This is a genomic window from Alsobacter metallidurans, from assembly GCF_014636935.1.
Taxonomy (GTDB): Bacteria; Pseudomonadota; Alphaproteobacteria; order Rhizobiales; family Beijerinckiaceae; genus Alsobacter; species Alsobacter metallidurans.
Genome location: NZ_BMES01000002.1, coordinates 1247692 through 1302503 on the forward strand (window position 1 = coordinate 1247692; position 54812 = coordinate 1302503).

56 protein-coding genes and 4 tRNA genes (1 of these 60 running past the window's edge) are annotated in these 54812 nt (G+C 67.2%); 27 read left to right on the forward strand and 33 right to left on the reverse strand.

Annotation, left to right across the window (positions count from 1 at the left end; all coding sequences use genetic code 11):
- The 4 genes from IEV99_RS16245 to IEV99_RS16260 all read right to left on the reverse strand — a co-directional run.
- The coding region (locus tag IEV99_RS16245) for a GTP-binding protein (protein WP_244643896.1) at positions 1 to 255 on the reverse strand (255 nt) is incomplete at its 3' end.
- Positions 256 to 358: 103 nt separating this feature from the next.
- Entirely contained in the window at positions 359 to 958 is a 600-nt protein-coding gene (locus tag IEV99_RS16250) for a hypothetical protein (RefSeq protein WP_188518792.1), read from the reverse strand.
- Positions 959 to 1057: 99 nt separating this feature from the next.
- Positions 1058 to 1456 (reverse strand): immunity protein CdiI family protein, encoded by a 399-nt coding sequence (locus IEV99_RS16255; protein ID WP_188518793.1) that lies wholly within the window; start codon positions 1454 to 1456, stop codon positions 1058 to 1060.
- A gap of 24 nt (positions 1457 to 1480) precedes the next feature.
- Positions 1481 to 1554: transfer RNA gene (locus IEV99_RS16260), tRNA-Gly, on the reverse strand.
- A 209-nt stretch (positions 1555 to 1763) separates the two neighbouring features.
- Between IEV99_RS16260 and IEV99_RS16265 the strand changes: the two genes are divergently transcribed.
- Positions 1764 to 1848: transfer RNA gene (locus tag IEV99_RS16265), tRNA-Tyr, on the forward strand.
- Between the two features lie 128 nt (positions 1849 to 1976).
- Entirely contained in the window at positions 1977 to 3014 is a 1038-nt protein-coding gene (gene rlmB, locus IEV99_RS16270) for a 23S rRNA (guanosine(2251)-2'-O)-methyltransferase RlmB (protein ID WP_188518794.1), read from the forward strand.
- A 3-nt stretch (positions 3015 to 3017) separates the two neighbouring features.
- Here the strand turns inward: rlmB and IEV99_RS16275 are convergent, their stop codons facing one another.
- On the reverse strand, positions 3018 to 3563 hold the full coding sequence (locus IEV99_RS16275; RefSeq protein ID WP_188518795.1) for a hypothetical protein: 546 nt from the start codon (positions 3561 to 3563) through the stop codon (positions 3018 to 3020).
- A 292-nt stretch (positions 3564 to 3855) separates the two neighbouring features.
- Between IEV99_RS16275 and IEV99_RS16280 the strand changes: the two genes are divergently transcribed.
- From IEV99_RS16280 to IEV99_RS16300, 5 genes are all read left to right on the forward strand, one after another.
- Positions 3856 to 4161, forward strand: coding sequence for a DUF485 domain-containing protein (locus IEV99_RS16280; RefSeq protein WP_188518796.1), 306 nt, complete (start codon positions 3856 to 3858; stop codon positions 4159 to 4161).
- Positions 4162 to 4172: 11 nt separating this feature from the next.
- Complete coding sequence (locus IEV99_RS16285) at positions 4173 to 5846, forward strand: cation acetate symporter (protein WP_188519699.1); 1674 nt, start codon at positions 4173 to 4175, stop codon at positions 5844 to 5846.
- An 82-nt stretch (positions 5847 to 5928) separates the two neighbouring features.
- Positions 5929 to 7734: a putative nucleotidyltransferase substrate binding domain-containing protein gene (locus IEV99_RS16290; protein ID WP_188518797.1), complete on the forward strand. Its 1806-nt coding sequence runs from the start codon at positions 5929 to 5931 to the stop codon at positions 7732 to 7734.
- Entirely contained in the window at positions 7731 to 8417 is a 687-nt protein-coding gene (locus IEV99_RS16295) for a 3'-5' exonuclease (RefSeq protein ID WP_188518798.1), read from the forward strand. The genes IEV99_RS16290 and IEV99_RS16295 overlap by 4 nt, the downstream gene beginning before the upstream one ends.
- Positions 8418 to 8706: 289 nt before the next feature.
- Complete coding sequence (locus IEV99_RS16300) at positions 8707 to 10401, forward strand: MFS transporter (RefSeq protein WP_188518799.1); 1695 nt, start codon at positions 8707 to 8709, stop codon at positions 10399 to 10401.
- 110 nt (positions 10402 to 10511) lie between these two features.
- Here the strand turns inward: IEV99_RS16300 and IEV99_RS16305 are convergent, their stop codons facing one another.
- The 7 genes from IEV99_RS16305 to IEV99_RS16335 form a co-directional block, all read right to left on the reverse strand.
- Entirely contained in the window at positions 10512 to 10871 is a 360-nt protein-coding gene (locus tag IEV99_RS16305) for a hypothetical protein (RefSeq protein ID WP_244643897.1), read from the reverse strand.
- 194 nt (positions 10872 to 11065) lie between these two features.
- The gene (locus IEV99_RS16310; RefSeq protein WP_244643972.1) at positions 11066 to 11854 is read right to left on the reverse strand and encodes a lytic murein transglycosylase; all 789 of its coding nucleotides are present in this window, start codon (positions 11852 to 11854) and stop codon (positions 11066 to 11068) included.
- Positions 11855 to 11975: 121 nt separating this feature from the next.
- Positions 11976 to 12050 (reverse strand) — tRNA-Thr (locus IEV99_RS16315).
- Between the two features lie 96 nt (positions 12051 to 12146).
- Positions 12147 to 14306: a malate synthase G gene (locus tag IEV99_RS16320; protein ID WP_188518802.1), complete on the reverse strand. Its 2160-nt coding sequence runs from the start codon at positions 14304 to 14306 to the stop codon at positions 12147 to 12149.
- Positions 14307 to 14438: 132 nt separating this feature from the next.
- Positions 14439 to 15635: a type 1 periplasmic-binding domain-containing protein gene (locus tag IEV99_RS16325; RefSeq protein ID WP_188518803.1), complete on the reverse strand. Its 1197-nt coding sequence runs from the start codon at positions 15633 to 15635 to the stop codon at positions 14439 to 14441.
- Positions 15628 to 16614: a PQQ-dependent catabolism-associated beta-propeller protein gene (locus IEV99_RS16330; protein WP_188518804.1), complete on the reverse strand. Its 987-nt coding sequence runs from the start codon at positions 16612 to 16614 to the stop codon at positions 15628 to 15630. Before IEV99_RS16330 ends, IEV99_RS16325 begins: the two co-directional genes overlap by 8 nt.
- A gap of 88 nt (positions 16615 to 16702) precedes the next feature.
- Complete coding sequence (locus IEV99_RS16335) at positions 16703 to 17575, reverse strand: alpha/beta fold hydrolase (protein ID WP_188518805.1); 873 nt, start codon at positions 17573 to 17575, stop codon at positions 16703 to 16705.
- Between the two features lie 108 nt (positions 17576 to 17683).
- On the opposite strand from IEV99_RS16335, the gene IEV99_RS16340 reads away from it, so the two are divergent.
- Complete coding sequence (locus IEV99_RS16340; protein ID WP_188518806.1) at positions 17684 to 18604, forward strand: ankyrin repeat domain-containing protein; 921 nt, start codon at positions 17684 to 17686, stop codon at positions 18602 to 18604.
- 15 nt (positions 18605 to 18619) lie between these two features.
- Here IEV99_RS16340 and IEV99_RS16345 read toward each other — a convergent pair whose 3' ends face one another.
- From IEV99_RS16345 to IEV99_RS16355, 3 genes are all read right to left on the reverse strand, one after another.
- A complete protein-coding gene (locus IEV99_RS16345; RefSeq protein WP_188518807.1) occupies positions 18620 to 19207 on the reverse strand; it encodes a c-type cytochrome in 588 nt (195 codons plus the stop codon).
- An 88-nt stretch (positions 19208 to 19295) separates the two neighbouring features.
- Positions 19296 to 21008 (reverse strand): pyrroloquinoline quinone-dependent dehydrogenase, encoded by a 1713-nt coding sequence (locus IEV99_RS16350; protein ID WP_188518808.1) that lies wholly within the window; start codon positions 21006 to 21008, stop codon positions 19296 to 19298.
- A 272-nt stretch (positions 21009 to 21280) separates the two neighbouring features.
- Positions 21281 to 21628, reverse strand: coding sequence for a hypothetical protein (locus IEV99_RS16355; protein ID WP_188518809.1), 348 nt, complete (start codon positions 21626 to 21628; stop codon positions 21281 to 21283).
- A 176-nt stretch (positions 21629 to 21804) separates the two neighbouring features.
- Here IEV99_RS16355 and IEV99_RS16360 point away from each other — a divergent pair, with 176 nt between their 5' ends.
- Positions 21805 to 22392 (forward strand): NUDIX domain-containing protein, encoded by a 588-nt coding sequence (locus IEV99_RS16360; protein WP_188518810.1) that lies wholly within the window; start codon positions 21805 to 21807, stop codon positions 22390 to 22392.
- 3 nt (positions 22393 to 22395) lie between these two features.
- On the opposite strand, the gene IEV99_RS16365 is transcribed toward IEV99_RS16360, so the two are convergent.
- Positions 22396 to 23289, reverse strand: coding sequence for a polysaccharide deacetylase family protein (locus tag IEV99_RS16365; protein WP_188518811.1), 894 nt, complete (start codon positions 23287 to 23289; stop codon positions 22396 to 22398).
- A gap of 109 nt (positions 23290 to 23398) precedes the next feature.
- On the opposite strand from IEV99_RS16365, the gene IEV99_RS16370 reads away from it, so the two are divergent.
- Positions 23399 to 24175: an NAD kinase gene (locus tag IEV99_RS16370; protein ID WP_188519700.1), complete on the forward strand. Its 777-nt coding sequence runs from the start codon at positions 23399 to 23401 to the stop codon at positions 24173 to 24175.
- Positions 24176 to 24187: 12 nt separating this feature from the next.
- Here the strand turns inward: IEV99_RS16370 and IEV99_RS16375 are convergent, their stop codons facing one another.
- Positions 24188 to 25885, reverse strand: a complete 1698-nt coding sequence (locus IEV99_RS16375; RefSeq protein ID WP_188518812.1) for a DUF2336 domain-containing protein — start codon at positions 25883 to 25885, stop codon at positions 24188 to 24190.
- Complete coding sequence (locus tag IEV99_RS16380) at positions 25882 to 26943, reverse strand: lytic transglycosylase domain-containing protein (protein WP_244643898.1); 1062 nt, start codon at positions 26941 to 26943, stop codon at positions 25882 to 25884. The genes IEV99_RS16375 and IEV99_RS16380 overlap by 4 nt, the downstream gene beginning before the upstream one ends.
- Before the next feature lie 117 nt (positions 26944 to 27060).
- Between IEV99_RS16380 and IEV99_RS16385 the strand changes: the two genes are divergently transcribed.
- Both IEV99_RS16385 and IEV99_RS16390 read left to right on the forward strand, forming a co-directional pair.
- Positions 27061 to 27558 carry a MaoC family dehydratase gene (locus IEV99_RS16385; RefSeq protein ID WP_188518813.1) on the forward strand — a complete coding sequence of 166 codons (498 nt, stop codon included), beginning with the start codon at positions 27061 to 27063 and terminating at the stop codon, positions 27556 to 27558.
- 3 nt (positions 27559 to 27561) lie between these two features.
- Positions 27562 to 28428: an HpcH/HpaI aldolase/citrate lyase family protein gene (locus IEV99_RS16390; RefSeq protein ID WP_188518814.1), complete on the forward strand. Its 867-nt coding sequence runs from the start codon at positions 27562 to 27564 to the stop codon at positions 28426 to 28428.
- Between the two features lie 25 nt (positions 28429 to 28453).
- Here the strand turns inward: IEV99_RS16390 and IEV99_RS16395 are convergent, their stop codons facing one another.
- On the reverse strand, positions 28454 to 29053 hold the full coding sequence (locus IEV99_RS16395; protein WP_188518815.1) for a flavin reductase family protein: 600 nt from the start codon (positions 29051 to 29053) through the stop codon (positions 28454 to 28456).
- A 48-nt stretch (positions 29054 to 29101) separates the two neighbouring features.
- A complete protein-coding gene (locus tag IEV99_RS16400) occupies positions 29102 to 29668 on the reverse strand; it encodes a nitroreductase family protein (RefSeq protein WP_188518816.1) in 567 nt (188 codons plus the stop codon).
- Between the two features lie 233 nt (positions 29669 to 29901).
- Here IEV99_RS16400 and IEV99_RS16405 point away from each other — a divergent pair, with 233 nt between their 5' ends.
- The 4 genes from IEV99_RS16405 (at position 29902) to IEV99_RS16420 (ending at position 35751) form a co-directional block, all read left to right on the forward strand.
- A complete protein-coding gene (locus IEV99_RS16405) occupies positions 29902 to 32325 on the forward strand; it encodes a YfhO family protein (protein ID WP_188518817.1) in 2424 nt (807 codons plus the stop codon).
- 92 nt (positions 32326 to 32417) lie between these two features.
- Positions 32418 to 33365: an RgsD C-terminal domain-containing protein gene (locus IEV99_RS16410; RefSeq protein WP_188518818.1), complete on the forward strand. Its 948-nt coding sequence runs from the start codon at positions 32418 to 32420 to the stop codon at positions 33363 to 33365.
- A gap of 94 nt (positions 33366 to 33459) precedes the next feature.
- Complete coding sequence (locus IEV99_RS16415; RefSeq protein WP_188518819.1) at positions 33460 to 35346, forward strand: methyl-accepting chemotaxis protein; 1887 nt, start codon at positions 33460 to 33462, stop codon at positions 35344 to 35346.
- Between the two features lie 63 nt (positions 35347 to 35409).
- Positions 35410 to 35751, forward strand: a complete 342-nt coding sequence (locus IEV99_RS16420; RefSeq protein ID WP_244643899.1) for a c-type cytochrome — start codon at positions 35410 to 35412, stop codon at positions 35749 to 35751.
- A 56-nt stretch (positions 35752 to 35807) separates the two neighbouring features.
- Here IEV99_RS16420 and thrS read toward each other — a convergent pair whose 3' ends face one another.
- Together thrS and yidD are read right to left on the reverse strand one after the other, a co-directional pair.
- A complete protein-coding gene (gene thrS, locus IEV99_RS16425; protein ID WP_188518820.1) occupies positions 35808 to 37805 on the reverse strand; it encodes a threonine--tRNA ligase in 1998 nt (665 codons plus the stop codon).
- A gap of 58 nt (positions 37806 to 37863) precedes the next feature.
- Entirely contained in the window at positions 37864 to 38256 is a 393-nt protein-coding gene (gene yidD / locus IEV99_RS16430; protein ID WP_188518821.1) for a membrane protein insertion efficiency factor YidD, read from the reverse strand.
- A gap of 103 nt (positions 38257 to 38359) precedes the next feature.
- On the opposite strand from yidD, the gene IEV99_RS16435 reads away from it, so the two are divergent.
- On the forward strand, positions 38360 to 39226 hold the full coding sequence (locus tag IEV99_RS16435; RefSeq protein ID WP_244643900.1) for a MipA/OmpV family protein: 867 nt from the start codon (positions 38360 to 38362) through the stop codon (positions 39224 to 39226).
- 21 nt (positions 39227 to 39247) lie between these two features.
- Here IEV99_RS16435 and IEV99_RS16440 read toward each other — a convergent pair whose 3' ends face one another.
- Positions 39248 to 39703 carry an iron-sulfur cluster assembly scaffold protein gene (locus IEV99_RS16440; RefSeq protein ID WP_188518822.1) on the reverse strand — a complete coding sequence of 152 codons (456 nt, stop codon included), beginning with the start codon at positions 39701 to 39703 and terminating at the stop codon, positions 39248 to 39250.
- 157 nt (positions 39704 to 39860) lie between these two features.
- Between IEV99_RS16440 and folE the strand changes: the two genes are divergently transcribed.
- The 3 genes from folE (at position 39861) to IEV99_RS16455 (ending at position 42156) form a co-directional block, all read left to right on the forward strand.
- Positions 39861 to 40496: a GTP cyclohydrolase I FolE gene (gene folE, locus IEV99_RS16445; RefSeq protein WP_188518823.1), complete on the forward strand. Its 636-nt coding sequence runs from the start codon at positions 39861 to 39863 to the stop codon at positions 40494 to 40496.
- 78 nt (positions 40497 to 40574) lie between these two features.
- The gene (gene hisI, locus IEV99_RS16450) at positions 40575 to 41009 is read left to right on the forward strand and encodes a phosphoribosyl-AMP cyclohydrolase (protein ID WP_188518824.1); all 435 of its coding nucleotides are present in this window, start codon (positions 40575 to 40577) and stop codon (positions 41007 to 41009) included.
- 100 nt (positions 41010 to 41109) lie between these two features.
- A complete protein-coding gene (locus IEV99_RS16455) occupies positions 41110 to 42156 on the forward strand; it encodes a patatin-like phospholipase family protein (RefSeq protein ID WP_188518825.1) in 1047 nt (348 codons plus the stop codon).
- Positions 42157 to 42169: 13 nt separating this feature from the next.
- Here the strand turns inward: IEV99_RS16455 and IEV99_RS16460 are convergent, their stop codons facing one another.
- On the reverse strand, positions 42170 to 42601 hold the full coding sequence (locus IEV99_RS16460) for a CBS domain-containing protein (protein ID WP_188518826.1): 432 nt from the start codon (positions 42599 to 42601) through the stop codon (positions 42170 to 42172).
- Between the two features lie 150 nt (positions 42602 to 42751).
- Complete coding sequence (locus tag IEV99_RS16465) at positions 42752 to 43564, reverse strand: rhomboid family intramembrane serine protease (RefSeq protein WP_188518827.1); 813 nt, start codon at positions 43562 to 43564, stop codon at positions 42752 to 42754.
- Between the two features lie 526 nt (positions 43565 to 44090).
- Between IEV99_RS16465 and IEV99_RS16470 the strand changes: the two genes are divergently transcribed.
- From IEV99_RS16470 to IEV99_RS16480, 3 genes are all read left to right on the forward strand, one after another.
- Positions 44091 to 44717 (forward strand): PAS domain-containing protein, encoded by a 627-nt coding sequence (locus IEV99_RS16470; protein WP_188518828.1) that lies wholly within the window; start codon positions 44091 to 44093, stop codon positions 44715 to 44717.
- A 60-nt stretch (positions 44718 to 44777) separates the two neighbouring features.
- Positions 44778 to 45389: a PilZ domain-containing protein gene (locus tag IEV99_RS16475; RefSeq protein WP_244643974.1), complete on the forward strand. Its 612-nt coding sequence runs from the start codon at positions 44778 to 44780 to the stop codon at positions 45387 to 45389.
- A 391-nt stretch (positions 45390 to 45780) separates the two neighbouring features.
- Positions 45781 to 46413, forward strand: a complete 633-nt coding sequence (locus IEV99_RS16480) for a transglutaminase-like cysteine peptidase (RefSeq protein WP_188518829.1) — start codon at positions 45781 to 45783, stop codon at positions 46411 to 46413.
- Between the two features lie 76 nt (positions 46414 to 46489).
- Here the strand turns inward: IEV99_RS16480 and IEV99_RS16485 are convergent, their stop codons facing one another.
- Together IEV99_RS16485 and IEV99_RS16490 are read right to left on the reverse strand one after the other, a co-directional pair.
- Complete coding sequence (locus IEV99_RS16485) at positions 46490 to 47029, reverse strand: gamma carbonic anhydrase family protein (RefSeq protein ID WP_188518830.1); 540 nt, start codon at positions 47027 to 47029, stop codon at positions 46490 to 46492.
- Between the two features lie 70 nt (positions 47030 to 47099).
- Positions 47100 to 47435 (reverse strand): DUF6949 family protein, encoded by a 336-nt coding sequence (locus IEV99_RS16490; protein ID WP_188518831.1) that lies wholly within the window; start codon positions 47433 to 47435, stop codon positions 47100 to 47102.
- 112 nt (positions 47436 to 47547) lie between these two features.
- Between IEV99_RS16490 and IEV99_RS16495 the strand changes: the two genes are divergently transcribed.
- On the forward strand, positions 47548 to 48276 hold the full coding sequence (locus IEV99_RS16495) for a hypothetical protein (RefSeq protein WP_188518832.1): 729 nt from the start codon (positions 47548 to 47550) through the stop codon (positions 48274 to 48276).
- 8 nt (positions 48277 to 48284) lie between these two features.
- On the opposite strand, the gene IEV99_RS16500 is transcribed toward IEV99_RS16495, so the two are convergent.
- The 3 genes from IEV99_RS16500 to IEV99_RS16510 form a co-directional block, all read right to left on the reverse strand.
- Positions 48285 to 48497, reverse strand: a complete 213-nt coding sequence (locus tag IEV99_RS16500) for a DUF3126 family protein (RefSeq protein ID WP_188518833.1) — start codon at positions 48495 to 48497, stop codon at positions 48285 to 48287.
- A 103-nt stretch (positions 48498 to 48600) separates the two neighbouring features.
- Complete coding sequence (cysE, locus tag IEV99_RS16505; RefSeq protein ID WP_188518834.1) at positions 48601 to 49455, reverse strand: serine O-acetyltransferase; 855 nt, start codon at positions 49453 to 49455, stop codon at positions 48601 to 48603.
- A 204-nt stretch (positions 49456 to 49659) separates the two neighbouring features.
- On the reverse strand, positions 49660 to 50424 hold the full coding sequence (locus tag IEV99_RS16510) for an alpha/beta fold hydrolase (RefSeq protein WP_188518835.1): 765 nt from the start codon (positions 50422 to 50424) through the stop codon (positions 49660 to 49662).
- 172 nt (positions 50425 to 50596) lie between these two features.
- Here IEV99_RS16510 and IEV99_RS16515 point away from each other — a divergent pair, with 172 nt between their 5' ends.
- From IEV99_RS16515 to IEV99_RS16525, 3 genes are all read left to right on the forward strand, one after another.
- A complete protein-coding gene (locus IEV99_RS16515; protein WP_188518836.1) occupies positions 50597 to 50845 on the forward strand; it encodes a zinc-finger domain-containing protein in 249 nt (82 codons plus the stop codon).
- Positions 50846 to 50905: 60 nt separating this feature from the next.
- On the forward strand, positions 50906 to 52111 hold the full coding sequence (locus IEV99_RS16520; RefSeq protein WP_188518837.1) for an FAD-dependent monooxygenase: 1206 nt from the start codon (positions 50906 to 50908) through the stop codon (positions 52109 to 52111).
- 50 nt (positions 52112 to 52161) lie between these two features.
- Positions 52162 to 52237: transfer RNA gene (locus tag IEV99_RS16525), tRNA-Leu, on the forward strand.
- A 24-nt stretch (positions 52238 to 52261) separates the two neighbouring features.
- Here the strand turns inward: IEV99_RS16525 and IEV99_RS16530 are convergent.
- From IEV99_RS16530 to IEV99_RS16540, 3 genes are all read right to left on the reverse strand, one after another.
- Positions 52262 to 53848 carry an AMP-binding protein gene (locus IEV99_RS16530; protein WP_188518838.1) on the reverse strand — a complete coding sequence of 529 codons (1587 nt, stop codon included), beginning with the start codon at positions 53846 to 53848 and terminating at the stop codon, positions 52262 to 52264.
- Between the two features lie 77 nt (positions 53849 to 53925).
- On the reverse strand, positions 53926 to 54432 hold the full coding sequence (gene gpt, locus IEV99_RS16535; protein ID WP_188518839.1) for a xanthine phosphoribosyltransferase: 507 nt from the start codon (positions 54430 to 54432) through the stop codon (positions 53926 to 53928).
- A 114-nt stretch (positions 54433 to 54546) separates the two neighbouring features.
- A protein-coding gene (locus tag IEV99_RS16540; RefSeq protein WP_188518840.1) for a competence/damage-inducible protein A crosses the window boundary here: on the reverse strand, positions 54547 to 54812 show its final stretch. 499 nt of this gene lie beyond the right edge of the window; 266 of the gene's 765 nt are visible here — the last part of the coding sequence; its start codon lies off the right edge, out of view — the gene reads right to left on this strand; its stop codon occupies positions 54547 to 54549.

The following is a 54812-nucleotide window of genomic DNA, read 5'->3' on the forward strand; positions in this document are numbered from 1 at the left end:
GTGGCCGGGGCAATCCACATGCGCGTAGTGGCGCGCCGTGGTCTCGTACTCCACATGCGCGGTCGAGATCGTGATGCCGCGCGCCTTCTCTTCCGGCGCCTTGTCGATCTGGTCATACGCCGTGAACGTGGCGCCGCCCGTCTCGGCCAGAACCTTGGTGATCGCCGCCGTCAGCGACGTCTTGCCGTGGTCGACGTGACCAATCGTGCCGATGTTGCAGTGCGGCTTCGTCCGCGCGAATTTTTCCTTGGCCATGGCCGTGTCCCAGTCCTCGACAGCCGGACGTGCGCCGGCAAGGGTTTAGCAAACGGGCGCGAGATAGGCGGTTTCGTCAGGAAGCGCAAGGGTCGCCTTGCGCCTAGCTGCGCGTCAGCCAGCTCCGCCACGCGCGGACGTAATCCGAAACAAGCACCTGGGCGGCGTCGTAAGGCTGGATGCTGTCCGCCACTCCGGCCAACACGCCGCCCACCATCATGGCGGTCTGCACCTTCCCCGGATAGGACGCGATGAGCTTGCCGTCGGCACCAATAAGGTCGATCGACGCCTGGAACTTGGCTTGCTGATCCACCAGCACGCGTCGCATCATCGATGGAACGTCAAATAATGTGACCCTGACCACGATCGTGGCCGGAGTAGCGCCGGTCATGATCAAGGCCGCGTTGGCGCGCACCTCACGCGCGACGAGTTCGGTCGCTTGCGCCTGGAGAAAGGGTTGCGCTTCCGGAACGCGGGCCGCCGACGTCCCTTTCAGCTTTTCCGCCACCTGAGGGTCGACGCCGCCTGCCAGAAAGCGAGTTTCGGCAGCCGGCCATGATGTCACGGGCGCTGCGAACTCGACGCTGACGTTCGCTAGCCTGAGTGCGGCGATGCGATCGAACGGGACGTTGGCCGGCGGAACGGAAGCGCAAGCCGCCAGCCCAAAGACCAGGGAAAGAATGATTGCAAAACGGCCGATCATGGCAGGATCTCTCGACAGAATGTCGAACAGCCTGAGCGAGCCGCTCCAATCAGGCCATAAACCGGTAGTTGCAAACTGAAGCTTTGTCCCAGCAATGGCCTAGACGCCGCGAGCAACCTCACTGGCGTCGATTTCCGCGGCGGCCGCCTCGGCGCCTTCCTCGAGCGCCAGCGCAGGATCCACATACAGCACGGTCCATTCCGGCAATGCGCGCTTGATCGACCGCGCGATCAGGAGCCCCTCCTCGGCGAGGGCGGCCCATGCGGTTGCGGCTATCTCGGCGGGGATGTCGCCGTCGTCGATCTGATCGTCGACCGAATCGAAAGCTTCCTGCCAGTCGGCGAGGCGGTCGGCCAACGCCCGGTCGATTGGCAGATCCTCGACCAGCGCTTCCTGCCCCTCGGCCGTCCAGACGCCCTCCGATCCATACGCGCCCATGACGCGCACGCAAAAGCCGCCAGCGGTGGTCCGGAAATGCTCTGGCCCGACATCGTTCATGGCGATTCACGGATTTGGGGAAACTGGAGCGGGTAGAGGGAATCGAACCCTCGTATTCAGCTTGGAAGGCTGCTGCTCTACCATTGAGCTATACCCGCCCGCGGCGGAGATATGCCGCGACTCGCCCGGCTTGGCAAGCGAGGCCCCGCGCGGAGAGGCGGAATGGCCCCTGCGGCGGCAGCCGGACGTTTTCCGAGTTGACAGGGCGGCGCCCGGTCACCATAAGACCCCCCGCGGAGACGCCCCGGGCGGCGTCTTCGAAACCGCGTCCCTGTGCAGCGTTCCCCGCTTCCCAAGGATCGGACGTGGGGGAATGTCCCGAGCGGCAAAGGGGGCGGACTGTAAATCCGCTGGCTAAGCCTTCGTAGGTTCGAGTCCTACTTCCCCCACCACTTATTCCGCCGTCAGGCGCGTTCAAAGGCCAGCTCCTCCGAGCTGGCCTTTTGCGTTTTCGGCGTCGGAGCCCGTTTGCGCCGGCGGGCTGGCCATGCGACACGCAAGCCCACAGGAGTTGGACGCAATGGCGAAGCAGGGATCAGGCGGACGGCCAGGCAATCCGGGCGGACCGCGCGGAGCGGCGGGCGGCCCCCGCCAGGGCGGCGCAGGCGAGCGCGGGCCGCGGCAGGACCGGCCCGACAGCTCCGGTAGCCAGGGCGGCTGGGATCCCGGTCGCGCCGACCAGGAGCCGCGTCGGTTCGAGACGCGCCCCCTCCGATCCAAGTCACGCAGCTTTCCGGGCGCCTCGCCCGCCGAGCATGATCGTGGCCCTGCCCGAGATGCAGCGCCCCGGCGCGACCAGAGGCGCGACGAATCGCGTGGCCCGGAGCGCGAGCCCGTGCCGCATGGCCGCTTGCGCCTTTACGGGTTTCACAGCGTTGCCGAAGCGCTGAACAACCCCCGGCGCAAGATCCACACGCTCTACGTCACCGAGAACGCCGGCAACCGTCTCGCCGAGATGGTCCCGAACCCGCGCGTGGCGCCCACTCTGGTGCGCGCCGAGCAGATCGACCGCATGGTCGGCGCGGACGCCGTGCACCAGGGCGTCGCCGCCGATGTGGAGCCGTTTGCGGGCCTGGATCTCTACGACATCCCGGACGATGCGCTCGTCCTGGTGCTCGACCAGGTTACCGATCCCCACAATGTCGGCGCCATCCTGCGCAGCGCCGCCGCGTTCGGGGCGGCCGCCATCGTGATGACCGACCGGCACAGCCCGGAGGCCACCGGCGTTTTGGCCAAGACCGCCTCCGGCGCGCTGGAGCACGTTCCGATCGTCACCGTCGGCAATCTCGCGCAGGCGCTCACCGTGTTGGGCGATCGCGGCTTCTGGCGTGTGGGCCTCGATTCGGAAGGGCCGGACATTCTGGAAAAATCGGTGGCGTCGCGACCAATCGCCCTGGTGCTCGGCGCCGAGGGCAAGGGGCTGCGCCGCCTCACGCGCGAGCGCTGCGACGTGCTCGCCCGGCTCGACATGCCGGGCGCGATCAAGAGCCTCAACGTCTCGAACGCCGCGGCCGTGGCGCTCTACGCCATCGGCAAGGCGCTCGAACCGAAGGCATGAGCGTCAGCGCGCCTTAAGGTTGATGATCCTGGCAGCGCCGGCCGGTGACGTGAAGCCGTCGCCAAGCTCCGCGACCCTGGCCGTTCCATAGACGCGCGCCCCGCCCGGCTTGCCGGATCGGCCATGCGTTTCGTCGTTGATCACGTAAAGCTCCGGCGGAAACGCCGGACTTCCCACAAACGCGCCCACCTGCGGCAGGTCGGCGCGCGTGGGGAGGTCGGCGCGGGTCGGCAGCCGCCACACAGGAGCAGGTTCGTCCGCCGGCGTCGCGTAAACCGCGCCCGTGTCCCGGTACACCAGGGATGGCGCCCAGATGTCGCCCCGTCCAAAGCGCCGGTCGCCGTGTTTCCATCCATGGCGGACCACACCATGGCGGACCACGCCGTGCCGGCCCGCGAAGCCGTGATTCCGCCACATGGCGACATGGGCGCGCGGCGCTTGGCCGCGCCAGTGGGATCCACCCCCGTGCGAGCCCGGCGAGGCCGCCAAGCCAGGGAGCGCCGAAAGGCAGAGAAGAGACGCGGCAAGGATCATACCGGGCGCACGCATGCCGAACTCCTGAAACGCAACAACCGCATCCGGTTAACAAAGTATGATGAAAAGTCCCAGGTTCCCAGCCCAGTTCGGCACAGCATTTAGGCGGACCTTGGCTTCTTCCGCCGCCCCTCGCCGATAGTCGCAAGACCAAAGACCGGCTCATCTCGGCGGCCTGTCTGAGCTATTAACAAACTATATCGGGGGAATGCACATCACAGGTCGGCTTGCAGCGCGAACGCTCATTCGCGCCTGGGCTCCCCTGTGCCGGCACTCCCGCGAGGCCAGCACAAGACGGGGGTGGACCATGGCGACTGCCAGTTACGAGACAATCGAGAAAAACCCGAGCTACCAAGAGCTTGTTCGCAAGCGCTCGTCCTTCGGATGGTCGCTGTCGGCCGCAATGCTGGTGATCTATTTCGGCTTCATCCTGCTGGTCGGCTACGCCCCCAAGGTCCTGGGCATCCCGCTCGGAACCGGCGTGATGACGGTCGGCATTCCGGTCGGCCTGTTGGTGATCATCTCGGCCTTCGTGCTCACGGGCGTTTATGTCGCCCGCGCCAATGCCGAGTACGACGTGCTGGTCCGCAAGATCGTGGAGGACGCCAAGTGAAAACCGCCAGCATCTTCCGCGCCGGCGCGGCCGGCCTCCTCGTCGCGCTTTCGTCGACGCTCGCCCATGCGGCCGGCGCCATCGACGGCGGCTCCAAACAGGAACTCAATATTGCCGCCATCGGCATGTTCCTGGCCTTCGTGCTGTTGACGCTCGGCATCACCTATTGGGCCGCGAAGCAGACCCGTTCCGCCGCGCAGTTCTATACCGCCGGCGGCGGGATCACGGGCTTCCAGAACGGCCTCGCAATCGCGGGCGACTACATGTCGGCCGCCTCGTTCCTGGGCATCTCGGGCCTTGTCTACCTGTCTGGCTATGATGGCCTGATCTACTCGGTGGGCTGGCTCGTCGGCTGGCCGATCGTGACCTTCCTGATCGCCGAGCAGCTTCGCAACCTCGGCAAATTCACCTTCGCGGACGTGGCGTCGTTCCGCTTCGCGCAGACGCCAATTCGCGTGCTCGCGGCCTGCGGAACGCTCGTGACGGTGGCGTTTTACCTGATCGCCCAGATGGTTGGCGCGGGTAAGTTGATTCAACTTCTGTTCGGCCTCGACTACTGGATGGCAGTGCTCGTGGTGGGCGGTCTGATGATCGTCTACGTGACCTTCGGCGGCATGGTGGCGACAACCTGGGTGCAGATTATCAAGGCCTGCCTGCTGCTTGCAGGCGCGTCCTTCATGGCCATGATGGTGCTGGCCAAGTTCGGCTTCAATCCGGAGGCCCTGTTCAGCAAGGCCGTCGAGGTGCATCCCAAGAAGATCGCCATCATGGAGCCGGGGTCGCTCATCTCGAACCCGCTCTCGGCGATTTCGCTGGGACTGGCGCTGATGTTCGGAACCGCGGGCCTGCCGCACATCCTGATGCGCTTCTTCACGGTGTCGGACGCCAAGGCGGCCCGCAAATCCGTGTTCGTCGCCACCGGCTTCATCGGCTACTTCTACATCCTCACCTTCATCATCGGCTTCGGCGCGATCACGCTGGTGTCGACCAACCCAGAGTTCCTCGAAGCCGGGAAGACCGGGTTGGCGGCCATCAAGGGCGGCTCCAACATGGCCGCCATTCACCTTGCCAACGCGGTCGGCGGCAACGTCTTCCTGGGCTTCATCTCGGCCGTCGCATTCGCGACGATCCTGGCGGTGGTCTCGGGGTTGACGCTGGCCGGCGCCTCGGCGATCAGCCACGACCTCTACGCGACGGTGATCAAGGAGGGCGCCGCCAACGAGCAGGACGAGATCCGGATCTCCAAGATCTCGACCGTGTTCCTCGGCATCCTGGCCGTGATCCTCGGTATTGTGTTCGAGAACCAGAACGTCGCCTTCATGGTCGGGCTCGCCTTCGCGATCGCGGCGTCCTGCAACTTCCCGGTGCTCGTGATGTCGATCTTCTGGAAGGGCATGACCACCCGCGGCGCGGTGATCGGCGGGTTTCTCGGCCTGATCTCGGCGCTCGTGGGCGTCGTGCTCTCGCCAGGCGTTTGGGAAGCCGCCATCGGCAACCCGAAGGGGTCCGCGCCATTCCCGTACGACAACCCGGCGCTGTTCTCGATGGCGCTCGCTTTCGGCGGGATCTGGCTGTTCTCGACGCTCGACAACAGCAAGCGCGCCGCGCAGGACCGAGCCGGTTTCCCGGCCCAGTTCGTCCGGTCGCAGACCGGCATCGGCGCTGTCGGGGCTGCGTCGCACTGAAGTCACTCCTCGGGGCGGCCCAGCGCCGCCCCGAGTTTTCGCTTCGCGGGGCTCTCCACCGCGGCGCCCGGAGAGGCGAGTCATGACGCAGGCCTTCGACGCCTCGAACCCGCCCTTTGACCGGCTCGAGCTCCGCGAGATCGAGACCCTCAGGGCCTCTCTGGATGTGGGCTATTTCACGCCGGGCGAAGTCTTGATCGCCCAGAATGCCCCGTCGGAATCGCTGTTTATCATCATCAAGGGCGCCGTCGAGGAGCGCGACGGGGACGAGCTCGTCGCCCTGCTGGGCCCGCGCGACGCGTTCGACGGCCGCGCAATCGTCCAGGGAGAAAGCGGCCACGCGTTCGTGGCCCGTGACGAAACCCTGTGCTGGCTTGCCCCGAAAACAACAGTTCTCGATCTCATCAAGCGCAGCCCGCGCTTCGGCGCGTTTTTCTATCTCGACATCTCGCGCAAGCTCGACGCGCTGGAGCACGAAGCCGAGGACCAGCGCGTCGGAAGCCTCATGCGCGGGCGCCTCTCGGACGTGTTCATGCACCCCGCGACCTTTATCGAGGCCGACGAGAGCATCGAGGCGGCCGGCCGGCGCATGCGCGACGTCAACAGCAATACGCTACTGGTGCGCGACCGCGACCGCATCGGCATCATCACGGGCATGAACCTGTCCAAGGGTGTGGTGCTCGGCCGTCTCCCGCTGGAAACGCCCGTGCGGGCGCTCGCCCATTTTGACGTGGTGCGGCTGCGCCCGGACGATTTCGTCTACGAAGCGCTGCTGCTGATGACCAAGCACAACAAGCGCCGCATCGCCGTGCATGACGGCGAACGCTACCTGGGCGTCGTCGAGGACATCGACCTCCTCAGCTTCATCGCCGGCAATGCGCAGATCGTCGCCGGACGGATCGATCGAGCCGCCACCCTGGACGACCTCGCGGCCGCGGCGGCTGAGATTGCCGAGCAAGTGCGAATCCTGCGGCGGCAGGGCCTGAAGCCGTCCGTCATCGCCGAGATCGTGTCTGACCTGAACCGCCGCCTGTTCGCCAGCCTGTTCGCCATGGTGGCGCCGGCTTCGATCCGCGAGGCCGGGTGCCTGATCGTGATGGGCAGCGAGGGTCGCGGAGAACAAACGGTTCGCACGGACCAGGACAACGGCCTCATTCTGGCGCATCCCGTCAACGAGGCGGAGCTCGCGGCGTTTCGGACCGCGTTCTCGGGCACTCTCGCGCGCTTCGGATTCCCGCCCTGCCCCGGCGCCGTGATGGTGTCCAATCCGTTCTGGTCTAGGCCTCTTGCCGATTTCGAAGCCGACTTCCGCCGCTGGATCGCCCTGCCCGACGCCGACGCCCACCTCAACGTGGCCATCTTCCTGGACGCCGAGGCCGTCGCCGGCGACGCCGCCCTCCTCGCCAAAGCCAAGGCGGCCCTGATGGACGCAGTGCGCGGCGAGCAGGCCTATCTCGCGCGCTTCGCAAAGGCCGTCGACGCCTTCGAAACCCCGATCGGACTGTTCAACCAGCTTGTCACTGCCGAGGGCGCCGGCGACGCGCTCGATCTGAAGCGCGGGGGCTTGTTCCCGCTCGTGCACGGCGCGCGCGCGCTCGCGCTCGAGAAGGGCATCCCGGCCACGAACACCGAAGCGCGGCTGATGCATTTGGGGCGGATCGGCATGCTCAAGCCGGCATTTGCGCGCCAATGCGTCGATGCATTCCAGTTCCTGGCAGGACTGCGGCTGGATGCGCAACTCGCGCAGGCGGCGGGCGGCTCGGGGGCGCTGGTGCGTCCGGCGGCGCTGACCACCATGGAGCGTGACCTACTTCGCGACGCCTTTCAGGTGGTGAAGCAGTTCCGCGAGATCGTGCGGCGCCACTTCAACCTGGGCCTGTTCGGATGACCGGATGGTCCAACCCCTGGTTGGCCGCCAAGCGGCTCTTCCACCAGGCCACGATCGGCGACCAGAACTACCGCTTCCTGTTTCGGCCCGGTCCCCCCGACGAAGTCGTTGCCATCGACTGCGAGACCACAGGACTCGACGTCGCCCACGACGAGATCATCACGATAGCGGCCATACGCATCCGCGGCTCGCGCATCCTGGCGAGCGAACGCTTCGAAGCCCTCGTGCGGCCCGACGTCCGCATCGCGCCCGAAGCCATCAAAGTCCACCACCTGCTAGAGAGCGAGGCGAAGGCGGGCGCGTTGATCTACCACGTGCTGCCGGATCTGCTGCGCTTCATCGGCGGACGACCCCTCGTCGGCTACTACCTCGAGTTCGACATCGCGATGTTGAACAAGGCCGTCCTTGGCTTCATCGGCGTGGAATTGCCGAACAAGCGTATCGAGGTCTCCCGCCTTTATCATGAGCGGAAATATGGCGACGCGCCGCCCGGAACCGTGGTCGACCTGTCGTTCGCCGCAATGCTGGCGGATCTCGGCATTCCCCGGCTGTCGCAGCATGACGCCGTCAATGACGCTCTGATGACTGCGATGGCGTATGTGGCGCTGCGCGACCTCAAGCGTCGCGGCGCCCGCATCCCACGGCCCCGGATGAAAGCGCCGCTGCAGCCGGGCGGGGTTTGATCATTATCCACGCTAGACGAAGGTTGAATCCCGCCCGCGGAAGAATCCTGTATCGTTTGAAATCGGCGTATGCGGATTTTCGCACGCCCAAGATGGCGACCCTCACAAAAACCCGGGTCGCTGCGATGATGGACGAGGGACTTGGGGGAAACTGCGGCCGATCCGATCCGGATGGCCCGTGTGTTTTCGAAATGATGATGTTGCGCATGAAAGACGCCGATACCCGGTCGGCGAACGGGCAAACACGTCCCGTCGCATGCGCGGCCAGAGGAACGACAAGGAGTTGGGCATGACGATGGCAGCCGCCCCCGCTGGGGCTGAACGCGTAAGGCCGATGACATCCGACGAGAAGCGCGTGATCTTTGCGTCCTCGCTCGGCACTGTCTTCGAATGGTATGATTTCTATCTCTATGGTTCGCTCGCCACCATCATCGGCGCGCAGTTCTTCAGCCAGTTCGACGAAGCCACGCGCAACATCTTCGCGCTGCTGGCCTTCGCGGCGGGCTTCATCGTTCGCCCGTTCGGCGCGCTTGTGTTCGGCCGCGTCGGCGACCTCGTCGGCCGCAAATACACCTTCCTGGTCACGATCCTGATCATGGGCCTGTCGACCTTCATCGTCGGCCTGCTGCCGGGGTCGAAGTCCATCGGCATCGCGGCCCCGATCATCCTGATCGCGCTGCGCCTGCTGCAGGGCCTCGCGCTCGGCGGCGAATATGGCGGCGCAGCCACTTACGTGGCCGAGCACGCCCCGCAGGGCCGCCGCGGCTTCTACACCTCGTGGATCCAGACCACCGCGACGCTGGGCCTGTTCCTGTCTCTGATCGTCATCCTGTTCACCCGCACGATCGCGGGCGAGGCGGCCTTCGCCGAGTGGGCCTGGCGCATTCCCTTCCTGCTCTCGATCGCGCTGCTCGGCATCTCGGTCTGGATCCGTCTGCAGCTCAACGAGTCGCCGGCGTTCCAGAAGATGAAGGCCGAGGGCACGGGCTCCAAGGCGCCGCTGTCCGAGGCTTTCGGCCAGTGGAGCAACATGAAGTTCGTGATCATCGCGCTCGTCGGCCTCGTCGCCGGTCAGGGCGTCGTCTGGTACACGGGCCAGTTCTACGCGCTGTTCTTCCTCCAGAGCATCCTGAAGGTCGACGGCTACACGGCGAACCTGCTGATCGCCTGGTCGCTGCTCGTGGGCACCGGCGGCTTCGTGCTGTTCGGCTGGCTGTCGGACAAGATCGGCCGCAAGCCAATCATCCTCGCCGGCTGCCTGCTCGCCGCCCTTACCTACTTCCCGCTGTTCACGGCGCTCACCGGCGCGGCGAACCCGATGCTCGAGAAGGCGATCGAGACCGCCAAGGTGCAGGTCGTGGCTGATCCGGCCGATTGCGGCGACCTCTTCAATCCGGTCGGCACCCGCAAGTTCACGTCGTCCTGCGACGTGGCGCGCGACGCTCTCGCAAAGAGCGCCGTGAAGTACACCACCACCGCAGGCCCGGCCGGACAGCCCGCCAAGATCAACGTCAACGGCACCGACGTCGCCGTCTACGCGGATGGAAAGACTTCGCCTGACCTCGCCAAGAACCTGGCGGCCGCTATCGGCGCCGCCGGATACCCGAAGCCGGGCGACGCGAGCATCGTGAAGATGTCGAACCCCTTCGACATCTTCCGCCCTCAGCCCTTCAAGGTGATCTCGATCCTGTTCGTCCTCGTCGTCTACGTGACGATGGTGTACGGCCCGATCGCGGCGGCACTGGTCGAACTCTTCCCGACCCGCATCCGCTACACCTCGATGTCGCTGCCCTACCACATCGGCAACGGCTGGTTCGGCGGTCTTCTGCCCGCCACTGCCTTCGCGATGGTGGCCCAGACGGGCGACATCTACTACGGCCTCTGGTACCCGATCGTGATCGCGCTGGTCACCTTCGTGCTCGGCCTCCTGCTCGTGCCGGAGACCAAGGACCGGGACATCTACGCCGGCGACAGCAAGATCTGAGGAGCGTGCGGGCGGCCTCGGCCGCCCCACTGCCTCGGCTGATCCAAGCCAACGAAAAGGCCCCGTCTCTCGACGGGGCCTTTGTTGTATCGGGCGTTACGCGCCGAAGCTCAGTAGTCGCATACCGTCTCACGGCGGACATCCCAGCCCCAGCCGGGCACCCAGACGCGGCGGCGGGTGACGTAGCATTCGTTCACGGGCTCGGCGTAGACCGGGCGAGCGCCATAGACCGGAGCGCCGTACACGGGCGCGCCATAGACCGGAGCCCCATAGGCCGGACGGGAGCCCGCGATGGCCGCGCCGAGCGCCAGGCCGCCAACCGCGCCGATGGCCGCGGCCGCGCCCGGGTTGAACCCGCCCCGGTGGCCGTAATAGCGATACTGAGCTTCGGCCGGGGCCACGCTGGCCGCGATGCCGGCGCCCATCGTGATGGCCGCGATGGCGCCCAGGACGATACGGTTCTTGGTCATTCTACTCTCCATCACGCCGCGGAACGAGGTGATTACCCCAGTCCGCCGTGCGAACCCTGTATTCGATGCTCGCAATCTAGAGCTCACGCCCTGAATGCCGCATGAATGCTCTTGGGCTGCATTGTGGCGCAAGCGCGGCCGTTTGCGGCGGGCCCGAAATCTGCCGGATCCCTCAAACGGCCGCCGGGCGCGCCTCAATCGATCTGCGCGCCGATCTTGGCGATGGCCTGCTGGTACACGGTCGCGGCGTTCCAGCCCTGGATCGCGGCGAAGTTCGGCTCGCCGGGCTGATAGCCCGCGCCGCGCCGCCAGCCATGCGCCTTCAGGAAATTGGCCGTCGACATCAACGCATTGGCGCTGTTGTCCAGGCTGCCGCCCACGCCGTAGAGCAGGATGCTCTTGGGCATGAACTGCGTCTGGCCGAGCTCGCCATGCATGGAGCCGCGGGTTTCGCCCGTGATGAGCCCCCGGTCGACGAGCTTCAGCGCCGCATCGAGCTGGTCCGTGAAGAACTCCGTCCGGCGGCAGTCGTAAGCAAGGGTCGCGACGGCCGACAACGTGTTCTGGTTTCCGCGCTGCGTGCCAAACGCCGTTTCCATGCCCCAGATCGCGATCAGCGGTCCGGCAGGCACGCCGTAGCGTTCCTCGATCTGGTCGAACAGCGCCGCCTGCGAGCGCTTCAGGGTGCGCCCGCGCGCCACGATGGTGGAGCCGCCGCGCTTGGCCATGAACTGGTCCAGCGTCAGCCGAAAGCTCTTTTGGCCCCGGTCGGCCGAGATCGTCGCATAGGCGTAGGTCGTCCCAAGCAGAGCCGAGACCGCCGTCGGGCTCGCGCCTCGCGCCCGCGCTTCGGCTGCGTATTGCTGCTTCCAGCTTTCAAAGCCGGCGGCCGAATTGCCGCACTGCGCCGCAGCGGCCGGCCCAGCCGTCCCGAGAAGCGTGGCGACCGCAACCGCGGCCGCGAACCTGATAGGGGCGAATATGCTCACGTCGATCTCCATTGGCCGCTTGGGGGCAAGCGGTAACCGCACCCGGAATGGTTCGTTCAATCCGGTCGCAGGCGCAAGAGGACGTAAGGAGAATGGTTTCCAGACCAGGGGGCCATGGTGCCGGATGAGGGGATCGAACCCCCGACCTTCGGTTTACAAAACCGCTGCACTACCGCTGTGCTAATCCGGCCCGCTGCGGTCCTAGCAGCCCGCCCGACCGCGTTCAACCAGCCAATTGGCGAACGGGCCATGCGAAGCGGCGAGGCGCTCCGCATGGCCCGACGGGTCAGCCGCGTGCGGCGGCCTTCGCCTCGCGCCGACGGGCATGAAGAACCCACTCGGTGTAGCCGTTAGGCTGCTCGCGTCCCTTGAACACGAGGTCGCAAGCCGCCGCGAAGGCCGGGCCCTCGAACGCAGGCGCCATGGGACGATAGAGCGGGTCCCCGGCGTTCTGCCGGTCGACCACCTCGGCCATGCGCTTCAGCGTCGCCATCACCCGCGCCTCGTCCACCACGCCGTGCAGCAGCCAGTTGGCGATGTGCTGGCAGGAAATTCGCAGCGTCGCGCGGTCCTCCATCAGGCCCACGTCATGGACGTCCGGCACCTTGGAGCAGCCGACGCCCTGGTCGATCCAGCGCACCACATAGCCGAGGATGCCTTGGCAGTTGTTGTCGAGCTCCTCCTGGATCGCGGCGGCGTCGAACGAGCCCGTCGCGAGCGGGATCGTCAGCACGTCCGAGAGGGGCGCGCGATTGCGGCCTGCAAGCTCGCTCTGGCGCTGCGCCACGTCCACTTGGTGGTAGTGCAGCGCGTGCAGGGTCGCGGCCGTGGGCGACGGCACCCAGGCGGTGTTCGCGCCGGCCTTGGGGTGGGCGATCTTCTGCGCCAGCATGTCGGCCATCCGGTCCGGAATCGCCCACATGCCCTTGCCGATCTGGGCGCGTCCGGGCAGCCCGCACGCGATGCCGGCGTCCACATTGGCGTCCTCATAAGCCTGCAGCCAGGCAGTCTTGCGCATGTCGTTCTTGCGCACCATCGGGCCGGCCTCGATCGAGGTGTGGATCTCGTCGCCTGTGCGGTCCAGAAAGCCGGTGTTGATGAAGGCCACGCGGTTGGCCGCCGCCTTGATGCAGGCCCGGAGGTTCACGGTGGTGCGGCGCTCCTCGTCCATGATGCCCATCTTGAGCGTGTGCCGCTTGAGGCCGTAGATGTCCTCCACGGCGCCGAACAGCGAGTCCGCGAAGGCGACTTCGTCCGGCCCGTGCATCTTCGGCTTAACGATGTAGACCGAACCGCGCCGGCTGTTGCGGATGGCGTGCTGCCCGCGCAGGTCGTGCAGGGCGATGAGCACGCTGACGGCGGCGTCCAGGATGGTCTCCGGGATCTCGCCGCCGTCGGCGAGCACGGCGTCGGTGTACATGTGGTGGCCGACATTGCGCACCAGCATGAGGCTGCGGCCATGCAGGGTCACGGTCCCGCCCTTCGGGCCTGTGTAGACGCGATCCGGGTTGAGCCGGCGCTCCACCGTCCCTTTGCCCTTGGCGAAGGTTGCCGTGAGGTCGCCGTTCATCAGGCCGAGCCAATTGCGATAGACCTCGACCTTGTCCTCCGCATCCACGGCCGCGACGCTGTCCTCCAGGTCGACGATGGTGGTGACGGCCGCCTCCATGATCACGTCGGCGACGCCGGCCGGGTCGGTCTTGCCGATCGGGTGGCGGCGGTCGATCAAAATCTCCAGGTGCAGGCCGTTATGGGCCAGTAGTACCGCATCAAGGGCGTCGGCAGCGCCACGATAGCCGGTGAACTGTGCAGCGTTCTTCAGCCCGACGACGCGGCCATCCGACAGCGAAACCGCCAGGGCGCCGTCCTTCACGGCGTAACCAGTCGCATCCGCGTGGCTGGCCCCGGCCAGCGGCGCGGCTTCGTCGAGGATCTCGCGCGCCTTGGCGACCACCTTGGCGCCGCGCTTCGGGTTGAACCCGACGCCGCGCTCGGCACCGCCGTCTTCCGGCAGTGCGTCCGTGCCATAGAGCGCGTCATAAAGGCTGCCCCACCGGGCGTTCGCGGCGTTCAGCGCGTAACGGGCGTTGGACGCCGGAACCACGAGCTGAGGCCCCGCGATGTGGCCGATTTCCTCATCGACATTGCCGGTGCCGATGCTGAAGCCGGCAGGCTCCTCGACCAGGTAGCCGATCTCACGCAGAAAGGACTGGTAGCCGTCCGGGTCGATTGTCTGCCCCTTGCAGGCGCGGTGGAAGTCGTCGATTTGCGCCTGCAAACGGTCACGCGTTTCGAGCAGCGCCTTGTTGCGAGGCGCGAATTCGCGCACCAGCGCCTCAAGCCCGCTCCAGAACGTCTCGGGCGAAACGCCCGTGCCGGGCAGCGCCTCGCGGGCGATGAAATCGTGCAGGATGGGCGCGACCGAAAGACTGCCGACGCTGATCATGAAACTCTCCTGAAGGCGCGATACGCCGGAAATACGTGGCTCCGTGCAGGCCTTAGACCATGGTCCCCAGCGCGGAAAAAGCAAGCGGCCGCGAATGCACTTGTTCCCTCTGGGAACAAATCCAAATTACTTTCAACGCCCACAGGGCGAGCGGTTGGGCGGCGGCCCCAGCGTGTCGAGCGTGTTGGTCTCGTGCAGAAAGCCCTCGATGGGGGCGAGGTCGATCACGGCGTTGTGCGTGGCCAGGAACACGCCTTGCCGCAGCTGGTGGTCCCAGGCCCGGAACGATCCCGGATAGGCCTTGTAGAGCTCGAGGCTCATGTCAGGGCGCATGAGACGAGAGACCAGCGCGCCCGGCGCTGCATCGCCCGCGGACCGCGTCTCGGCGTCGATCGCGGCGCGCACGGCCGCCCAGGCGGCCCAGTCCTCGGACTGCATGGGACGGCCGGCGTCGCGCTCGAAGCGGCGGTTCAACTGCGGCGCTCCGTTGCGCTCCGCCGCCGGGTGCCAGGCCAGCGCGCGCAGGCCCTCCGTGCCGACGACCGGTCGCGGCAGGATGGTGCGATAGGGAGCCATGCGGCCGTATTCGCCTACGAGATCCGACACGAAAACGACGTCGTAGTCGTCGCCGCCTGTCAGGAGGCCGATGTTGCTCTCCTCGCGGCGGCGCGGATCATTGGTATTTGTGAAAGGCCGCACCGCGACGACGCGCGCGCCGAACTTCTTGGCCGAGGCCTGCATGGCGGCCGAATATGCGATGTCGCCAGGTTCCGGACCCTCCAGCACCAGGATCTTCTTCCAGTTGCGACGCACCAGCAGCTGCGCCAGCGCGTCGGTGCGCATGGACCGCGACGGGATGACGTGGAACAGCGTGCCCCTGCAGGCGTCGGCGCGCAGGCTGTCCTCTTCGTCTCGCACATTGAACAGCGCCATCGAGGGCGCAGCGGTGGCGGCGGCGAGCAGGTCCGCGCCCGGGAGGTCCAGAACGGCGGCGCGGACGCCTTCGGCGGCGGCGGTCGTCAGCACTACGCCGACCGGCTCGTCCGCCTTCAGCGTGCGGCGGACGACCTTGAACGTTACGCCCAGCGCCCTTCCGGCCGCGCGCCCGTCCTTGGCGGCGAGTTCCGCGCCCGGCAGGGAGCTCTGGCGCTCGATGCGCGCTACCCCGTCATGGCCGGGAAGCCGCGCGTACCATGGGTCACCCTCGCGATCGACGAACAAGATCACACGCTCCGGCGCAGCGCCCTGCCCGACCGCAGGCGCGGCGACGGCGACTGTGAGCGCAAGCGCGATCCAGCCCAGGCCGACCCGCAGGAGGCCGCTAGTCATCCACAATCACCGCGTACGGCACCATGCCGACCGGCACGGTCTTGCGGACCTTCCCGCTCGGGATGTCGATGATCGACAGGTCGTCCGACAGCCCGTTCGCCACGTAAAGCGTTTTCTCGTCGGTCGAAAATCGCAGGCCCCACGGCCGCCGGCCAACCAGGATGTAGTCCTTCACCGCGCGCGTCCCGACGTCCACGACCGCAATATGGTTGGCGCGGCCCAGCGCCACATAGGCAGTCTTGCCGTCGCGGGTGATCACGAGGTCCACCGGCGTTACCTGCTCGCGCCGCATTCCTTTCGGGAGAAAATTGATCTGTCCCTTTGAGGCCAGAGTCTCGACGTCGATGATGTCGACGATGCCGGAGATCTCGCACGAGACCCAGAGCTCCTTGCCGCCCGGCGCCAGCGCGAAGCGGCGCGGACGCGAGCCCGTGATGATGTCCTTCACGACCTTGCCGCTTGCCGTGTCGATGACATGCACAAGGTTGCCCGCTTCCGAGGCGACGAACACGCTCTTTCCGTCGGGCGTCGCCAGCACGCCTTCGGGCTCAGGCCCGGTCGCGTGGTGGGCCGTCACCTCCCCGGTCTCGAGGTTCAGCACCGTGGCTTCCGAGTCGTCCTCGTTGGAAATGTAAAGGTCGCGCCCGTTGGGGTGGAGATCGAAGGTCTCGGGGTCGGGGATGTCTCTGAAACGCTTCAGCAGCGTATGGCTCGCGAGGTCATAGACCGCGATCGTGTCGTCGTTGCCGCAGGCGACGACGAGGCTCTTGCCGTCCGGCAGACGCAGCATGCCGCGTGGGCGGGCGCAGGTCTTGAATTGCCCGACGACCTCGTCGGCCTTGTTCAGCATGACGATGTTGTCGGAACGCTCATGCGACACGTAGATGAGCCCGGTGCCGGCCGCTGCTCCCTGCGCAACCGCGCTGGCCACGACGAGCGCGACCAATCGTCGAACCCAGGCGCTTCGCCCGCCAACCATGACCTGCTCCCCCCGCGCCGCGCGAGCGGCTTTGTTGGGCTCATCGTGGTCCGGCCAGCCCCGCGGAGCAAGTCCGGTGCAGGGGCGATTATCGGCTCGCTTCGCGCATCACGGCTTCCACAGCGCGCACCACCGCCTCCGGCGCGTCGAGCGGGATCTGGTGACCGGCTTCCGGCACGCTCTCGGGCGCGGGCGCGCCGAGTTGGCGGGCAAGATCGGCCTGCAGCCGGCGCCACACCCGCTCCATGCGCCCATCCGGATAAGCCCCGTTCCATTCGCCGTCGCCATGGACAAGCACGCGCGAGGGCATGCGCACATAGCCGGCCCGCTCGGCGTCCGCCAGGCTTGCGCCGATGCCCCGCATTTCGCGGATCACCGAGAGCCGCGCCTTCTCGGCGGTCGCCAGATCGACGGCGAGGCGCTGCATGCCGTCGGGCAATCCGTAGCCCGCCGCCGCCGCAGGAGTCCGGTTCAGCACCTGGTTCGGATCGCGCGGCAAGTCGATCCCGGCTTCCGCGAAGCTTTCGAACTCCCGCGGATGCATGCTGTCCACCAGCACGAGGCCGACCACCCGATCGCGGTGGCGCGCCGCGAAATGGGCCGCCAACACGCCACCGAAGGAGTGGCCGACCAGCACAAGGGACCCATCCACGCCGGCGCTGGCCAGCAAGCTTTCGAGATCCTGGTCCAGGAACGCCAGCGTGCGGGGGCGGCTCGCTTTGTCGCTGAAGCCCGCCCCCGCCCTGTCATAGCTGCAGGTCCGTGTCACGGCGGCGAGCTGGGGTTGAACGAGCGTCCAGTCCAGGTGGTTGCCGCCCAGCCCGGCCTCGAGCACGACGGTGGGCGATCCCTGCCCTGCGCAAAACAGATGCAGCCGCGCATCCACGGTGTCGTAGAGCCGCCCTGGCGGCTGATGGACGGCCGGTCCGGGAGCCGCTGCGCCGAGCCACACGCCCAGCATGACGAGGCCAACTGCTCGCGGCCCCCACGCCCACGAAAGCATTGGCTTCGCGGCGCGGACGCGCCACCATGCGGCTAGCCAAGAAGAAGATCGCCGGGGGATGTCGAGATGCGCCATTGTTTGCCAGGCCTCGCCGCCGTCGTGTGCGCCTCGTTGCTGGCGCACGCGACGCCAAGCAAGGCTGATGCCATTCCGTGCCCCGATCTCGAGCGCCGCTACGATCTCGTCCGGTCGACGGCCCTGCCCCTTGAGGTCGTCTCACAAAGCTTTACCGCCGCAGCGAGCGGCTGCGACGCGCTGCTGGAGCGGCTGATGGACGCGGGCGCCTCGCCACTGGCGCGCAACCGCGAGGGCGACACCACACTGTCTATCGCGGCCCGCAACGGCCATTCGTCGACCGTGCAAATGCTGCTTAAGCGCGGAGCCGACCCCGAGCAGCGCAACCTCCAGGGCGGAACCGCCCTGTTTGTCGCCGCCCAGGCCAACAAAACGCGGATCGTGCAGATCCTCGCCGCCGCCGGAGCCAATATGGAGGCGCCTGGCCGTTCCGGCGTCTCGCCCCTGAGCGCCGCGGCTTTCAACGGGAACGAACGTCTGGTCGAAATGTTCCTGGCCCGCGGCGGCGACGCCAGCGCGGTGGACGGCACCGGCAAATCAGCGATCGTCTACGCCGCCGCCCGGGGATTCACGGCGATCGTCAAGCGCCTCCTCGACACCGGCGTCGATCCGCGCCAGCGCTACGCAAATGATCTCACTTTGCTGATCTGGGCGGCAGGCCACGCCAACGACTCGCCCGAGGTCGACGGGGTTCGCACCGTCGAACTGGTCCTGTCGCGCGGCGTCCCGGTGGACGACACTGACGACCGCGGCCGGACGGCGCTGATGACGGCGGCTGAACTCGGACACGCCGCCATCGTACGCACACTCCTGACGGCCGGCGCCGATCCATCGCGCCGCGACAAGGAAGGCAAGACGGCCGCCGATCTTGCGGCGGGCGAGGCTGTGCGCCTCGCGCTTTCGGGGGGCTGAGCAGCCTGCCAGTTGCTATTTGCCCGCGTAGTAGTTTGCCAAAGCCTGCAGGTCCTCGGGCTGGAGGGTGCCCAGGATGTCGCTCATCCACGGATTGTTGGTCCGCACCTTGGCGCGAAAATCCTCCATGGTCTTCAGTAGGTAGTCGTGCGACTGGCCGTTGATGCGCGGCGTCGTCCCAGCCCCCACGCCGTCCGCGCCATGGCATGCGCCGCACTGGCCCGACACGATGGCGGTTTCCGAACGCTTCACGTCCGCCTCGCTGGCGCGTGGCTGGTTGAGGTTCACCCATGTTTTTTGGGAGAAGTATTCGGCCAGCGCCATCATGTCCTCGCGCGACAGATCCTGCGCGATCCCGTTCATGATCTCGTTCTTGCGGTTGCCGAGCTTGAAGTCGCGCAACTGCAAGTAGAGGTAACCCTGGTGCTGCCCCCAGATCGAGGGATAGCTCGGGTCGATGGCCTTGCCCTGCTCGCCGTGACACTGAAGGCAGGTCTGGGCCTTCTCGTCGATCGAGGCGGTTTGCGAGAAGGCGACGCTCGTGAGCGCGCAGGCAAAAAAGGCGGACAGAGCCGCCGTCGTGCGGGCCTTTCCAGAAGTCATGATGGCCGTTTCTCAGTGTCTCGGGGGACGAAAAGAGCGGGGCCGCATCACGGCCCCGCCCGGTCTCTGGATCATCAGGCAGGCAGGCTCATTCGGCCAGCGTGAATGCGATGATGCTGTTGCCGCGCTTGTAGTCGATCTGGGTGTTGCCGCCCGCGCCGACCACGATGAACTGCTTGCCATCCACCGTGTAGGAGGACGGAGGCGCATTCACGCCGGCGCCGGCCTGGAACTTCCAGAGGTTGGAGCCCGTCTCGGCGTCATAGGCCTTGAACTGCCCGTTCGCCTCGCCGGTGAACACCAGCCCACCGGCCGTCGCCAGGATGCCGCCGATCATCGGCTGCGCGGTCTTCACCTGCCAACGGATCTTGCCGGTGTTGTAATCCACGGCCGTGACGTTGCCCCACTGCTCCTCGGTCGGGATCACCTTGAACGCGCCGCCGAGCCAGAGCTTGCCAGCCGGGTAGTTCGAGCTTTCGACGTGATACGTCATCGGCTGGTGCAGGTTGATCGCGTAAGTGAGGTTCAGGTTGGGGTTGATCGCCATCGGCGACCACTCCACGCCGCCATTGGCGCCCGGCAGCATGCGCGCGCCCTCCTTGGTCGGCAGCACCCACATGTTCTCCTGTGGTACCATGGCCTCGGAGAAGCGGATCAGGCTGCAGTCCTTGGCGTCATGCACGTAGACGTGGCCAGTCTTGCCGCCGTGCAGCACGCCCTTGATCGGCTTGCCGTCCTTGTCCGCCACCGTGGTGATGATCGGCGGGCTCACGGCGTCCAGATCCCAGACGTCATGCGCGATGTACTGGAGGTGGCAGACATACTGGCCGGTGTCGAGGTTCACCGAGACCAGCGAGTCCGTGTAGAGGTTGTCGCCGGGGCGCAGCGAGCCGTCGAGGTCCGGCGACGGGTTGCCGACCACGAAGTAGATGCGCCGGGTCTCGAGATCCACGGCCGGGTTCTGCCACACGCCGCCGCCGAGCGTCTTGTAGGGGTCGCCGGTCTTGGCGAGCTGGGCCTTCTCGGCGTCGATATTGCGCTTCATGTCGCGGCCGGTGGCGTCCTTGGTCGCCCAAACGCCGACCGAGTTCTCCGGCACGGTGTTGAACGTCCAGACCAGCTTGCCGGTCTTGGTGTCGAACGCCTTCACGAAGCCGCGAATGCCGTATTCGCCGCCGTTGGTGCCGATCAGGACCTTGTTGTCCACGACCGTGGGGGCCATCGTTTCGCTGTAGCCGAGCTCCGGATCGGCGATCTGCGTCTCCCAGACCTGCTTGCCCGTCTTGGCGTCCAGCGCCAGCAGCTTGGCGTCAAGCGTGGCCATGTAGACCATGTCGCCGCTCACCGCGACGCCGCGGTTGTTCGGGCCGCAGCAATAGACCGTGATCGGCCCCATCTTGTGCTTGAAGTGCCAGAGCTCCTCGCCCGTGCGCGCGTCCAGCGCGTAAACGTGGTTGAACGCCGTGGTGACGTACATCACGCCGTTGACGACGATCGGGCTGGTCTCAAGCGATTCTTTCACCTCGGTCTGAAAGATCCAGGCCGGGCGCAGCTTGCTGACATTCGCGACGTTGATCTGCCGGTTCGGGTAGAACCGCGTCTGTGCGTAGTTGCCGTTCGTGTGCAGGAAGTTGTTGCCGTCGCCCGCGGCGCGGCTGAGCAGGTCCTGCGTAACGGAGTTCATGTCGCCCCACTTGGAGGCTGTCTTGATCTCCTGGGCGCTTGCATATCCGGTGGCCCCCAGGCCTGCCGAAAGCGCAAACGCAAGCATCGCCAATGACTGGCGTGTTCTCGACACCATCCTGAAATCCTCCCCGATATCCCGCGGCCAAGCCGTCTTTGCGGCTCATCGACAGCCGGGACAGACATGCTGCGCCCGTGGAATCAGGGTGTCAACGCCAAGGTTCAGGCGCCCGGCGGGCGATTACTGTGGGATGCCAGCTACATACTCGTTCACCGCTGAACGATCATCAAACCTGGCGACGCGCGCCGAGGGCGGATATTTTGCGAGCGCCACATGCAGGCAGGCGAACACTTTCTCGCATTCTGACGAAAACGACCGTAAAGCAGCGGTTATTTTGTGCAGTCCGTCAAATCGCGTTCATGAACCGCAAAAACCTCCCCCGATTTGACCTCGACATTCCGCGCCACACAGGTGCGCCCGCCTTCCTCGCGCACCTGAACGTCATATCGCCCAGGTTGCACGTCCGTGATGCGCAGCCGTTCGTCGAAATCCACCGTGCCGTCGCGATCGTTGGCGCACTGGTTCTTTCCCCACTTGCCGGAGCCCGGAAGCGCAAGTCGCACCTGGTCCAATGTAACGCCAGTGAGATTCCAGAATCGTATCCCGCCGCGCTCCGCCCCGAAAGCGGGCGCAGCCAAGCTGCAAAGAAGCGCCACGACGGCGAAGCGGCTGCCCATGATTTCCCCCCAATGTTTGACCGTCAGCGCAGCAGGTTTCAGCCTCCTTCGCAAGCGGCAGCTGTCATCCGAAGCGCCGCGCCGAGCCGTCACGGGCCGGAATGGCCGCGCTTGCCCGTAAGCCGCCGCTGCGCTTTATGGGCCGCGGGCGGGCGGCGCACCCTTGGGAGCTCCACATGAATGACGAACGCCAGCGGGTCGAGCCCGCCGTGCTCGACAGCAAGGTCGTTCATGACGGCTGGAGCACCTTTTCAATCGCACGCATGCGCCTGCCCAACGGCGCGGTGGTGAACCGCGAAATCGAGGACCACGGCCGGGCGGTTTGCGTCCTACCCTATGACCCGGAGCGTCGTGTCGCCATTCTGGTGCGGCAATTTCGGCCAGCTCCCTTTGTGGCCGGCGGCGTCCTGTCGCTGGAGGAAGCGCCCGCCGGGTTGCTGGACGAGGACGATCCGCAAGACTGCGCCCGCCGCGAAGCCATGGAGGAATGTGGCCTGCGGCTCGGCGAACTCGAGCACGTGGTCAGCGGCTGGCCCATGCCGGGGCTCTCCACCGAATACATGGACTTTTTTCTCGCGCCTTATCGGGCCAAAGACCGCGTCAGCGCGGGCGGCGGCGTGCTGGACGAGCACGAGGACATCACCGTGCTGGAGGCTCCGCTGGCGGAACTCGCGGCCCGCGTCGCGCGGGGCGAAGTCACGGACGTGAAAACGCTCGTGCTCATCCTGTCGCTCCAGGCGCGCCGCCCTGAGCTCTTCCGGTAGGCCTCAAGCGCCCGGCACAACGCCGGGTGGCAGGCTGGCGGCATGGCGGGCGATTGCTCCCGCTGTGGTGATCCAGACCCGTCCATCGGCCCGGTCCCGGATATGCCGCAGCGCGCGACGCAGATGTCGGGCCCTATGCGGCCAGCCGACCAGATAGGCATGCAGCGCGACGCCCATCACCAGCGGACGGTCGCGGCTTTCCTCGAGCAGCTCGTCGAAACTGTCGACGATCATGTCGGCGAATTCGGCGCCTTCGCGCTTACGCCCGACGATCTGCGGAATGTCGTTCAACTCCTGCGGATAGGGCACCGAAAGGATGCGTCTTCCCCCACGGGTGCGAAACCAGACGGGCTGGTCGTCGTGGCACCAGTCCAGCAGGTAGCCGTAGCCGGCCTCCGCCAGCAGATCCGGCGTGGTCGCGCTTTGCGAGATCCAGGGGCCAAGCCATCCTTGAGGGGCGCGGCCCTCGCGCTCCAGCATGGCATGGGTGCAGCCCGCGATCAGCGCCTTCTCGTCCGCCTCCGCCATGACGCCCTGACGCTCGCTGTTGGTGCGTCCATGCCCGACCATCTCGTCCCCGCGCCGGCGGAACGCGTCGACGAGGTCGGGGGCGTAGTCGTACATCGAGGTGTTGAGCAGCACCGAACAGGGCAGCTGGAGGTCATCGAACATCCGAAGCAACCGCCACGCGCCGGCTCGGTTGCCGTAATCGCGCCAGGCATAGTTCAGGACGTCCGGGTGCGGCCCGGCCGGCGCGAGCTCGGCGCCGAGGCCCTCGCCGAAGGAGAAATGCTCCAGGTTCAGGGCGAGGTACACCGCGAGACGCCGCCCCTCCGGCCAGGAATAATCAGCCCGATGCGGGAGCGGGTGGTAGTCGTAGCGGTCGTGATGGCGCATGGGCGTGATGGTCCTTGGCGATGCCGCGCCGGCGGGAGCCGCTCGCGCGGCCAAGCGAAAATCATGCTAAGCAGCGCAGGCCGGCTTCCTACGCCGGTGTGCCGGAACAATCCTCGTGCGCCGCTTCAACAGGATCGCCCTCGTCACCAGCGACACCGACGACGCTCGCGCGGCCCGCGAGATCCTCGCGGCGCGCTATGGCGAGGTGAGTCCCGCGGAGGCGGACGTCATCGTGGCGCTCGGCGGCGACGGCCTGATGCTGCAGACGTTGCACCAGTTCATGGGCTCCGGGAAGCCGATCTACGGCATGAACCGCGGAAGCGTCGGCTTTCTGATGAACGAGTTTCACGACGAGAGCCTGCTCGACCGCCTGGAGCGGGCCGAGCGCAGCATCGTCCACCCGCTCTTGATGGTGGCGACCGACGCCAACGGCGTGTCGCACACGGCGCGGGCGATCAACGAGGTCTATCTTTTCCGCCAGACCTATCAGGCCGCCAAGCTGAAGGTGACGATCGACGGCAAGACCCGACTGCCCGAGTTGGTCGCCGACGGGATCCTGGTGGCGACGCCGGCCGGATCCACGGCCTACAACCTTTCGGCGAACGGCCCCATTCTGCCCTTGAACGCCCCGCTGCTGGCGCTGACCCCGATCTCCGCGTTCCGTCCCCGGCGGTGGCGCGGCGCTCTGCTGCCGGATCACGCCCGCATCTCCATCGAGGTGCTGGAGCCGATCAAGCGCCCGATCAGCGCGGTGGCGGATCATTTCGAGCATCGCAACATTCGCCGCGTCGACATCGCAATGGACCGGACCGTCGACATGGTGATGCTGCACGATCCCGGCCACAGCCTGGAAGAGCGCATCCTGCTGGAGCAATTCGGCTACTGAGCAGGCGGCGGTTCAGGCCGCCCGCTCCTGCCGACGCGCGTCCGCATAGGCCTGCGCGACCATCTCCTCGATCCGCAACAGCGCCCGGGCCTCAACGGTCAGCACCGGGGCCTCTGTGTCGGCGCACATCACGACCGACGGAAGCGAGAAAACCGGCGTAACCGGGTCCTTGTCGTTGGCGGCTGCCGGGATCATGTCGTCGGCCCAGTCTGATGGCTCATCCTGTTCGGCGAAGAGCTGCGGTTCGGCGGCGAGATCGGTTGCGAGCAATTGCGGCGGCTGATCCGCTTGGCGATGCTCGGCGGCGGATGGGTCGAGGACTTTGTCCGGCGTGATCAATGCGGCGGGCGGGTGATCGGCGACCGGGGCCGGGTCGACCGCGATATCCGCTTCAACCACCGAGCCTCTCAGCAACAAGGCGTCCTCGATTGCCGCCAACACAATGGGGCGGATCTCGTCCGCGCGGCTCTTCTTTGAAATTTCATGCGCCAGCTCGATGGTCGCCGACACCGGCGGCTCGAATTGAGCCGACACCGGCACCGGCGCAGCCAGGGCGAGCGGCGGCTTGTGAGCGATCGCCAGCGAGTCGAGCATCATCGAGGCGGCGAGCCGGGCTTCGTCGCGGGCGGTCTCGACCTCGAAGCGCCGCAGCACCGCGAGGACACGTTCTCCACCGACGGCGTTCTGCACATCGCGGTCCGCCAGCACGCGCGCGATGATCCGGCGCGCGACGACGGGGCCGCCGCATAACCCGGCGAAATCGGCCGTGACCTCGCGGCAGTTTTGAACGGCGCTCGCGAAAGCCGGCATGAGGCTCTCCGGCAAGCCGGCCTTGCGATACAGCGCCCGCCAGCCTCCGGCGCGCGGCTCCACCATCAAGGCGGCGGCTCGACGTTCGGCCATGCCGGCGAGGTTGGCGAGAGCTGAGGTTGGCAGCCGCAGGTCGCCCGACAGCAGCGCCCGCAGCATCACCCCCGCCGTCAAGCGTCCGGTCGCGCGCAGATGCGCGACGAGGCCGGCCAGGTCGTCTTCGTCACAAAGCGAGGCAAGCGCAACGGCGACGCGCTCCTCGTCCTCGTGAGCGAACTGCTCGCGACGCAATGCGCCGTCACGGTCCGCCAGCGCCAAGGCGCGGCGCTCCGCCAACATCACGGCGAACCGCACGTCCACTGGCGTCGACGGCCGCGCCAGCACCGCGTTCCGCACAGCCGAATTGGAGCCGAACCGCTCCACGATTCGGGCGAGCGAGAAAGCCGGCACCTCGGCCTCTACATTGCCCAGCAACGCCAGCGCGGCCGGCTCGTCGGCGACTTCCGCCAGGGCGGCGGCCACCGGGGCGGCGACGAAGGCGCGCCGCGCGACAGCGACCTGCGCGGCTACGTCTCCAGCCACCGCCATTTCGATGAGTTCGGCGTCGGACAGAAGCGGCGATCGCTGGAGAACGATTGCGGCGACCTCGCTACGGTCGCCAGCCAGCGCCAGGATAACGTGCCGGGGAGCCTCGGCGCAGTCCGCCAGCGCCTCCGCCAACGCGATGCGCACGGCAGCCTCCCGGTCATCCAGCGCGAGCGTCAGCGCAGCCTCGGCTTCGCCACGCTCGCTCGGGTCCATCTCGGAGCGCAAATAGGCGTGTGCAAGCGCCGCGGTCGCGTCGGCCCGGGCTGGCGCCGCCGCCGTGCGCATCCAGGCCATGTAGTGCCGGACGATCATGACGCGCCCTTTACGCGAAATGAGAGCAAATCAAGCGGTGCGCGCTGATGACGAGCTACCGCGGGACGGATGGAGAACTCGGGCGGTCGTTCTGGAGGAAGCGGGACGGTCAGACCGGCCGAGGCGCCCGAAGCAGGCGCCGCTCCCATGGGCGCTGCCGCGACGGCGTCGGTGGCGGTCGCCTTCGCAAGCGAGGCCGTGCGCGGGAAGTAGCTTGGCGCGTCGGAAGCGGCACGGCTTGACGGCAGCCCGGTCCAAAGCTTGGCCACCGTCTGGTTCATCGGCGAGCGGTCGCCCTCCGTCCGAAACAGGCCATGCATGCGAGGGCCGTCCTGCCGCGCATAGGCGGTGGCCAGCGTCGCGGGCTGAGCCGCCGCCCAGGTCGACGGATCTGATGAGATCGGGTCCGCCGCGGCGGGCGTCTTCACGAGCGACGCGTAGAGTTCCGACACCGTTTTGGGCCGACCTGTGGCCTTGTCGGTGAAAACGGCTTTGTTGGCTGCGGCCTGGTCCGGGAACACCTCCGCGGCCACCGCCTGAGGGGTGGTCTGGGCCCGCCGCGCAAGTTCGGCGGCTCCGCCCGCGCCCATGAAATGCGCCGCATAAAGCTCGCCTGACGTCGGCTGACGGCCCAGCGCCGAGGCGAGCGTCGCGGCGTTCTGGCGCGTGAATTCGCCGGCCATCAGGGCCGCCGTGCGGGGATCGTTGCGCAAGCCGAGGATCTGCTGTTTGGCCGCCGGGTCGGCCACGTCCAGGCGCCCCGACCGGCCTTCGCTAATGGCCTGCGCCTCGGCTCCGAGACCGTAGGACGCGCCCTTCGACTTGACCAGCCCAAGCCAGGTCTGCTCGATGAACTGAAAGAGGCCGGTCGCGGACGAGTTCTTGGCCTTTGCGTCGGGTACCAGCGATGACTCGCGTTGCGCCGTCTGTAGCAGGTAGCCGAAGTCCGTTCCCGTCTGCGCCGACCCGGTCTTGATGGCGTCCACCACGGGCGTCTGCGCCGCCGGCGCGAGCGGCCTTGGCTCCGGCGTGACCGCGGGTGTGGTGAACAGGAACATCGCAACTCCAGAGCGAACCGCCGACGCGTCGTCGACGGTCGGACTGACACTGTGCCGATTCATGGTAAACGGATGGTCAATGCGATCCGGAAGCCCTCAGCAGAAGGGAATGGCGACATGTCGGACATCACGGCGCGCGCGGCGCCACGCCACCCTCGCGGCGGCCTCTATTTCGAGGATTTTGTGGTGGGCGAAAGAATCGCCCACCGGCTCACCCGCACGGTGACGCAGATGGACAACATGCTGTTCTCCAACATGACGCTGAATCCGCAGCCCCTGCACATCGACGCCCATTTCTGCGCGACCGAGACCGAGTGGGGTCAGCCGCTCATGAACTCGCTGTTCACGCTCGGGCTGATGATCGGCATCTCGGTGAACGACACCACGGTGGGAACCACCATCGCGAATCTCGGCATGACCGACGTTCGCTTTCCGGCGCCGCTGTTCGAGGGCGACACGGTGCGCTGCACCACCGATGTGGCGGACAAGCGGGAGTCACGCTCGCGTCCGGATGCCGGCATCGTCGAGTTCATCCACCGCGCCTACAAGCAGGATGGAGCGCTGGTGGCGGAGTGCCGTCGCCAGGCCTTCATGCGCAAGCGGCCGCAGGCCTGACCCATGCGCTCCTTGTTGTTCGTGCCGGGCGACAGCGCCCGTAAGCTCGATAAGGCTCTCGCGAGCGGCGCCGACGCCCTGATCCTCGACCTCGAGGATTCGGTCGCCTCCGACAGAAAGGCGGCGGCCCGCGAGACGGCCCTGGCGTTCCTGCGGGAAGCAACCGCCGTGGCCGCCCGGCCTCGCCTCTTCGTGCGGATCAACGCCCTGGACACAGGCTTGGCGGACGAGGACCTGGACGGCGTGATGGCAGGCGGGCCGGACGGAGTCTTCCTGCCAAAAACGATCTCGGGGTCGGATGTCCAGCATCTCGCGGCCAAGCTCGCAGTGCGCGAAGCCGAGAACGGACAGCAGGACGGGGGCGTTGCGATCGTCGCGATCGCGACCGAAACGGCGCGTTCGATCTTCAACATGGGCAGCTACGCGGGTGCGAGCCACCGCCTCGCCGGCCTGACCTGGGGCGCCGAGGACCTGTCGGCCGATCTCGGAGCCGAGACAAGCCGTGATCAGAATGGCGTCTACGCCGATCCATACAGGCTGGCCCGCACGCTAACGCTGTTCGCCGCCAATGCGGCCGAGGTCGCGCCCATCGACACCGTGTTCACGAATTTCCGCGACGAAGCCGGTTTGCGGGCCGAATGCGAAGCAGCGCGACGCGATGGCTTCACGGCCAAGATGGCCATTCACCCCGGCCAGGTCTCGACCATCAACGAGGTGTTCACGCCGAGCGCCGCAGCGGTGGCGCGCGCGCGCCGGATCGTTGACCTGTTCGACGCCTATCCGGGCGCCGGCGTGATCGGCCTGGACGGCGAGATGCTGGACCGGCCTCACCTGCGTCGTGCGCTCCGGACACTGGACCGGGCGAAATAGGCGGGCTTCGCCCGAGGGCTCCCGGTCAACTCGGACGAACGATCGAGAATACCTCGTTCACGACGGCGTAGTCGTGGTAACCGCAGCGGGCGATGGGCTTTGCGGCCGTGATGTCGAAGCGCCCGTCCTTGATGAAGCGCTCGTCGATATAAACGCCGACGACGTGGCCGAGCACGAGGTAACGCTCGAGTTGTTCGCCCGTAGAGGTCTTCAATTGCTGGATGTCGGTGAGCCGGCACTCCAGCGCGGCCGCCACGCCCTTGACCCGCGGCGGTTTGACAATGCTCGATGGCTCCTGCTCCAGGCCCGCATGGTCGAACTCACTCTGCCCTCGCGGCAGCGTCGCCGACGTTGCGTTCATGGCGTCGCGTAGATCCCAGGTCGCCAGATTACAGACGAACTCCCTGGTTTCGCTGATAAACGCCACCGCGTCCTTGAACCCCTCGGACGAGAAGCCGACGATGGGCGGCCGAGTCGAAAAGGCGTTGAAGAACGAATAAGGCGACAGGTTCACCTGCCCGGAGGCGCTAACGGCGCTGATCCAGCCGATCGGCCGGGGCGCGATAATCGCCTTCAGGGGATCGTGCGGCAAGCCGTGGGCGTAGTTCACAGTGTCGTAGAACATGCGCGGATCATCCTTGAGCCCTGAGACGACTCTGCTTTTCGGGATCGGTCACGCGCCCCAGCGCGTCACCAGGGTGGCGACGTCGGGCCGCACCCGATCGGGCTGGGGCTCGCCCCGGCCGATATGGATGAATCCCGCAACCGTCTCCTGAGGCTCCAGGCCGATCGCCTCGCGCGCCGTGGCGTCATAGGCCATCCACTCGGTCAACCAGGCGGTCTTGAATCCCATGGCGTTGGCCGCGACCGTGAGCGTCATGCACACCGCTCCGGCCGAGAGCACCTGCTCCCATTCGGGGATCTTGACGTGCGGCGCGGCGCGGCTCACCACCGTCACCACAAGCGGCGCGCGGTTGAACCGGCCACGCTCCACCGCAAGCCTGTCCTCGTCAGCGCCCGGGTTGGCGGCCTGGAAGACCGCCGCGATAACTTCCCCCAGCCGGTCGCGCGCGTCCCCTTCGATCACGATGAACCGCCAGGGCGCCAGCTTGCCGTGATCCGGCACTCGGGTCGCAACGGCGAGCAGCGCCTCCAGTTCGGCGGCGGTCGGGCCCGGGCCGGTCATCAACTGGGGCGGAACCGAGCGGCGGGTCCGGAGCATCTCGAGGGTGTCTGTCATGGGCGTCCGTCAACCTGGGGACGAGCAATCACCCGGCGACGGGCGACCAGCGGTCCTATTCCACATTCATGCAGTGTTCATGCGCCACATGGAAATGTGTGGCCAACATCGGGATGGGGCGCGCTGAGGCCGGATAAACCGGCCCGTTCGAAGGCGATCGAGAGCTAGGGCTAGCTCGCGACGCCGTCAAGGCACGCGCACCATCGCCACTCGTGCGCATGAGTTCCCGCCCCATGGTTCCCGCCTCTCCCATGCAACCGCAGAATCTCTGGACGCGCCGCGCGACCCTCGCGGCGGTCGGCGCCGTGCTGGCCTTCTGGATTGTCGCCGCGCTCACCTGGCGCTTCACCGACTCCGTCGTGCCCTGGGATTCCAAGAACCACTTCTACCCAATGTTCCGGTATCTCGGCGCAGCCTTGGCCCAGGGCGAATGGCCGTTGTGGAACCCCTACCATTTCAGCGGCCATCCTTCGGTCGCCGATCCCCAGTCGCTGCTGTTCACCCCCACGATGGCGGCCTTCGCCTGGCTTGCGCCCGAAGCCAGCATGCAGCTCTTCGATGGCGTCGTGTTCGCCCACCTGCTGCTGCCGGCCTTTGCCACGCTCGGCCTCTTCTATCGGCGCGGCTGGCACCCGATCGGCGCCGTCGCGGCCGCGATGATGATCGTGCTCGGCGGCTCGGCCGCTGCCCGCCTACAGCATACGGGCATGATCTTCTCCTACTCGTTCTTCCTGCCTGCGCTGCTTTTCGTCGAGATCGCGCTGGAGAAGAAATCCTGGAAAGCTGCGCTTGCCTTTGGCGTCTGCGCCGGACTGATGGCGCTCGGCCGGGATCAGGTTGCCTTCCTGTGCTGCCTCGCCATCACGGCCGCGGTGGTCGGCCAGGGCGTTCGCGCCACCCAGCCGCTCCGCTTCGCCCTGACCCGCGCTCCCCTGCTAGCGTTGGCCGCCGTCGTGATCGTCGCCATGCTGGCCATCCCGGCGCTCCTCACGATGCAGCTGCTGGCGGATTCGAACCGCCCTGCGATCAGCTACGGCGTCGCGGCGATGAACTCGATGCCGCCGTCGAGCCTTGTCACGATGCTGACGCCGAACATTTTCGGCACGCTGAACCACACCTACGACTACTGGGGCCCAATGTGGGACACGGTGCCGGAGGGCACCTACACGGATCGGGCCGTAAACTACATCTTCGCCGGCACGATCCCGGTCGTCCTGATCCTGTGGCAGGGCGTCGGCAAGGGCCGCCTGTTCAATCGCGAGCTGCGGTTCTTCGGCCTGCTTGGGCTGTTCGCGGTGATCTACGCTCTCGGCCGCTACACGCCGGTGTTCGTGCGCCTGTTCGACCATGTGCCGGGCATTGCGCTCTACCGCCGACCCGCCGATGCGACCTTCCTGATCAACATTTCCCTCGCCTTCTGCGCCGGCTACTGCGTCCATCGCTATGTCGCGGACGGCGGCATGGCCGTGGCCGAACGGCTCCGCCCCTGGGCGGCCAGGATACAAAAGACTGCCGCCTTCGCGATTCCGGCCGGGCTGCTCGCGTCCGGGCTCATCTTCTCCAGCCGCGGCGGCCATCTTCTCGAGGCTGGCGTCCAGGTGGCGCTGTTTCTTGCAGTGGCGGCTGTCGGGCTCACCCTCGCGGTGCAACAGACAGGGCGCCAGGCGCGCCTAGCCGCTGCCGCCATCCTGGTGGTGTTCACCGGCGGCGAACTCGTTTGGCGCAATGCCGCCTCGGCGCTGAACGCCGAGCCCTCGAACCGTTACGCCGTCTATGACAGCCTCAAGCCGGGCGACTTCGCGGGCCTGAATGTTTTGAAACGCGAATTGGACGAGCGCCACGCCAAGGGCGAGCGGCCCCGCGTCGAGATCCTCGGCCTGACCGGCGCGTGGCAGAACGCCTCCATGGTGCTCGGGATCGAGGATACGGTCGGCTACAACGCCCTGCGGATCGCCGAATACGAGAAGGCCGTCGGGCCGGGCGAGAACGCCGTCGAACTGCGCCTGCGCCAGTTCCCGGGCACGTTCCGCGGGTATCGTTGCAACCTGGCCCGGCTGCTCGGCCTCGAATATCTCGTCCTGGACCGGCCGGCCGACAAGCTGCCGCGGCACTTCCCGCGGCTGAGCGCCGCCACCCTGCTCTACTCATCTGACAATATGTGGATCTACCGCCTGGCCCCGGCCGCGCCACGCGCCTATGTGGCGTCGCGTCTCCGCCCGGTGGAGACCGACGAGGTGCTTTCGGACGAGGAGCTTCCGGAGTTCGACCGCAGCACCGAGGCCCTGATCGACAAGGGCGACCTGGAATACCTGGACGGGAACTACACGGCCCAGACTGACGCGACGCCGGAGGACGGCGGCAACGCCTCGCAGGTCAAGATCCTGTCCTACAAGCGCAACAGCGTGAAGCTCTCGGTCACCACCGAGCGCGCCGGCCTTCTGGTGCTGCACGATCTCTACTACCCGGGTTGGGAAGTGACCGTTGACGGCGAGGAAAAGAATGTCCTCAAGGCCAACCTCCTGTTCCGCGGCGTGGAGGTGCCTGCTGGTCAACATCAGGTTGAATTCACATTCCGGCCGCTTTCCACGGACAATTTGCTGACCGCAGCGACGGACTTCGTTCATCGCGAGGGAGCCGGCGAGACCGCCACGCGCTGACGGTTCCCGTTGCGGAGCTTGTCCGGGGGCCTGTCCGGGTGCACAACACGACCGGTCGAAGGCGCCGCCACGCTGCGGTGAACAATGGTTCAATGGCTCGAAACACGATCACGATCGCGCTTCTGCTCGTGGGGGCGCTGGGTTTGGAAACGGCGACCGCGCAGACGGTGTTCCCGCCGCTGACGCCAACGTCGCCGGCCACCGCCCTGCCGCCGCCGACCAATCCGGAGGCGAGCGGCGGACAGCCTGCGCCGACGCGATCCGGGCCGTCCACCGCCATTCACCGTGACGGCGGCATGCTTTATCTCGGGGCGGTGCTCGGGGGACAGGCCGGCCCGATCCGCACCGGCATCACGTGGCGGATCTACGCCGAGCCGCAAGATGGATCGCCCGCGACGCTGGTGCAGGAATCGACCTCCGCCTCGCCGAGCATCCCGCTGGACCCTGGCGTCTACATCGTCCATGCCGCCTACGGATTGGCGAGCGCCACCCGCCGTGTGGTGATGAGCGGCGCGCCCAGCACCGTAAGCCTCACGATCAACGCCGGCGGCCTCGTGCTCGGCGGCATCATCGGCGACACGCTCATCCCGCCCGAGAAGCTGCGCTTCAGCGTCTATGTTCCGCTCGGCAACGATCCCGAGGGGCGCGCCGTGGTGGAAGGCGCGCATGCGGGCACGCTGATCAGGCTGCCCGAAGGCGCCTACCGCATCGTGTCGACCTATGGCGACAGCAACGCGATCATGAACGCCGACCTGAAAATCGAGGCCGGCAAGGTCACCGAGGCGACGCTGCGCCACAAAGCCGCCACCGTCACGCTGAAGCTCGTGACCGCTCCCGGCAGCGAGGCTCTGGCCAACACGGCCTTTAGCGTGCTGACGCCTGGCGGCGACACCATCCGCGAAGCAATCGGCGCCTTCCCCTCCATGGCCTTGGCGGAAGGCGAGTACGTCGCCATCGCGCGCAACGCCGGCAAGGTCTACACGCAGGAGTTCACCGTGAAGTCGGGGCTCGACCGGGACATCGAGGTGCTCGCGCGCTAGTGCGCTTCAGGCGACAAACGCATCGCCGGCGCGTTAAAGTTGTTAATCGAGATATTACACTTTTAAGGGAAAGTGCTCGCGGAGGTACCGCCGCGTGCTCAGCCGATTCATCAGCCCCATTTTCCGCGAGCGCGCAGCGCGCTTTCCAATCGCGGTCGGCGCAACGCTCGCGATCGTGATGTGGGCCGGGCTCGGCTCCATTCTGGTCATCGAGCATGGCAATGCCGGTTCGGGCGCGCAACGCAAAGCCGCCGACATGGCGACGCTTTTCGCAGAGAGCGCGGGCCGCACCATCCGGGAAGTCGACAAGATCCTCCTGCTCATCCGGGCGCTTTACGAGGAGGGATCGATCGACGTCGTCACCGCCGCGTATTCGGGGCGGGCGTCGCAGTTCGACTCCCTGACTTTCCAGCTCAGCATCGTCTCGCCCGACGGCGTGCTTGTCATGTCCAACATGAAGCCCGCGACCGAGCGGGTGGACATCTCCGACCGCGAGCATTTCAAGGTTCATCGGGAGCGCAGCGAAGATCGGCTCTACATCAGCAAGCCGTTGCTCGGCCGCGCGTCCGGCCGCTGGTCAATCCAGCTTACGCGCGCCATCAAGGCTCCCAACGGCGGTTTCGGGGGCGTCATCGTGGCGTCGATCGACCCGGACCATTTTTCCCGTCTCTACGAATCCGTCGATCTCGGCCGCGACGGAGTCGTCGGGCTCTTCGGGCTGGATGGCATCGTTCGGACCCGTCGGGGTCAACAGCCCAATTCGACCGGCCTCTCCGTGGTCGGCACGCCCATGTTTGAGACCATCCGCAACGGCGCGGAAGGCTCTTACAGGCTCACCAGTCCGATCGACGGGATCGAGCGCATCGGCGCATTCCGCCGGGTGACCGGGCAGGACCTGGTCGTCGCCGTCGGGCTCTCAACGCAAGAAGCGTTCGCTGCGCTGCAGAGGCGGGGCGTCGCAATCGCGCTTATGGGGCTGCTCGGCATGGGCCTGATCGCCGGGGCCGTTGTTCTGTCGATCAGGGCGCGGCTAGCGCGAGAGGCGTTCCAGCGCGCCAGCCAGCTGGCCACAGAACAGCTCGCCGAACTCGCGCTGCGCGACGAGCGCGAGAAGCTGGCCCAGCGTGACGCCGAAGTGCTGGCCGGCGTCGAGAAGCTGAGTGGCCATCTCGGATCGTCCATCGAAACCCTGGACACGATCATTCACGCCATCGGCGAGCAATCGGCGCGCATGAATCAGGCCGCAATCGCGGCGCGCGACGGCAGCGCCGGAGCCGCGGAAGTCTCGAACGCATCGGCGCGCAATGTAGACGCGGTCGCGGGCAGCGCGATCACGATCTCGGACATGGGAATCGAGGCCGAGCGCGCCGTGAGCGGGGCGCTCGCGACCTTCGACGAAGCCATCGCGGAGGCCGACCGCAGCAACGGCGCTTTCGACGAGCTCCTGGTCGCGACCCAACAAATCGACCGCGTGGTGCAGCTCATCAGAAGCATCGCGCACCAGACCAACATGCTCGCCCTGAACGCCACCATCGAGGCGGCGCGCGCCGGAGAGGCTGGACGTGGTTTCTCGGTGGTCGCGCAGGAGATCAAGAACCTGTCGGCTCAGACCTCGCTCGCCACCGGAGAGATCAGCGATCAGCTCACCGCCATCCAGCGAGCCGGTCGGACCTCGATCGAGAGCGTTCGCGCCGTTCAGGAACGCTTGAGCGTGACCCGCGACACCACCGAGGCGATCGCCGGCACGGTGGCCCGGCAAAGCTATTCGGCCAGCGAGATTGCGATGCGCATCGCCACCGCGGCGCAGACGGCCGCCGACGCCTCCCGCAGCGCCGATGCGATCCGTGCGGCCGCGGAATTGTCCAACGCCTGCGCATCCGACGTGCTGGCGACGACCCGCACGCTGGAGGCCGAGGCCCATACGGTGCGGGTCGAGATCGAGGCGCTGCATCGCTCGCTTCGGCAAAGCAGAACGGCCTGACCTCATCGCACAAATTGCGATCAGCGTTGATCGAAGTCGTCGCGCTCCGTTGTGACCCGGAGCATGCTGCAATCCTTCATCACGGGTGATCGCATGGCCTCGAACCGCATCTACGTCCTTATTCTCTCCCTGCCGATAGCCGGAGGCAGCCCCGCTTTCGCGGCCGACGCCGCCAATGGCGGCCGCATCGCCAAGCGCTGGTGCGCGGAATGCCACGTCGTGGCGCCTGGCCAGGCCAGCGCCAAAACCGACGCTCCATCCTTTGCGAGCATCGCAATGCGCGGCGCAGCAGTGGTTCCGCTGGACAAGTTCCTCATGAACCCGCACCCGAAAATGCCGGACATGCAGCTCAACCGCACCGAGGTCGCCGACCTGGTGGCCTATATCGGAAGCTTGAAGAAGTAGCGCAGGTCGCCTTCCCCGCCCGGGAGACAACCGGGCGGGAAGACGTCAGGTCGCGACTACTCGGCCGCGATCCGCATCTCTTGCGCGCGCATTTGGTCAGGCGCCGTGGCTTCGTCGAGGAAGCGCGCCACCGCAGCGTCGAGGCTCATCACCTCCTGCGCCTGCGATCCGAGGCGACGGACCGTCACGGCGGCCTCGGCGGCTTCCTTCTTGCCCACCGCGATGATCACCGGGACCTTGGCCAGCGAGTGCTCGCGGACCTTGTAGCTGATCTTCTCGTTACGCAGGTCGGAGCGGGCGCGCAGCCCGGCGTCGCGCAGCTTGGCGGTGACCTGCCGCGCGTAATCGTCGACGTCGCTCGTTATCGGGCACACCACGATCTGCTCGGGCGCCAGCCACAGCGGGAAGTGCCCGGCGTGGCTCTCGATCAGGATGCCGAGGAAGCGCTCCATGGAGCCGCAGATGGCGCGATGCACCATGACGGGCTGCTTCTTCTCGCCATCCGCGCCGATATAGAACGCGCCGAACCGCTCCGGCAGGTTGAAGTCCACCTGCGTGGTGCCGCACTGCCATTCGCGGCCGATCGCGTCGCGCAGCGTGTACTCGAACTTCGGGCCGTAGAAGGTGCCCTCGCCCTCGTTCACGCCCGTCTTGATGCGACCGCCGGACTCGGTCGCCATCTTGTCGAGCACCTTGCGCAGGATGCCCTCCGCATGGTCCCACATGGCGTCCGTGCCGACGCGCTTCTCAGGCCGCGTGGCGAGCTTCACCACCACTTCCTCGAAACCGAAGTCGGCGTAGACCGACATCATCAGCTCGTTGATCTTCAGGCACTCGGCCTCGAGCTGCTCCTCGGTGCAGAAGATGTGCGCGTCGTCCTGCGTGAAAGCGCGGACGCGCATCAGCCCGTGCAGAGCGCCGGACGCCTCGTAGCGATGCACTGCGCCAAATTCGGCGAGGCGGATTGGCAGGTCGCGGTAGCTCTTCAGCCCGTGCTTGAAGATCTGCACGTGCCCGGGGCAGTTCATTGGCTTCAACGCAAAGATGCGCTGGTCCGCATCGGGGTCGTTCGGGTGCGTGAAGGCGTGCGCCGACTTCACGGCGAACATGTTCTCCTGGTACCAGCCCCAGTGTCCGGAGGTCTCCCACAGGCTCTTGTCGAGGATCTGCGGGGCGTTGACCTCGTCGTAGTCGGCCCTCAGGCGCCGCCGCATATAGGCGATCATGGTCTGAAACAGCGTCCAGCCCTTGGGGTGCCAGAAGACGGTGCCGGGCCCTTCCTCCTGGAAGTGGAACAAGTCCATCTCGCGGCCGAGCCGGCGGTGGTCGCGCTTCTCGGCCTCTTCCAGCTGGTGCAGGTAGGCTTCGAGATCCTCCTTTTTGGCAAAGGCGGTCGCGTAGATGCGGGTCAGCATCTGATTGTTGGAATCGCCGCGCCAATAGGCGCCCGCCACCTTCATGAGCTTGAAGGCTTCGCCGATCTTGCCCGTCGAGGTCATGTGCGGGCCGCGGCACAGGTCGAACCAGTCACCCTGCCGGTAGATCTTCAGGTCGTCTCCCGCCGGAATGGCGTCGATGAGCTCCACCTTGAAGCCCTCGCCCTTCTCGGCGAACACGCGCTTGGCCTCGTCGCGGGTCCAGACCTCCTTGGTGAAGGGCTTGTCGCGCGCGATGATCTTACGCATCTCGGCCTCGATGGCCGGGAAATCCTCCGGCGTGAACGGCTCGTTGCGAGCGAAGTCGTAGTAGAAGCCGTTTTCGATCACTGGGCCGATGGTCACCTGCGTCCCCGGCCACAGCGTCTGCACGGCCTCGGCGAGCACATGAGCGGCGTCGTGCCGGATGAGCTCCAGCGCCCGCGGGTCGTCGCGGGACACAAACTCGAGCCTGGCGTCGCGCTCGATCGGATCATTGAGGTCGGCCAGCGCTCCGTTCAGCGCCATCGCGACCGTTCGCTTGGCGAGAGAGGGCGAGATGCCCTTGGCGATGTCGAGGCCGGTGGTCCCGGGGGCGAACTCGCGCACGGCGCCGTCGGGGAAGGTCACGTTGATCATGCTGCAGCTCTCCGGCTCACTCCTGCAAACACGTGCAGGTAAGCGAAAGTGGCGACGGTCAGGACGAGGGCGGGGCCGCGCCGTCGCCCATATCGACAGCCTCGCATCGGATGCGCGCTGGGGCGTTCACGCCGCGCCAAAGCCCATAGCGCCACGGTCTATACCACGCTCCGCCGGGCGGCAACGCCGCCGCAACAAGGTCGACGCCCTCCGTGCCCCAGGGGTTACAGCGGCAGATTCGGGCCGCGCCCATCCATCCCCCGGCCCAGAGCCCATAGCGGCCGATCGCCTCATCCGTGTAGCTCGAGCAGCTCGGCCAGTGGCGACATTGCCGCCCGATCAGGCCCGACAATGTGAGTTGATAGAGCCTTATCAGCCCATGCGCCGCCCATGCGCTGGCTCGGTAGGGCTTCGTTAACCCTGTCGCGCCACCCTGATGGGGCGTTTGCATCTTCTTCACGTCTGCTTGCGTCTCGGCCATTGGCTGGGCTAAGCCTCTTGCGTCCGCGGTTCGAAGCCGTTCGCCGGCGGCCCGCACACGGAGCTTTGCGTACATGGTTTATCGCGTTCGATCTTTCACCGCACGCGCAATGGGCGTGGCCTGCTCGATCGTTCTGCCCGCCATCGGCGTCTCTTCCGCCCAAGCGGCGGACGCTGTCGAGGCCCCCATCGCGGTCGGCTCGCAGCCGGCGGGCTGGCTCCTGACCGTTCGCGGCAACGTGGTGGTTTCGCCTGATTTCCCCGGCTCGAAGGACTATGGCTTCCTCGCCTATCCGTCGCTGAGCCTTCGCCGCACGGACGAGCCCGAAGGCTTCAAGGCGCCTGACGATGGAGTCAGCTTCGCGCTGTTCGGCGACAGCCGCTGGAATGTGGGCGTGGTCGCCCGCTACCAGTCCGGCCGCTACCGCGAGGACAACCGCGCCCTCTACGGCATTCGCGACGCCAAGTGGTCGCTGGAGCCCGGTCTTTTCGGCGAGTTCTGGCCCTTGGCCGACACGCTGCGCGTCCGCGGCGAACTGCGCTACGGCATCAACGGCTACAACGGCCTCGTCGGCAGCCTGGCGCTCGACTACGTGCAGCGCATCGGCAACCTGACGCTCGCCATCGGCCCCCGCGTCGCCATTGCGGGCGGCGAATACATGAACGCGTACTTTGGCGTGAGCCAGCAGGACGCCCAGTGGAATGGCGCGGTGACGCCCTACAAGGCCGATCCCGGCGTCAAGTCCGTTGGCGTGGCGGCTTCCGCCACCTACCAATGGAACGACCAGTGGGCGACCACGGTGCGCGGCGGCTATGACCGCCTCACCGGCTCGGCCGCAGACAGCCCCATCGTCCGCAACCTCGGCTCCCGCGACCAGTTCTCGGTCGGCGCAAGCGCCAGCTATTCGTTCCAGCTCGGCGGCGGCGGCTGGAAGCGCTGAGCGCCTGAAGCGCCCTCCCTCCTACTCCGCCGCCTGGGCGCCGGCCGAGCGGGCAGCCTCAATCTTGCCGATCGCGTCCACCACGGCGTCGAAAGTCAGCATGGTCGACGCGTGACGGGCCTTGAAGTCGCGCACCGGCTCCAACACGGCGGCGTCGGCCCATTCGCCTGACGGTGGGGGGCCGTTCTCCTTCAGCATCTTGCGCACAGTGTCGCGGATCTGGCGCAGCTCGTCCGCAGTCGCCCCCACGACATGCCTGGCCATGATCGACGAGGACGCCTGGCCAAGCGCGCAGGCCTTCACGTCATGGGCGAAATCCGTCACCGTATCGCCGTCCATCACCAGATCGACCGTCACGGTGGATCCGCAAAGCTTGGAATGCGCGGTCGCGCTCGCCTGCGGCGCGGGCAGGCGGCCCAGCCGAGGGATATTGCCCGCGAGCTCGAGAATCTTGGCGTTGTAGATGTCGTTCAGCATGCGCCACCGTCCTTTCACCGCAATATAGGGCTTTGATAAGGGTGCTGCGAGGGTTCCGGCGGCGCGGAGAAATTTCGCGCGACCGGACGCCGCATCTGTGGTCCACGCCGAAGCTGAAGGCGTATAGGGTGCATTCCAGTTCGGTGGAGGCTCCATCATGGACGCCGTGGTCACGACCTTTTCCCCCCGCCCCGCGATCGAGACAGTCCGGGAGGCTCCTCCCCGCCCCTCGCGTGAGGAAGCGGAGGCCGCCGTCCGCACGCTTATCCGCTGGGCCGGCGACGACCCCGCCCGCGAAGGGCTGCTCGACACGCCAAAGCGCGTCGTGAAGGCCTACGAGGAGCTGTTCCGCGGCTACGGCGAGGACGCGCAGGCGGTGCTCGCCAAGGTTTTCGAGGACGTGGGCGGATACGACGACATGGTGGTCGTCAAGGACATCCCATTCCACTCCCATTGCGAACACCACATGGTGCCTTTCGTCGGCACGGCGCATATCGGCTACTACCCGGCCGAGGGCGTGGTCGGCCTCTCCAAGCTCGCCCGCGTGGTTGATGCCTTCGCGCGGCGCCTGCAGACGCAGGAGACCATGACGGCCCAGATTGTTGGCGCCATCGACGATGCGCTGAAGCCGCGCGGCGTGGCCGTGATCATCGAGGCCGAGCACATGTGCATGTCGATGCGCGGGGTGCAGAAGCAGGGCGCCAGCACGGTGACGACGCAATTCACCGGCGTGTTCCGGGACGACCCGGCCGAACAGGCCCGCTTCATCGCCATGGTCCGCGGTTTCCGTTGAGCGCTGGCAGGCGCGGCTGCGCGTGCTAAGGGACGACGGTCGGCCGAGCGCCGGCCGTTTCGCGTTCAGGAGCCGCCCATGTGCGAGAACTGCGTTTCCCTCAGCCCCCGCGGCGACAAGCACGCCGTCGAGGAAGGCGCGCTTCTGACGCCGAAATTCGATGCGTCCGAGCTCATCACCGCGGTCGCGGTCGACGCGCAGGACGGCCAGATCCTGATGGTTGCGCACATGAACCAGGAGGCGCTTGAGAAGACTCTGGCCACGGGCGAAGCCTGGTACTGGTCCCGCTCGCGCGGCGAGCTCTGGCACAAGGGCGACACCTCGGGACAGATCCAGACCGTCCACGACATCCTGGTCGATTGCGACCAGGACTGCCTGATCCTCAAGGTCACGGTGGCGGGCGATGGCGGGTGCTGTCACACGGGGCGGCGCTCCTGCTTCTACCGCCGCGTCGAAACACCCGCGAAAGGTCCAGCCGCGCTCGTTTTCATCGAACAGCCACGATCAAGCTGAACTGTGACGGGGGCTCGGCCGTTAACGGTTCGGGTCTTCAAACAACGGTAACGTCCGCGTGCCACGCTTCAGGTGTGGGAGGAGCGGACGAGGATCGGCCATGCTCCAGGAATTACTCGGATTGCGCATGCCCGCCCGGGCCGAAGGGGCCGCCTCGTCTGGCGGTGAACCTCCGCAGGGGCAGGCCGTCACGCCAGCGCCGGCGACACGTCGCAAGCGGCCGCGCATCGGTGTGGCGCTTGGTGGAGGCGCGGCGCGCGGCTGGGCGCATATCGGCGCGCTGCGGGCGCTGGAGCGCGCCGGCTTTGCTCCCGAGGTCGTGGTCGGCACCTCCATCGGCGCGGTGGTCGGCGGCTGCTACGCGGCCGGCAAGCTGGACGAACTGGAGCAGTTCGCCCGCTCGCTCACCAAGCGCCGCGTGCTGTGGCTCATGGACTTCCACATCGGCTCAGGCCTGATCAGCGGCGACCGCCTGAAGACGCTGCTGCAGCGCGACCTCGGCGATGTGCGCATCGAGGATGTCCAGACCCGCTTCGCCGCGGTGGCGACCGAGCTCCGCTCCGGCCACGAGATCTGGCTCACCCGCGGCCGTATGGTGGAAGCCTTGCAGGCGTCCTATGCGCTGCCGGGCATCTTCGACCCGGTGAAGCTCGGCGGCCGCTGGCTCTTTGACGGCGCGCTCGTCAATCCGATCCCGGTCACCACCACCCGGGCCCTTTCGGCCGACCTCGTGATCGCGATCAACCTCAACGCCGACCTGTTCGGCCGCGGTGCGGTGATACCCGACCACGGCGGAAACGCCGACGAGCCGCCGCAAGAGGAAATGGCGGAGGCCATCGTCGCCGAAGGCTTGTTTTCGCCCGTCATCGGCGCGGCGAACCGCATCAGCCAGTTCGTCCGGCGCAGCAGCGGCGCGCCCGGCCTGGCCACCGTGATGGTCGACGCCTTCAACATCACGCAGGATCGCATCGCGCGGTCGCGGCTGGCGGGCGATCCGCCGGACATCCACGTCAAGCCGAAGCTCGGCCGCGTCGGCCTGTTCGACTTTCATCGCGCCGAGGAAAGCATCGCGCTCGGCGACGAGGCCATGACGCAAGCCCTCGAAGACCTCGCCATGACCATGGAAGCGCTGCCGGGCGGCTACTGACTCCGGCTCGCTGTCAGCCTGCCGTGATGTACTCGCGCAGGGCCTGTGTTTCGTGCTGCATTTCGTTGAGGCGATGCTTCACGACGTCGCCGATGGAGATGATCCCAGCCAGGCGCCCGCCCTCCACCACCGGCATGTGCCGGAATCGGCCGGAGGTCATGTCTTCCATCACGTCCACGATCATGGTGTCCGGCGCACAGGTGATCACCTCGGCGGTCATGTGACGCGACACCGCGTCGTCCAGCGCGGCCGAACCGGCCTTGCCGAGCGCGCGGACGATGTCGCGCTCCGATAGGATTCCGTGCACGGCCCCATCCGAGCCCGACACCACCACGGCGCCGATGCGGCGCTCGCCGAGCAGCTTGGCGGCTTCTCCCAATGTCCGGTGCGGCTGGATCGTGACGACGTCCCGGCCCTTGGTCGACAGAATGCGGGAGACGGTCATGCGTCCCTCCTTTCGTGTCCATCCCTGGCGACCGCGCGTGCAGCCGCCGTTTGTAGGGGGCGTCGCGTGACGTTCTGAGGTCTCGGCGACTCCACCCGTCGCGCGAGTGTGCGCCCATCGTCGCAGGCGCGCAATGGCGCCCATGGGGGCTTAGTCCAGGGCCGTGGAGGCCGGATCGAACCAGCGAAACGCCAGGATGCCGACCAAGAATCCGCCGACATGCGCTTCCCACGCGATGGCCGAATCCGTGAAGCCCAACTCCTCTGCGCCAAGCCCGGTCGCGAGATTCATGATGAACCACACGGCCAGAAAGGTGACCACCCGGCTATCCCGCAGCACCGCGCCGAGCGGCAGCGCCGGCAACCTGTAGCTCTGCTCCTCGGTGAGCCGATAGGCGCCGAGCGGGGCGCCCGGCTGGAACACGAAGCGGATCGCGGCCGCCATACAGCCCGACACGGACGCCGATGCGCCCACCATCGGGCCGACGTCGCCGGCATGCGTCGCGAAATGGCCCAGCGCTCCGCCAATCGCGGTCACGACCAGAAACGCCAGGAAGCGGAAGGTCCCGAAGCGGCGCGCCACGGCGGTGCCGAAGGCGAGCAGCCAGACCGAGTTCAGCGTCAGGTGCATCCAGCTGCCGTGCAGCAGCGCGTAGCTGACCGTCGTCCAGGGTTTGCTCGCCCCTTCGGCCACGATCTCACGCGCCAGCCCGAGCCGCTGGATCAGGTCCACATTGCCGGGGTCCCGCGCTAGGCTGGCGGAAAGGCCCGGAACCGGGTCCGCCCCGAACAAGAGCGCGAAGCGGGCCGGTATGAAAGCCATTTCGTAGACGAGGCTGTCGGGGCCGAGCCCCCATTCCCGCAGTCCGTGGATTGCCGTCAACACGGCGATCACGCCGATCACCGCTGAGGGAATGTTGAAGATAGGCTCGCGGGGCGCGTGGTCGTCGGCGGCGGGTCTCACGCGCGGGCTACTCCTGAAAGGGCCAGAGGCGGCGATGGGACCTGAACATCGTCCGCGCACGGTGATGGTTCAAGCCGGGAAACGCTGTTCCGGCAAAAGGCGCATCCGTCTCTCGCCAAGACGGCCACGATCGTTAACGCCCGCGCGCGAAAAGCAGGCGCCGAGCCTACGGCCACGGGGGCAAAAAAAAGGGAGAGCCGAAGCTCTCCCGTTGGCGCGGCGGAGGATCTTTCATCCCGCCTATCCCCGGTCTTCCCTGCGGAAACCCGGTCTTTGCCTCGCGTTCCAAAAGTTGATGCGGTGGCCAAGGAGCTACAGGCCGTTCGCAAAGGATGCAGGAGGACCATGTCCCACACCGACCATCCGCGCAACGTCAACCGATGGTTAAGGTTAAGATCGAGCGTGGCACAGCGACTGCACCTCTCCGCCCCAGGGGGCTTCGAGGCCGATCACGCCGCCCGGAAGAGGATCGGTTTTGTTTCGAAGCGGGACGGAGGCCGGGCTGGGAAGCCCGGGACGGAAAGACATGAAACACGCCGCCACGCGGGCGCTCTTTGCCTATTGGGACACGCTCAGGGGCGAGCGTTGCGCACCGGAGCGCTCCGAGATCGACCCCACCGCAATTCGCGGCATTTTGGCCGACACCTTCGTGATCGAAGTTGACGACCAGCGCACCTGCCCGTTCCGGATCGCAGGGACGCGGGTGTCGGCTCTTGTCGGAAAGGAACTCAAGGGCGAGAGCTTCACGGCGTTGTGGCAAGGGTCCGCCCGCGATGAGGGCGGCGCCTTGATCGACATGATCGTCAACGAGAGCGCCCCCGCTGTGGCGTCCGTGATCGCCTGGACGCGCGACGGCGCAGCCTGCGACCTCGAACTGCTTCTGCTGCCCCTGCGCCATCGCGGGCGCACGCACGCGCGGATGCTGGGCTCCCTCTCCCCGCTCACGGTTCCACCGCGGCTGGGGCTGGATCCAGTGGAGAAGCTCGAACTGCGCTCGCAACGCGTGATTTACGCCGGCGAGCGGCTGGATAGCCCCGGCCTTCCGACCCCTCGGGAGGCCCTGCCCTTCGCGCGTCCCGAGCGGCGCGGCCATCTCTTCGTGTTCTCGGGCGGGAAGGACGCGGATTCATCCGATGCGCTAAAGCGCCGTTAACCCCGTCGCGCGAGAATGGTGGGACTTTCAGGGCCTCTCGGAGGCCGTCGATTGACCCAGATGGCGATCATGCAGGCGATTCAGGCGAACCCCCGGACACTTGAACGCCGCCGTCACCAGCGCGTGCGGGTCACGTTGCTCGGTCGGTTCATGCTGGAGAATCGCCAGGAATTTCCCTGCCAGACGGTCGACATGTCGCCCGGCGGCCTTGCGCTCTTCGCTCCCGTCCGTGGCAAGCTGGGCGAACGCGTGGTGATTTACCTCGAACATCTGGGCCGCGTCGAAGGCACCATCGTGCGTGAATACGAGCGCGGATTCGCGGTCGCGCTCTCGGCCACCAAGCGCAAGCAGGACAAGCTCGCCTCGCAGCTCACCTGGTTCGCCAATCGTCAGGAACTGGGACTGCCTGAAGACCGGCGCCACGAGCGCATCACCCCGCGCTCTACCGGCGCACTCATGCGCACGCCGGACGGAGCCGAGATCGGCGTCCGCATCATTGACGTCTCGCTCTCTGGCGCGGCCGTTTCCTCGCCCGTGAAGCCGCCTCTGGGTTCCCCTGTCTCGATTGGGGCGACCAGCGGCAAGGTCGTCCGCCACTTCGACGGCGGCATCGCGATCGAATTCCTGCGCACACTGAGCGACCAGGCGTTCGACGAGAACGTCCAGCTCTAACCCGCCCCGTACGGCGTTTCGGCGCAAGGCGCGTTCTCCGAACGACCGGGATGGCGCACCTAGATCCTTAAAATTTGAACGGTTGCGTTCAGGCCGTCTGAAGAGGCTTTGAACCATCATCTAGATGTCACGAAGCCACGTGACGGCGCGGCCCCACGCGCCGGGCCCAGCCCACGTTCCCGGCGTGTCCCCACACACCCATCGCCGGGCTTCTTTGAGCCGGCTCTTGTCCCGAGAGCCGGCTCATCTTTGTTTTATCAGGGTTTTTACCTGCGATCGCATGCCGCGGGCGAATGTACGAAGCCCGTTAACGATGTCGTAACCAAACGGTTGCACGTCCGGATGCCCTTCTTTACCGTTCATTAACCTTGATGATGGCGGGGCTGGGGCAATGCGGCTTCTTGGGGGCGTTCTATCCGGGCTGTTTGGGCTCGGGCTGATTGCGAGCGTCGGCGCTCAGGCGTCGAACCCGATCCGGGCGATCCCGGCCGCCGTGTCGCCGACTCCCGTGCTCGAGGATGTGAAGCCGCCGATAGGCTGGATCGATTTCTGCCCAACCCACGCTGACGATTGCGAAGGCCCGGTCCTCCCGCCCAAGAAAATTACGCTCAACGCCGCCACCTGGGGCGAACTCGTCCGCGTGAACCAGCAGGTCAACAGCGACATCGAGCAGGTCGAGGACATCACCCTCTATGGCGTATCCGAGAAGTGGACCTATCCGGACGCTGGCAAGGGCGATTGCGAGGACATCGCGCTTTTAAAACGCCGCATCCTGATGCGCGAAGGCATGCCCCGGCAGGCGCTGCTGATGACCGTGGTGCGCGACGAAACCGGCGCTGGCCACGCAATTCTGACCGTCGTCACGGATCGGGGCGACTTCGTGCTCGACAGCAAGACGTCGCGGGTGATGGGCTGGGAAGCCACCGGCTACGGGTTCATCAAGCGCCAGTCGCAGGAACACCCCAACCAGTGGGTCAAGCTCGGCGAGCCGGCTCCCTCCGGCCTCATTGTCGCCGGCCACTAGCGCATGATGCGAGACAGATTGGGAACGGCGGCCCTCGGCTCCGCCGTTTCGCGTCGTTAGGCCGAGGTGACGGCCGCTACTCGGCCACGTCGATCCGGCGCAGGCCCTTGGCGTAGCGTTTCCAGTTATCGACATAATGCTGGGCGGTCGCGCGCAACCGCTCCACACCAGTTTCGTCGAGTTGGCGGATCGCCCGGGCGGGAGAGCCGACGATCAGCGATCCGTCAGGAAACTCCTTGCCCTCGGTGACGAGCGCGTTCGCGCCCACCAGGCAACCACGGCCAATCTTCGCGCCATTGAGGATTGTGGCGCCCATTCCGATGAGCGATCCGTCGCCGACCGTGCAGCCATGCAGGATGGCGTGGTGCCCCACCGTGACGTCCTCCCCGATCACCATAGGGAATCCCATGTCGGTGTGCAGCAGCGAGGTTTCCTGAATGTTGCTCCGCGCGCCGATACGAATCCACTCGTTGTCGCCGCGCAGCACGGACCCGAACCAGATGCTCACGTCTTCGGACAACTCGACGCCGCCAATCAGATGCGCGTCCGGCGCGATCCAGTAAGTCCCGGGCGCTGGAAGCGTGGGCTGGCGGCCATCGAGAGAGTAGATCGGCATGAGACGGCTCCGGCTGTTTTGCGTTCGCCGAATGGACGGCGGGCCGCCCGGTCCGTCAAGGGCCAGGCGTTCAGGAGCCGAGGATCGCGATCGCCATATCGAGGATCACGCGCCCGCACGCGAGCCCCCACAGGCATGCGATCATGGTGGCGAGGGCCACGAATCCGATGCGCCGGCGATCCTTGCGCCGTCCGCGCACGGTGTTGCGCAGGATGATGAAGGGCGCGGTCAGCACCACTAACGGGACGGACGCCACCGCCCTCGCTCCCCCGGTTTCCAGAAGCGTGAAACTCGCCCGCCGCTCCGTCATGGCCTCGAAGCCGGTGGCCACCATGCCGGCGGCCGCAATGCCGATGGCGAGCGCCTTAAAAGCTTCGATGGAGTCGAACGAGAGCGAAACGGGCACGCAGAAACCTCCGACGGCCCGAGTTGAGCCGGCGCGTTCATTATGCGGGCCTTAAGGGTTGGTTAAAGATGTTCCTTCAGATTTGGTTAAGGCTGACCGGAGTTCTGCGTCCATGCCCCCCGCCTCCTCCTTGTCTGACACGGTCGCGTATGCGCGCCGGACCGCCACGGCAGTCGCGGCCCCTGCGCCCGAGACCCACACTTTGCGGGCCGCTGCGCTCGTGCTTGCCGGCGGCCTCGTGGTCGGCTCCAGCGCGTTTGCGTTTTCGGCGTTGCGCCCCGAACCCGCACGGCTCGTGACCGCCTCGGTCGGCCGGGTTTCGGTTTCGGTCCCGTCGCAGTTGATCCGCAATCCGGCACAGCGCAAGGACGGTCCGCGACAACGCCTCGACCTTGCGCTTTCCTGGCCGAACCTCGACGCCGCCAAGCCGGTCGCGCCGGCCGCTGCCGCCAAGGCCCCGCTGGCGCTCGGCGACGTACTGCTGGTCACGATCTTGCAGGCCGACGACGGGCCGGACGCGGGAACGCGCGCGGCGGAGCTCTATGGCCGGTATCTGGAAAGCGCCGTGGAGGAAGGACCCGGCGGGCTGATCAGCCGACGCTTTCGCGCCAAATCGCCCTACGCGGGCGAACAGCTGTTGTTGGCCCCTCCGGACGGGCGACGCTTCGCCGCCCGCTGCGACGTCGAAGGCCGGGCGGCCGATGGGTTGCCCGACGTCTGCATCGCGGAATTTCGCCGGGACGGGCTGGATATCCAGATGCGGATGGAGTCGCGGCTGCTGGAGCACTGGGAGGCGATCGACGAGCGCTTGCGCCGCCTCCTCGACAAGATCATCGGCTGACGGAGGGCTCAGCCCTCCAGGTCGACGTCCAGGATCGACATGTTGAACGCGTAGGAGCGGTCGCCGTCTTCGTCATCGAGCGACAGGATGCCCACGAACTCGTCGCCGATCATCACCTCGGCCGAGTCGGTCTTCTTGGGCCGCGCCACCACCTTGATGGTGTTGTTGTTGAACAGCCGCCGGAAATAGTCCTGCAGCTTGGCGAGTTCTGTCTTGTCCATCGTCTGGGCCTCTACGGCGGCGGTGGGCGCAGCCGTTTCGTGGGGAGGGACTTGCCATGCTCCGCCCGGCCCCGCAAGGCCGGCGGACGCACAGGAGCGGGCGTCAGGCTTCCGGAATGTCGCTTCCGAGCTTCTCGGCGAGCAGCTGGTCCATGCTGCGGGCGGGCTCGGCGCAGCCGGCGCTGCCCACGACCTGGGCGGGAACGCCCGCCACCGTGGTGTTGCGCGGCACGGGCTTCAGCACCACAGAGCCGGCCGCCACGCGGGCGCACTGGCCGATCTCGATGTTGCCCAGGATCTTCGCCCCGGCGCCGATCAGCACGCCCTGCCGGATCTTGGGATGGCGATCGCCGCGCTCCTTGCCGGTGCCGCCCAGCGTCACATCCTGCAGCATCGAGACATTGTCCTCGATCACGGCCGTGTAGCCCACCACGAGCCCGGTGGCGTGGTCGAGGAAGATGCCGCGGCCCATGCGGGCATTGGGGTGGATGTCGGTCTGGAACACCTCGGACGAGCGGCTCTGCAGGTACAGCGCGAGGTCCTTGCGGCCAACCTGCCACAGCGCATGCGCCAAGCGATGCGTCTGAATGGCGTGGAAGCCCTTGAAATACAGCACCGGCTCGATGAACCGCTGGCAGGCGGGATCGCGGTCCGCCACCGCCATGATGTCGGCACGGAACGCCTCCGCGATGGAGGGATCGTGGTGGATCACGTCCATGAAGGTCTGGACGATGAGCTCGCTCGACACCGCCGGGTGGCTGAGCCGCGCTGCGACGCGGTGCACCACCGCGGATTCGAGCGTGTCGTGGTTCACGATGGTGGACACGATGAAGCTCGCCAGCGTCGGTTCGCGCCGGACGATTTCGTCCGCCTCCTCGCGGATGCGGCTCCACACGGGATCGACCCGCTCGACACGCGGACTGCGAACAACGCCTTGGCTGAAACCGTGAGCGGACATGCGCCCTCCGACGACAAAGACGCCGCCTCGCAGGGCGCGACGCGGCTTGGTGGATCATCTCACATCTAGGGTCGCGCCGCACGCCCGCCAATGGGCGGCCGAGCGGGACGTCGCGCGCCTTGAATCATCGCGTGAGCGACCCGCGACGGTGCTTCAGGCGGCGCCCGCAACCGATTCAGAAGATTCAGCTTCCGCCGGCGCCGCTCAGGGCCGGCGCGCCAGAAACGCCAGCACGGCTTCCTTGTGGGTGCGGTCCCCCACCGCGAGATTGTGATCGCGCCCCGGAATCGCAAAAGCCTCCGCGCCCGGGATCAGGTCCGCGAGCGCATGCGGGTCGCCGGCGACGTCGTCCTTGGTTCCCACCGACACCAGCACGGGCAGTCGGATGGCTCCGACCTGCTCACGCGTCAGCGTCTGGCGCGAACCGCGGATGCAGGCCGCGAGCGCCGTGAGGTCGCTGCCGGTCTGCTCCGCAAAGGCGCGGAACATGCGCTGCATCGGGTCCTTAAGCGCCTCCACGGAGGGCGCCTCCATGGCGTCCGCGATGCCGAGCGGCAGGCCTACGCCCTCGACGAGATGGATGCCCAGGCCGCCCAGCAGGGCCGACCGCACTCGGTGCGGGTGCGCCAACGCCAGATGCGCGGTGATCCGAGCGCCCATTGAATAGCCCATCACGTCGGCCCGCTTGATGCCGAGGTGGTCCATGAGGCGCCGCACGTCCTCGGCCATGATGTCGGAGGAGTAGTCCGCCGCGTCATGCGGCTTGTCGCTCTGCCCGTGGCCGCGATTGTCGAGCGCCACCACCCGGAAGCCGGCGCGGTTCAGCGTCTTCACCCACAGCGTGTTGACCCAGTTCACCGCATGGCTGGAGGCAAAGCCGTGCACCAGCACGATGGGGTCGCCCGCGCCCTCCTCGGACGGCTGGTCGATGAAGGCGATGCGCACGCCCGCGGAATCGAAGAACTGCATGGGGGCTCCGGCGGCAGGAAAGAGCGCGACCGTAGTGCAGCCGCCCGCCGGCCCGCAACCCGCGCCGGGCGCAGACCCGCCCTTCGATCCACTAGCGGAGGGCCGCCCGCTTGATTATGGTGCGCCGCAAATCATTGGGCGCAGCGCCTGTGGCGCAATCCGGAGCAGCATCATGGCCGATGTCGGCGTTCCCCACTTCCAGAATGACGTCGGCGCGCCGGCCATCCGCATCGCCGCGCGCGAGTTCATGTGCATCGGCGCCCGTCCGCCCTTCGACCACCCGCACGTCTTCCTCGACATGGGCTCGGACGACGAGATCCTGTGCGGCTACTGCTCGACCCTGTTCAAGTACGACCCCAGCCTCCACGGCGCCGAGACGGTTCCGCCCGGCTGCTCCTACGAGACGCCCAAGGCGGCCTGACCTGATGGCGCCGCAGGCGCCCGCCCTTCCCCCTCAGGTCCCCCCGACGGACCCACCCGCATGACACCGCAACCGGACGGCCCCGCGCCGATCCTGATCGCCGGAGCCGGCATTGGAGGGCTCACGGCCGCGCTCGCGCTGGCCCGCGCCGGCCATCCCGTGACGGTGCTGGAGCGTCGCACCCGCGTCGAGGAAGTCGGGGCCGGCATTCAGCTCTCCCCCAACGCGTCGCGCGTGCTGATCGAGCTCGGCCTCGGCCCGGCGCTGGGGCGCGCCGCCGGCGAACCCAACCGGCTTGTGGTGCGCAACGGCCGCTCCGGCCGCCAGCTCGCCGAGATGCCGTTCGGCGACGCCATGCGCCAGCGCTACGGCGCGCCCTACTACGTCGTGCATCGCGCCGACCTGCAGACCCTGCTTCTGGACGCCGTGCGCGGCCTGCCCAACGTCCGGCTGGTGTTTGGCCGCACTGTCACGAGCGCCGACACGGAGGGCGACGGCGTCACCGTGGTGGCGGAAGCCTCCAACGGCCCGGAAACCCACCGCGCCGCCCTGCTGATCGGCTCCGACGGCATCTGGTCCCGCGTCGCCGCCGCGGTGGGCGACACAACCGAAGCGACCTTCACCGGCTACGTGGCCTGGCGCGCCACCCTGCCCATCGAGGCCGCGCCGGCGCGCTTCCAGGGCCAGGAGACCGGCCTCTGGCTCGGCTCCGACGCCCACCTCGTCCACTATCCGCTGCGTGGCGGGCGTATCGTCAACGTCGTGGCCGTAATGCGTGACCGTGACGCCGAAAAGGGCTGGTCGCGCCCCGGCGACGCCGAAACTTCGCGCCGGCGCTTCGGCGCCTGGGCGCCCGAGCTCGGCGGCCTCCTGTCGCGCCTCGACGACTGGCAGGTCTGGTCGCTGTTCGATCGCCAGCCGCGCCAGACATGGGCGCAGGGCCGCATCGCGCTGCTCGGCGACGCCGCTCACCCGGTGCTGCCCTTCCTGGCGCAGGGCGGCGCGCTCGCGATCGAGGACGCCGCCGTGTTGGCGCGCGAACTCGCGCGCACGCCCTGGGACGCGCCCGGCGCGCTGCGCGCCTACCACGCCAAGCGCCACGCGCGCGCCCGCAAGGTCCAGGCGACATCGCGCCAGAACGCCAGCACGTACCACCTCGCCGGCCCCTTCGCGCTGGCCCGCAACCTCGTGATGGGCCGTCTCTCCGGCCCCCGCCTGATGCAGCGTTACGACTGGCTCTACGGCTGGAAACCCGACGACGCCTGAACGCCTTGCATTCCGCCCTGCGCCTCGGCAAACAGGGGCGCCGCAAGGCTGGCCCCGTAGTCCAACGGCAGAGACAGGCGACTTAAAATCGCTACAGTGTCGGTTCGAGTCCGACCGGGGCCACCACGATGCTTGCCGCGGGCGGCGGCTTCACAGCAACGGCCGCAGCTGCCGCACCATCTCGGCCGTGCCGGCGAAGTCGATCTTGCCCGAGCCCGTCACCGGGATGCTGGACAGCACCAGGACGGCCTTCGGGGCCCAGAGCTCGGGGTAGCCCTGCTGCTGCGCGTAGGCCAGCAGCGCGCCGCGGTCAGCTTCGGGGCGGTCGGTGGCGAGCACGATCTGCTCGCCCTTGCGGGCGTCCGGCAGGCTGACGGCGACGTGGGTGGAGCCGGGCCAGAGCGCGGAGGCGAGCGATTCGATGGCGGCCAGCGACACCATCTCGCCGCCGATCTTGGCGAAGCGCTTGGCGCGGCCCTGGATGCGCACGAAGCCGTCAGCGTCCACCGTGACGATGTCGCCCGTGTCGTGCCAGCCGCCCTCGGGCGGGGCCAAAATCCCCGGCCTGTCGGCTAGGATGTAGCCCGCCATCACGTTGGGGCCGCGCACCAGGAGCTTGCCTCCCTCGTGCAGCCCCTCCACGGGCTCCAGCTTGTGCTCCATGCCGGGCAGGAAGCGCCCCACCGAGCCGGGGCGGTTGTCGAAGGTCTGGTTCACGGCGATCACGGGCGAGCATTCGGTCGCGCCGTAGCCTTCCAGGATCACCGTGGACGAGGCCTCCCAGAGCTTGCGCGTCTGCTCGCGCACCCGCTCGGCCCCGGCCACCACCACGTCGACGCTGTCGAGGTCGCCGGGCTCCGCCGCCTTGGCCCAGCCCTGCAGAAACGTGTCGGTGCCGAACAGGATGCTGGCCGAAACCGCCTTGGCGAGCTTGGGCACCTGCCGGTAGTGCAGCGGGCTCGGGTAGAGTACGGCCTTCATGCCGCCGAGCAGCGGCAGCATGAGGCCGCCCGTGAGGCCGTAGCTGTGAAACACCGGCAGCGGGTTCAGCACTACGCGCTCCGACGACAGCGGCGGCGAACCGATATGCGCCTCGATCTGCCGGACGTTGCTGATCAGGTTGGCGCTGGAGAGCACCACCGCCTTGGGCTTGCCTTCCGACCCGGAGGTGAACAGCACCACCGCGCCCTCGTCCGGCCCCAGCGCGTGGCGCGAATGGGCGAGCCGCGGATACCACGAGCGCAGGAGCCCCTTCAGCTTGTCGAAGGAGGTGATCTCGGCCCGCACGTCCTCCAGGTACAGAATGCGCAGCGGCCGCGCGCCCTCCCCGTCGCCGGCTGAAAGCCCGGCCACCACCTCGTCGAGCTTGCCGGTCTCCACGAAGCGGCGCGACGTCACCACGGTCTCGATCTCGACCGTGCGGGCCGCCGAGCGCAGGTTGGCGAGCCCGGCCGTGAAGTTCAGCATGGCGGCGACCCGCCCGAAGGCGCTGAGCCCCAGGATCACGATCGCTACGGCGTTGACGTTGGGCAAAAGCACGCCCACGGCCTCGCCGTGGCGGCTTTCGGCCGCGAGGCGCCGGCCGATCACGAAGCTGGCCAGGATCAGCCGGCCATAGGACAGCGGGCTGCGCTCGGGATCCTCCAGGATCAGCTTGCCGCCGCCATGCAGGTCGGCGGCGTCCAGCAGCGCGCGAAACAGCGATTTGCGGGTGGAGGCGGGATCGAAGGTTGTCACGCGGGCGCCGATCCTCAGGCAGGGACGCGCACGCTAGCGTGTCGCGCCCCCGGAGGGAAAGCGAAAGGCGCGCCGCCTCAGCCCTTGTGGTTCTCGGCGATAGGCGCCTGGTAGGCGAGGCCCATGTCCCAAGGGAAATAAATCCAGGTGTCCTGCGATACCTCGGTCACGAAGGTGTCCACCAGCGGCCGGCCGAGCGGCTTGGCGTATACGGTGGCGAAATGGGCGTCTGGCAGCATGTCGCGCACCACCTTGGCGGTTTTGCCGGTGTCGACCAGGTCGTCGACCACCAGCACGCCCTTGCCGCCCTCGCCGCCGAGCTTGAGCACTTCGGGGGAGATGCCCTTCAGCACCCGGAGTTCGCCCTGCGACGTGTAGTCGTGGTAGCTCGCCACGCACACGCTCTCGATCACCCGGATGCCGAGCTCGCGCGATACGATGGCGGCCGGCACCAGCCCGCCGCGCGTGATGCACACCATGGCCTGGAACGGCCCCGCCCCGGCCAGCCGCCACGCCAGCGCGCGCGCGTCGCGGTGAAACTGGTCCCATGAGACCGGAAAGGCTTTGGGCTGGGGCTGGGACATGACGCTCTCCGCTGCGGCGATGGCGTTCCCTGCCGCTAACGCCGGAGATCGTCAAGATGGCTTGGCGGCCCGCTCAGCAATGGCCGGGGACAGGTAGCCCCACGCGCCCGACCCTTACGGAACCTTGGTCGGCCGCGCCGCCACGAGCTCGGCGACCAGCGCCTCCACGGCGCTCCGCGCGGTCTGCAGCAGCGCCTCGTCGCGCGAGCGCACCACGATCTGATTGGTGAAGCTCTTGCCGTCGAAGCTCGGATAGGAGCCGATGATCACACCCGGATTGGCCTTCTGGATCGCGCCGAGCCCCGTCGCGTACGCGCCCTCGGGCGTGCCCTGTGCGTCGATGGAGGTCGACAACATGGTCCGGCCGGTCTTCAGCAGTG

Bases quoted from the DNA above. Each gene is read 5' to 3' on its own strand.
- IEV99_RS16250 (WP_188518792.1), bottom strand. From the start codon at position 958: ATGATCGGCCGTTTTGCAATCATTCTTTCCCTGGTCTTTGGGCTGGCG.
- IEV99_RS16255 (WP_188518793.1), bottom strand. From the start codon at position 1,456: ATGAACGATGTCGGGCCAGAGCATTTCCGGACCACCGCTGGCGGCTTT.
- rlmB (WP_188518794.1), top strand. From the start codon at position 1,977: ATGGCGAAGCAGGGATCAGGCGGACGGCCAGGCAATCCGGGCGGACCG.
- IEV99_RS16275 (WP_188518795.1), bottom strand. From the start codon at position 3,563: ATGCGTGCGCCCGGTATGATCCTTGCCGCGTCTCTTCTCTGCCTTTCG.
- IEV99_RS16280 (WP_188518796.1), top strand. From the start codon at position 3,856: ATGGCGACTGCCAGTTACGAGACAATCGAGAAAAACCCGAGCTACCAA.
- IEV99_RS16290 (WP_188518797.1), top strand. From the start codon at position 5,929: ATGACGCAGGCCTTCGACGCCTCGAACCCGCCCTTTGACCGGCTCGAG.
- IEV99_RS16295 (WP_188518798.1), top strand. From the start codon at position 7,731: ATGACCGGATGGTCCAACCCCTGGTTGGCCGCCAAGCGGCTCTTCCAC.
- IEV99_RS16300 (WP_188518799.1), top strand. From the start codon at position 8,707: ATGACGATGGCAGCCGCCCCCGCTGGGGCTGAACGCGTAAGGCCGATG.
- IEV99_RS16305 (WP_244643897.1), bottom strand. From the start codon at position 10,871: ATGACCAAGAACCGTATCGTCCTGGGCGCCATCGCGGCCATCACGATG.
- IEV99_RS16320 (WP_188518802.1), bottom strand. From the start codon at position 14,306: ATGATCAGCGTCGGCAGTCTTTCGGTCGCGCCCATCCTGCACGATTTC.
- IEV99_RS16325 (WP_188518803.1), bottom strand. From the start codon at position 15,635: ATGACTAGCGGCCTCCTGCGGGTCGGCCTGGGCTGGATCGCGCTTGCG.
- IEV99_RS16330 (WP_188518804.1), bottom strand. From the start codon at position 16,614: ATGGTTGGCGGGCGAAGCGCCTGGGTTCGACGATTGGTCGCGCTCGTC.
- IEV99_RS16335 (WP_188518805.1), bottom strand. From the start codon at position 17,575: ATGCTGGGCGTGTGGCTCGGCGCAGCGGCTCCCGGACCGGCCGTCCAT.
- IEV99_RS16340 (WP_188518806.1), top strand. From the start codon at position 17,684: ATGCGCCATTGTTTGCCAGGCCTCGCCGCCGTCGTGTGCGCCTCGTTG.
- IEV99_RS16345 (WP_188518807.1), bottom strand. From the start codon at position 19,207: ATGACTTCTGGAAAGGCCCGCACGACGGCGGCTCTGTCCGCCTTTTTT.
- IEV99_RS16350 (WP_188518808.1), bottom strand. From the start codon at position 21,008: ATGGTGTCGAGAACACGCCAGTCATTGGCGATGCTTGCGTTTGCGCTT.
- IEV99_RS16355 (WP_188518809.1), bottom strand. From the start codon at position 21,628: ATGGGCAGCCGCTTCGCCGTCGTGGCGCTTCTTTGCAGCTTGGCTGCG.
- IEV99_RS16360 (WP_188518810.1), top strand. From the start codon at position 21,805: ATGAATGACGAACGCCAGCGGGTCGAGCCCGCCGTGCTCGACAGCAAG.
- IEV99_RS16365 (WP_188518811.1), bottom strand. From the start codon at position 23,289: ATGCGCCATCACGACCGCTACGACTACCACCCGCTCCCGCATCGGGCT.
- IEV99_RS16375 (WP_188518812.1), bottom strand. From the start codon at position 25,885: ATGATCGTCCGGCACTACATGGCCTGGATGCGCACGGCGGCGGCGCCA.
- IEV99_RS16380 (WP_244643898.1), bottom strand. From the start codon at position 26,943: ATGTTCCTGTTCACCACACCCGCGGTCACGCCGGAGCCAAGGCCGCTC.
- IEV99_RS16385 (WP_188518813.1), top strand. From the start codon at position 27,061: ATGTCGGACATCACGGCGCGCGCGGCGCCACGCCACCCTCGCGGCGGC.
- IEV99_RS16390 (WP_188518814.1), top strand. From the start codon at position 27,562: ATGCGCTCCTTGTTGTTCGTGCCGGGCGACAGCGCCCGTAAGCTCGAT.
- IEV99_RS16395 (WP_188518815.1), bottom strand. From the start codon at position 29,053: ATGTTCTACGACACTGTGAACTACGCCCACGGCTTGCCGCACGATCCC.
- IEV99_RS16400 (WP_188518816.1), bottom strand. From the start codon at position 29,668: ATGACAGACACCCTCGAGATGCTCCGGACCCGCCGCTCGGTTCCGCCC.
- IEV99_RS16405 (WP_188518817.1), top strand. From the start codon at position 29,902: ATGGTTCCCGCCTCTCCCATGCAACCGCAGAATCTCTGGACGCGCCGC.
- IEV99_RS16410 (WP_188518818.1), top strand. From the start codon at position 32,418: ATGGCTCGAAACACGATCACGATCGCGCTTCTGCTCGTGGGGGCGCTG.
- IEV99_RS16420 (WP_244643899.1), top strand. From the start codon at position 35,410: ATGCTGCAATCCTTCATCACGGGTGATCGCATGGCCTCGAACCGCATC.
- thrS (WP_188518820.1), bottom strand. From the start codon at position 37,805: ATGATCAACGTGACCTTCCCCGACGGCGCCGTGCGCGAGTTCGCCCCC.
- yidD (WP_188518821.1), bottom strand. From the start codon at position 38,256: ATGCAAACGCCCCATCAGGGTGGCGCGACAGGGTTAACGAAGCCCTAC.
- IEV99_RS16435 (WP_244643900.1), top strand. From the start codon at position 38,360: ATGGTTTATCGCGTTCGATCTTTCACCGCACGCGCAATGGGCGTGGCC.
- IEV99_RS16440 (WP_188518822.1), bottom strand. From the start codon at position 39,703: ATGCTGAACGACATCTACAACGCCAAGATTCTCGAGCTCGCGGGCAAT.
- folE (WP_188518823.1), top strand. From the start codon at position 39,861: ATGGACGCCGTGGTCACGACCTTTTCCCCCCGCCCCGCGATCGAGACA.
- hisI (WP_188518824.1), top strand. From the start codon at position 40,575: ATGTGCGAGAACTGCGTTTCCCTCAGCCCCCGCGGCGACAAGCACGCC.
- IEV99_RS16455 (WP_188518825.1), top strand. From the start codon at position 41,110: ATGCTCCAGGAATTACTCGGATTGCGCATGCCCGCCCGGGCCGAAGGG.
- IEV99_RS16460 (WP_188518826.1), bottom strand. From the start codon at position 42,601: ATGACCGTCTCCCGCATTCTGTCGACCAAGGGCCGGGACGTCGTCACG.
- IEV99_RS16470 (WP_188518828.1), top strand. From the start codon at position 44,091: ATGAAACACGCCGCCACGCGGGCGCTCTTTGCCTATTGGGACACGCTC.
- IEV99_RS16475 (WP_244643974.1), top strand. From the start codon at position 44,778: ATGGCGATCATGCAGGCGATTCAGGCGAACCCCCGGACACTTGAACGC.
- IEV99_RS16480 (WP_188518829.1), top strand. From the start codon at position 45,781: ATGCGGCTTCTTGGGGGCGTTCTATCCGGGCTGTTTGGGCTCGGGCTG.
- IEV99_RS16485 (WP_188518830.1), bottom strand. From the start codon at position 47,029: ATGCCGATCTACTCTCTCGATGGCCGCCAGCCCACGCTTCCAGCGCCC.
- IEV99_RS16495 (WP_188518832.1), top strand. From the start codon at position 47,548: ATGCCCCCCGCCTCCTCCTTGTCTGACACGGTCGCGTATGCGCGCCGG.
- IEV99_RS16500 (WP_188518833.1), bottom strand. From the start codon at position 48,497: ATGGACAAGACAGAACTCGCCAAGCTGCAGGACTATTTCCGGCGGCTG.
- cysE (WP_188518834.1), bottom strand. From the start codon at position 49,455: ATGTCCGCTCACGGTTTCAGCCAAGGCGTTGTTCGCAGTCCGCGTGTC.
- IEV99_RS16510 (WP_188518835.1), bottom strand. From the start codon at position 50,424: ATGCAGTTCTTCGATTCCGCGGGCGTGCGCATCGCCTTCATCGACCAG.
- IEV99_RS16515 (WP_188518836.1), top strand. From the start codon at position 50,597: ATGGCCGATGTCGGCGTTCCCCACTTCCAGAATGACGTCGGCGCGCCG.
- IEV99_RS16520 (WP_188518837.1), top strand. From the start codon at position 50,906: ATGACACCGCAACCGGACGGCCCCGCGCCGATCCTGATCGCCGGAGCC.
- gpt (WP_188518839.1), bottom strand. From the start codon at position 54,432: ATGTCCCAGCCCCAGCCCAAAGCCTTTCCGGTCTCATGGGACCAGTTT.